This window comes from Streptomyces sp. NPDC018000 (assembly GCF_044328025.1).
Lineage (GTDB): Bacteria > Actinomycetota > Actinomycetes > Streptomycetales > Streptomycetaceae > Streptomyces.
Map to the genome: position 1 here is coordinate 1 of NZ_JBIRGM010000025.1, position 57470 is coordinate 57470.

46 protein-coding genes and 6 pseudogenes (1 of these 52 running past the window's edge) are annotated in these 57470 nt (G+C 69.1%); 26 read left to right on the forward strand and 26 right to left on the reverse strand.

Features of this window, described 5'->3' with window-relative positions; all coding sequences use genetic code 11:
• Window positions 1–631: 631 nt before the first annotated feature.
• The 4 genes from ACH4EW_RS28890 to ACH4EW_RS28905 all read right to left on the reverse strand — a co-directional run bounded on the left by ACH4EW_RS28890 (window position 632) and on the right by ACH4EW_RS28905 (window position 4322).
• Window positions 632–1171 (reverse strand): hypothetical protein, encoded by a 540-nt coding sequence (locus ACH4EW_RS28890; RefSeq protein ID WP_398261886.1) that lies wholly within the window; start codon window positions 1169–1171, stop codon window positions 632–634.
• A gap of 4 nt (window positions 1172–1175) precedes the next feature.
• Window positions 1176–1352, reverse strand: a complete 177-nt coding sequence (locus ACH4EW_RS28895; protein WP_398261888.1) for a hypothetical protein — start codon at window positions 1350–1352, stop codon at window positions 1176–1178.
• A gap of 16 nt (window positions 1353–1368) precedes the next feature.
• The gene (locus ACH4EW_RS28900; RefSeq protein ID WP_398261890.1) at window positions 1369–2040 is read right to left on the reverse strand and encodes a pentapeptide repeat-containing protein; all 672 of its coding nucleotides are present in this window, start codon (window positions 2038–2040) and stop codon (window positions 1369–1371) included.
• Between the two features lie 743 nt (window positions 2041–2783).
• Window positions 2784–4322: a DUF4041 domain-containing protein gene (locus tag ACH4EW_RS28905; RefSeq protein ID WP_398261893.1), complete on the reverse strand. Its 1539-nt coding sequence runs from the start codon at window positions 4320–4322 to the stop codon at window positions 2784–2786.
• A gap of 1216 nt (window positions 4323–5538) precedes the next feature.
• On the opposite strand from ACH4EW_RS28905, the gene ACH4EW_RS28910 reads away from it, so the two are divergent.
• Window positions 5539–6681 carry a Fic family protein gene (locus ACH4EW_RS28910; RefSeq protein WP_398261895.1) on the forward strand — a complete coding sequence of 381 codons (1143 nt, stop codon included), beginning with the start codon at window positions 5539–5541 and terminating at the stop codon, window positions 6679–6681.
• Window positions 6682–7320: 639 nt separating this feature from the next.
• Here ACH4EW_RS28910 and ACH4EW_RS28915 read toward each other — a convergent pair.
• From ACH4EW_RS28915 to ACH4EW_RS28935, 5 genes are all read right to left on the reverse strand, one after another.
• The gene (locus ACH4EW_RS28915; RefSeq protein ID WP_398261897.1) at window positions 7321–9966 is read right to left on the reverse strand and encodes a pPIWI_RE module domain-containing protein; all 2646 of its coding nucleotides are present in this window, start codon (window positions 9964–9966) and stop codon (window positions 7321–7323) included.
• On the reverse strand, window positions 9966–13274 hold the full coding sequence (locus tag ACH4EW_RS28920; protein ID WP_398261899.1) for a hypothetical protein: 3309 nt from the start codon (window positions 13272–13274) through the stop codon (window positions 9966–9968). Before ACH4EW_RS28920 ends, ACH4EW_RS28915 begins: the two co-directional genes overlap by 1 nt.
• A complete protein-coding gene (locus ACH4EW_RS28925) occupies window positions 13271–14308 on the reverse strand; it encodes a hypothetical protein (protein WP_398261900.1) in 1038 nt (345 codons plus the stop codon). The genes ACH4EW_RS28920 and ACH4EW_RS28925 overlap by 4 nt, the downstream gene beginning before the upstream one ends.
• Window positions 14309–15011: 703 nt before the next feature.
• Window positions 15012–15737, reverse strand: a complete 726-nt coding sequence (locus ACH4EW_RS28930) for a TatD family hydrolase (RefSeq protein ID WP_398261901.1) — start codon at window positions 15735–15737, stop codon at window positions 15012–15014.
• A gap of 11 nt (window positions 15738–15748) precedes the next feature.
• Window positions 15749–15904 (reverse strand): hypothetical protein, encoded by a 156-nt coding sequence (locus tag ACH4EW_RS28935; protein WP_398261983.1) that lies wholly within the window; start codon window positions 15902–15904, stop codon window positions 15749–15751.
• A 496-nt stretch (window positions 15905–16400) separates the two neighbouring features.
• On the opposite strand from ACH4EW_RS28935, the gene ACH4EW_RS28940 reads away from it, so the two are divergent.
• The 4 genes and pseudogenes from ACH4EW_RS28940 to ACH4EW_RS28955 form a co-directional block, all read left to right on the forward strand.
• Window positions 16401–18800 (forward strand): 2OG-Fe(II) oxygenase, encoded by a 2400-nt coding sequence (locus ACH4EW_RS28940; protein WP_398261902.1) that lies wholly within the window; start codon window positions 16401–16403, stop codon window positions 18798–18800.
• Between the two features lie 436 nt (window positions 18801–19236).
• Window positions 19237–20817 (forward strand): annotated as a pseudogene (locus ACH4EW_RS28945) (TOTE conflict system archaeo-eukaryotic primase domain-containing protein); the annotation flags it as partial.
• A gap of 46 nt (window positions 20818–20863) precedes the next feature.
• Window positions 20864–21688, forward strand: a complete 825-nt coding sequence (locus ACH4EW_RS28950) for a helicase-related protein (RefSeq protein WP_398261904.1) — start codon at window positions 20864–20866, stop codon at window positions 21686–21688.
• A gap of 46 nt (window positions 21689–21734) precedes the next feature.
• Window positions 21735–22500, forward strand: a pseudogene (locus tag ACH4EW_RS28955) (transposase); the annotation flags it as partial.
• Window positions 22501–22908: 408 nt separating this feature from the next.
• Here ACH4EW_RS28955 and ACH4EW_RS28960 read toward each other — a convergent pair.
• Window positions 22909–23457 (reverse strand): Uma2 family endonuclease, encoded by a 549-nt coding sequence (locus ACH4EW_RS28960; RefSeq protein WP_218900560.1) that lies wholly within the window; start codon window positions 23455–23457, stop codon window positions 22909–22911.
• 305 nt (window positions 23458–23762) lie between these two features.
• Between ACH4EW_RS28960 and ACH4EW_RS28965 the strand changes: the two genes are divergently transcribed.
• A complete protein-coding gene (locus ACH4EW_RS28965; RefSeq protein WP_398261906.1) occupies window positions 23763–24038 on the forward strand; it encodes a hypothetical protein in 276 nt (91 codons plus the stop codon).
• 237 nt (window positions 24039–24275) lie between these two features.
• Here ACH4EW_RS28965 and ACH4EW_RS28970 read toward each other — a convergent pair whose 3' ends face one another.
• A complete protein-coding gene (locus ACH4EW_RS28970) occupies window positions 24276–25148 on the reverse strand; it encodes an undecaprenyl-diphosphate phosphatase (RefSeq protein WP_398261908.1) in 873 nt (290 codons plus the stop codon).
• Between the two features lie 210 nt (window positions 25149–25358).
• Window positions 25359–26072 carry a TVP38/TMEM64 family protein gene (locus ACH4EW_RS28975; protein ID WP_398261910.1) on the reverse strand — a complete coding sequence of 238 codons (714 nt, stop codon included), beginning with the start codon at window positions 26070–26072 and terminating at the stop codon, window positions 25359–25361.
• A 204-nt stretch (window positions 26073–26276) separates the two neighbouring features.
• On the opposite strand from ACH4EW_RS28975, the gene ACH4EW_RS28980 reads away from it, so the two are divergent.
• From ACH4EW_RS28980 to ACH4EW_RS29010, 7 genes and pseudogenes are all read left to right on the forward strand, one after another.
• Window positions 26277–26420, forward strand: a complete 144-nt coding sequence (locus tag ACH4EW_RS28980) for a hypothetical protein (RefSeq protein ID WP_398261912.1) — start codon at window positions 26277–26279, stop codon at window positions 26418–26420.
• A gap of 92 nt (window positions 26421–26512) precedes the next feature.
• Window positions 26513–26803 (forward strand): annotated as a pseudogene (locus ACH4EW_RS28985) (GTP-binding protein); the annotation flags it as partial.
• Window positions 26804–26819: 16 nt separating this feature from the next.
• On the forward strand, window positions 26820–28310 hold the full coding sequence (locus tag ACH4EW_RS28990; protein WP_398261914.1) for a recombinase family protein: 1491 nt from the start codon (window positions 26820–26822) through the stop codon (window positions 28308–28310).
• 77 nt (window positions 28311–28387) lie between these two features.
• A pseudogene (locus ACH4EW_RS28995) lies at window positions 28388–28831 on the forward strand (helix-turn-helix domain-containing protein); the annotation flags it as partial.
• A 26-nt stretch (window positions 28832–28857) separates the two neighbouring features.
• Window positions 28858–29256: a hypothetical protein gene (locus ACH4EW_RS29000; protein ID WP_398261916.1), complete on the forward strand. Its 399-nt coding sequence runs from the start codon at window positions 28858–28860 to the stop codon at window positions 29254–29256.
• Window positions 29208–29537 (forward strand): annotated as a pseudogene (locus ACH4EW_RS29005) (elongation factor Tu); the annotation flags it as partial. The gene ACH4EW_RS29000 and the pseudogene ACH4EW_RS29005, both read left to right, overlap by 49 nt.
• Before the next feature lie 356 nt (window positions 29538–29893).
• Window positions 29894–30739 carry a spermidine synthase gene (locus tag ACH4EW_RS29010; RefSeq protein ID WP_398261918.1) on the forward strand — a complete coding sequence of 282 codons (846 nt, stop codon included), beginning with the start codon at window positions 29894–29896 and terminating at the stop codon, window positions 30737–30739.
• A gap of 206 nt (window positions 30740–30945) precedes the next feature.
• On the opposite strand, the gene ACH4EW_RS29015 is transcribed toward ACH4EW_RS29010, so the two are convergent.
• Window positions 30946–32013, reverse strand: coding sequence for a hypothetical protein (locus tag ACH4EW_RS29015; protein WP_398261920.1), 1068 nt, complete (start codon window positions 32011–32013; stop codon window positions 30946–30948).
• 156 nt (window positions 32014–32169) lie between these two features.
• Between ACH4EW_RS29015 and ACH4EW_RS29020 the strand changes: the two genes are divergently transcribed.
• Together ACH4EW_RS29020 and ACH4EW_RS29025 are read left to right on the forward strand one after the other, a co-directional pair.
• Window positions 32170–32607, forward strand: coding sequence for a DUF4442 domain-containing protein (locus tag ACH4EW_RS29020; RefSeq protein ID WP_398261979.1), 438 nt, complete (start codon window positions 32170–32172; stop codon window positions 32605–32607).
• Between the two features lie 157 nt (window positions 32608–32764).
• Window positions 32765–33424, forward strand: a complete 660-nt coding sequence (locus ACH4EW_RS29025) for a DedA family protein (RefSeq protein WP_398261922.1) — start codon at window positions 32765–32767, stop codon at window positions 33422–33424.
• A 120-nt stretch (window positions 33425–33544) separates the two neighbouring features.
• Here the strand turns inward: ACH4EW_RS29025 and ACH4EW_RS29030 are convergent, their stop codons facing one another.
• The gene (locus tag ACH4EW_RS29030) at window positions 33545–34075 is read right to left on the reverse strand and encodes a gamma carbonic anhydrase family protein (protein WP_398261924.1); all 531 of its coding nucleotides are present in this window, start codon (window positions 34073–34075) and stop codon (window positions 33545–33547) included.
• Window positions 34076–34257: 182 nt separating this feature from the next.
• Here ACH4EW_RS29030 and ACH4EW_RS29035 point away from each other — a divergent pair, with 182 nt between their 5' ends.
• Window positions 34258–35013 carry an acyltransferase gene (locus tag ACH4EW_RS29035; RefSeq protein WP_398261926.1) on the forward strand — a complete coding sequence of 252 codons (756 nt, stop codon included), beginning with the start codon at window positions 34258–34260 and terminating at the stop codon, window positions 35011–35013.
• A gap of 22 nt (window positions 35014–35035) precedes the next feature.
• Here ACH4EW_RS29035 and ACH4EW_RS29040 read toward each other — a convergent pair whose 3' ends face one another.
• Window positions 35036–35188, reverse strand: a complete 153-nt coding sequence (locus ACH4EW_RS29040) for a hypothetical protein (RefSeq protein ID WP_398261928.1) — start codon at window positions 35186–35188, stop codon at window positions 35036–35038.
• A gap of 93 nt (window positions 35189–35281) precedes the next feature.
• On the opposite strand from ACH4EW_RS29040, the gene ACH4EW_RS29045 reads away from it, so the two are divergent.
• Window positions 35282–35854: a helix-turn-helix domain-containing protein gene (locus tag ACH4EW_RS29045; RefSeq protein WP_398261930.1), complete on the forward strand. Its 573-nt coding sequence runs from the start codon at window positions 35282–35284 to the stop codon at window positions 35852–35854.
• Between the two features lie 133 nt (window positions 35855–35987).
• Here the strand turns inward: ACH4EW_RS29045 and ACH4EW_RS29050 are convergent, their stop codons facing one another.
• Together ACH4EW_RS29050 and ACH4EW_RS29055 are read right to left on the reverse strand one after the other, a co-directional pair.
• Window positions 35988–36839, reverse strand: a complete 852-nt coding sequence (locus ACH4EW_RS29050; RefSeq protein ID WP_398261933.1) for an aminoglycoside N(3)-acetyltransferase — start codon at window positions 36837–36839, stop codon at window positions 35988–35990.
• Between the two features lie 73 nt (window positions 36840–36912).
• Window positions 36913–37323, reverse strand: a complete 411-nt coding sequence (locus tag ACH4EW_RS29055) for a CoA-binding protein (protein ID WP_398261936.1) — start codon at window positions 37321–37323, stop codon at window positions 36913–36915.
• Window positions 37324–37381: 58 nt separating this feature from the next.
• Here ACH4EW_RS29055 and ACH4EW_RS29060 point away from each other — a divergent pair, with 58 nt between their 5' ends.
• From ACH4EW_RS29060 to ACH4EW_RS29070, 3 genes are all read left to right on the forward strand, one after another.
• Complete coding sequence (locus tag ACH4EW_RS29060; RefSeq protein ID WP_398261938.1) at window positions 37382–38008, forward strand: YigZ family protein; 627 nt, start codon at window positions 37382–37384, stop codon at window positions 38006–38008.
• A 196-nt stretch (window positions 38009–38204) separates the two neighbouring features.
• Window positions 38205–39368 (forward strand): exonuclease SbcCD subunit D, encoded by a 1164-nt coding sequence (locus tag ACH4EW_RS29065; protein ID WP_398261942.1) that lies wholly within the window; start codon window positions 38205–38207, stop codon window positions 39366–39368.
• A complete protein-coding gene (locus ACH4EW_RS29070; protein ID WP_398261944.1) occupies window positions 39365–42577 on the forward strand; it encodes an AAA family ATPase in 3213 nt (1070 codons plus the stop codon). Before ACH4EW_RS29065 ends, ACH4EW_RS29070 begins: the two co-directional genes overlap by 4 nt.
• Here the strand turns inward: ACH4EW_RS29070 and ACH4EW_RS29075 are convergent.
• From ACH4EW_RS29075 to ACH4EW_RS29085, 3 genes and pseudogenes are all read right to left on the reverse strand, one after another.
• A pseudogene (locus ACH4EW_RS29075) lies at window positions 42468–42960 on the reverse strand (Lrp/AsnC family transcriptional regulator); the annotation flags it as partial. The gene ACH4EW_RS29070 and the pseudogene ACH4EW_RS29075 sit on opposite strands and share 110 nt — an antisense overlap.
• Before the next feature lie 161 nt (window positions 42961–43121).
• A complete protein-coding gene (locus ACH4EW_RS29080) occupies window positions 43122–44807 on the reverse strand; it encodes a DUF885 domain-containing protein (RefSeq protein ID WP_398261946.1) in 1686 nt (561 codons plus the stop codon).
• Window positions 44808–44855: 48 nt separating this feature from the next.
• Entirely contained in the window at window positions 44856–45353 is a 498-nt protein-coding gene (locus ACH4EW_RS29085) for an Lrp/AsnC family transcriptional regulator (protein ID WP_398261948.1), read from the reverse strand.
• Window positions 45354–45412: 59 nt separating this feature from the next.
• Between ACH4EW_RS29085 and ACH4EW_RS29090 the strand changes: the two genes are divergently transcribed.
• The 3 genes from ACH4EW_RS29090 to ACH4EW_RS29100 all read left to right on the forward strand — a co-directional run bounded on the left by ACH4EW_RS29090 (window position 45413) and on the right by ACH4EW_RS29100 (window position 49010).
• The gene (locus ACH4EW_RS29090; RefSeq protein WP_398261950.1) at window positions 45413–46672 is read left to right on the forward strand and encodes a trans-sulfuration enzyme family protein; all 1260 of its coding nucleotides are present in this window, start codon (window positions 45413–45415) and stop codon (window positions 46670–46672) included.
• 372 nt (window positions 46673–47044) lie between these two features.
• Complete coding sequence (locus tag ACH4EW_RS29095; RefSeq protein WP_398261952.1) at window positions 47045–47935, forward strand: RNA polymerase sigma-70 factor; 891 nt, start codon at window positions 47045–47047, stop codon at window positions 47933–47935.
• Window positions 47936–48242: 307 nt separating this feature from the next.
• Window positions 48243–49010: a GntR family transcriptional regulator gene (locus ACH4EW_RS29100; protein WP_398261954.1), complete on the forward strand. Its 768-nt coding sequence runs from the start codon at window positions 48243–48245 to the stop codon at window positions 49008–49010.
• A gap of 50 nt (window positions 49011–49060) precedes the next feature.
• Here ACH4EW_RS29100 and ACH4EW_RS29105 read toward each other — a convergent pair whose 3' ends face one another.
• From ACH4EW_RS29105 to ACH4EW_RS29115, 3 genes are all read right to left on the reverse strand, one after another.
• Window positions 49061–50218: an ROK family protein gene (locus ACH4EW_RS29105; RefSeq protein WP_398261981.1), complete on the reverse strand. Its 1158-nt coding sequence runs from the start codon at window positions 50216–50218 to the stop codon at window positions 49061–49063.
• A gap of 101 nt (window positions 50219–50319) precedes the next feature.
• On the reverse strand, window positions 50320–50970 hold the full coding sequence (locus tag ACH4EW_RS29110; protein WP_398261956.1) for a response regulator: 651 nt from the start codon (window positions 50968–50970) through the stop codon (window positions 50320–50322).
• 4 nt (window positions 50971–50974) lie between these two features.
• On the reverse strand, window positions 50975–52147 hold the full coding sequence (locus tag ACH4EW_RS29115; protein ID WP_398261958.1) for a histidine kinase: 1173 nt from the start codon (window positions 52145–52147) through the stop codon (window positions 50975–50977).
• A gap of 108 nt (window positions 52148–52255) precedes the next feature.
• Between ACH4EW_RS29115 and ACH4EW_RS29120 the strand changes: the two genes are divergently transcribed.
• The 3 genes from ACH4EW_RS29120 to ACH4EW_RS29130 all read left to right on the forward strand — a co-directional run bounded on the left by ACH4EW_RS29120 (window position 52256) and on the right by ACH4EW_RS29130 (window position 54471).
• Window positions 52256–53194, forward strand: a complete 939-nt coding sequence (locus ACH4EW_RS29120) for an ABC transporter ATP-binding protein (RefSeq protein WP_398261960.1) — start codon at window positions 52256–52258, stop codon at window positions 53192–53194.
• Between the two features lie 2 nt (window positions 53195–53196).
• The gene (locus ACH4EW_RS29125; protein ID WP_398261962.1) at window positions 53197–53934 is read left to right on the forward strand and encodes an ABC transporter permease; all 738 of its coding nucleotides are present in this window, start codon (window positions 53197–53199) and stop codon (window positions 53932–53934) included.
• Between the two features lie 99 nt (window positions 53935–54033).
• Complete coding sequence (locus ACH4EW_RS29130) at window positions 54034–54471, forward strand: hypothetical protein (protein ID WP_398261965.1); 438 nt, start codon at window positions 54034–54036, stop codon at window positions 54469–54471.
• A 395-nt stretch (window positions 54472–54866) separates the two neighbouring features.
• Here the strand turns inward: ACH4EW_RS29130 and mug are convergent, their stop codons facing one another.
• The 3 genes in view from mug to ACH4EW_RS29145 are tightly spaced (at most 59 nt apart) and all read right to left on the reverse strand, a layout consistent with a single transcriptional unit that may run on beyond the window.
• Window positions 54867–55430, reverse strand: coding sequence for a G/U mismatch-specific DNA glycosylase (gene mug, locus ACH4EW_RS29135; protein WP_398261967.1), 564 nt, complete (start codon window positions 55428–55430; stop codon window positions 54867–54869).
• Between the two features lie 19 nt (window positions 55431–55449).
• Window positions 55450–56892 carry an adenylosuccinate lyase gene (gene purB, locus ACH4EW_RS29140; RefSeq protein ID WP_398261969.1) on the reverse strand — a complete coding sequence of 481 codons (1443 nt, stop codon included), beginning with the start codon at window positions 56890–56892 and terminating at the stop codon, window positions 55450–55452.
• A 59-nt stretch (window positions 56893–56951) separates the two neighbouring features.
• On the reverse strand, window positions 56952–57470 hold the 3' portion of the coding sequence (locus ACH4EW_RS29145) for an SGNH/GDSL hydrolase family protein (RefSeq protein WP_398261971.1). The gene runs 330 nt beyond the window's last position; 519 of the gene's 849 nt are visible here — the last part of the coding sequence; the start codon falls outside the window, past its right edge; the stop codon is at window positions 56952–56954.

A 57470-nucleotide genomic window follows, 5' to 3' on the forward strand; every position in this document is an offset into this window, starting at 1 on the left:
CGCCAGGCATGGATCAACGACCCCGCCAAGCGACGTCAAACCGAACAACAGATCTCATAGCATCACATTCGTTTCATTTGACTTGACAGGCACCGGATCGCCTTCCTTGCTGGACATGGCGACCTTATGAGGGCGTCCGCAACTGTCAAGCAGGCCATGCAGCTGATCTTCGTGGGTGCCACCCGCCCTAGCCATCTCCTTGCCTTTGCCACCCAGCGGGAGCACGTCTCACCCCATCTGGCCGCGTTGGAGGGCCACGGCTGGGTGATCCAGGACGTGTCGGAGTCGTACCCGGGTAGGTATCCATCGTGCTGAATCCTCCTGTGCAGTGATTTGTTCACGGTGGGCGAGCGGCCAACCCGCCGGGTAAAGCAACTGTTTTCGGCCTCCAGGTCTCTGAAAGATCGACTTGGGGACTATTCCGACCTGGGTGGGTGCCGTACAGGCACGGCTCTAAAGGATGGCGAAGGCACTTCGCTCGTAGACCAGGACAGCAGAAGCCACACTGGGGAACGAACTGCCAGGTGCACCCGCGCCTTTCGCGACGTGCATTCTCGTGGCGGCCACGCCACGAGGGTTCAGGTCACGATGCCCCCTCTCCTTGTGCTGGAGGGGGCATCGTCGCGACGGGTCAGATGAGGGTGGGAGGGATGCCGCGCGGCCAGTGTCCGGGCCAGAACGCGGCAGCAGAGGGCTGGTCTTGGGCCTCGGTGGAGCCGTCGTACAGGAGGTATTCGGTCTGGGCTACGTAGCCTTCGCCGGGGGCGAGGCGTATTCGGATGACGCGTATGGGGCAGCAGCTGGCGACGTAGTCGCGGTAGTCCTGGGTGTGCGGGTACTGAAGGGGGTGGTCGTCGGGGTGGATGGTTCGGCAGACCGTTTGGGCATCGATCGTGCCGAGGATGATGAACCGGGTTCCGGGACCGAGGTTGAGGCAGATCCTGCGGCGTCCGGTGTGCTTGTCGGCGTACGGGAGCCTGTCCCAGTTGTCGAGGTGCAGCCCGATCAGCCGGCCGTCCTCGTAGTTGTCGGTGGTGGTGGTCATGTCGGGCTTGGCGAGGGCTTGGCCCAGGTACACCGTGTCCGGATCGCCGAGGGGGCGGGTGAGGTCTTCGAGCTCACGCCCTTCCTGGTACGCGGCCCGGACGACCTCCACGAGGGTGCTGTCCAAAGGTTTACGAGGGGCCATGACTGCCTTGACGTCTGCTTCGGTTCATGGGGTGCCACCGCCCGGCCGGGATGATCGCGCCGGGCTCATAGGTGGTCTCCTCGGGGCGGGTGGTCCGGGCGGTGGCGACCTCGCAGCGGGCTCGGAGGGCGGACGGGTCGCCGTAGGCGATCTGCAGGGGCACGGGCTTTTCTCCCGGGTCAGTCTTTCCCGACGGTGATATCAAGTTCGCTCACGAGGGCTTTGGCGAGGTAGGACTGCTGGCCGGGGTCGATGCGCACCTTGAGGTTCGCGACGCCGCGGATGGCCGACAGGTCGTTCTCGCGAAGGTCGGTGTTGCGGTAGCGGCCCGTGCCGAATTCGGTGAGCCGGAGCGTGCAGTCGGTGAACACGACGTCGGACAGGTCGCAGTCGGTGAACGTGGCCTCTGTGAAGACGCAGCCGATGAAGGCCACAGGGCCGGTGACGCAAACCTTCTCGGAGGTGGCGAAGTCGAGCTTGCAGCCTTCGAACAGCACGTCGTCGAGGACCAGGCCGTCCAGGGAGGCGCCCATCAGCTTGCAGTCCCGGACGTGGACTCGGGCCAGCTTGCTGCCGGTCCAGCGTGCCGAACCGAGCTCGCTGTCGCTGATCTCGACGCCGTGGAGGTTGACCGCCTCGAACTCGACCCGCTTCGCGCAGACGCCCGCGTTCCGGCCGGTGACGAGCTGCGTGTCCGCGAGGTCGAGTGATCGGAGATCGGCGTCCCCGTAGGCGAAGTCCTGGACGGTGCCGCGGGAGCTGTCGAGGCTGTCGACGTTACTCAGGTACAGGCCGGGCTCGTCCAGCTCCGGCAGGGTGATCGTGGTGTGGCCGAAGGTTCGGATGGCCATGGTGCCTCCCACCTACAGGATGTGGCCTGCGAACAGAACTGGTTCACCCACCAAGACCGCTGAGACGAGCACGCGGACAGCGAGCCAGCCGCGCCGCCCCTGCACATAAGGAACAGCGACAGAAGCCGTGCTCGAGCCGGGCCCAGACCAGGATCCTTGAGCAACTCACCAGGGAAGGGCGCGCGGCGCTACGCCAGATCGCCTCGCAGGGGGTGTACCGATTCGCATCGGCCGACGCGCAGACGTGGAAGGACGGAACCCTGCAGAATGACCGGAGCGGGGTTGGTGCCCCGTACACCAGGTGTCGGACGGGCCGCATGCGGTCGGGGCGGGCTGGCACCCCCTGCTCCTGCAGATGCGCGAGCAACTCGGCGCCCGTGAACCGGACTACCGGATCGCCAACCTGAAGGAGAGGCTTGGCGGCGCCCGCATCCACCTCCTGCAACCCGAGATACGGGCGCTGTGTGCTCGCCCCCTGAGCGTGCTTGGCCACAGCCGGATGGTGGTGATGACTGTCACCGAGACCACGAGCACCGGTGGTGACAGCCAGCGGCCGAGACCGCCGGCGGATGCTGGGCCAGGGCAGTGGCCACGCTCGCCAGCCCCGCCCGCCCCGTTCGGGCCAGGGGCGAGCCCGCTGAGACCCCCCAGGTTTGGAGTGCGCCGGCAAGGTCAGTGCCGGTTCCGACCACGCAGTTGCCCAGCGCCCACCGGCCCCCGTCCCCGGCTGTTTGTGCGTGGCTTTACGGCGATCCGCTGCCTTTCGTCGTGCTGCTGCGCCATTCGATCGCTTCAGCGACCTCATTGAACTCGACGAGGTGCTCACCGGCGCTGCGTTCAAGGACGGCTTTGACCTCTGCGGGCGTGACGCGGAAGAACTCCTTGCGGCTGTTGACCCGGTTGACGCGGCGCGAGGCGAACTCCTGGTGCAGCCGGGTTTCGAGGCCGACTGCGTCCTTGCTGAAGATCAGTGCGTGGACATCGAATCGGAAGGGCACAGCGGCGCCGCTCAGCTCATAGATGCGTTCCAGCGGTTCGAGGCGCCGCGTCATTCCGATCTTGACCATGCTGTCGCCGAAGGCGCCGACGTTGGAGATGACGTATACATAGCCGGTGCGGATGTTGGCCGCTCGGGCCTCCACGTCGTTCAGGGCCCCCTCGATCTCCGCGAGTTTCGCCGCCATCTCGGCTGCGGCCGCATGATCGCCTTGGGCCCGCAGCCTGTCCAGCGCGCTCTGGTAGTGGCTCATCTCCTTGTGCAGCTTCTCCCGCTCGCGATCCAGTTCCCGCTGAGCGGTTGCCTCTTCACGCTCGCGGGCGCGGGCCTCACGCTGGGCCTGCTTCTCCTCTTCCTTGCGATGCAGGAAGTCCGCCGTCAGACGCAGTTCCTCCACTCGGGCATCGTGGTAGGCATCAGAGATCCGGATGTCCATGGTGGCGCCCAGCTTGGCGATTGTCTCCCGGCTCTTGTACAGGCGGTCGACGAGCGAGGTGAGGCGGTGCGGGCGCATGCTGCGCACGGCGTAGTCGGCTTCGGCGTTGTAGGCGCGGAGCATGAGTTTCGAATAGTCGCGGATCATCTTGGTGCCTTGGCGGGCCGATCCGTTGACGGTCCAACCGCTGGCGCAGCGTACGGCCTGTTGTGAGCGGGCGAGTTCCTTGATCTTCGCCTTGATGGCGTCCAGCCGGGCTCGGTAGGCCACGGCATCGTCGAGCGGGTGGCGGTAGGCGTAGATCCCGATCTGTTGGAGCATCACGGTCTCGTCGGTGGTCACGATCCGCGTGCGCAGGTCGTTCAGTCGGCTCTCCGCCTGATAGACCTCCGAGCGGTGCTGCTCCGCCTCCTTCCGTGCCTTCTCCGTGTCCTTCGCGGCCTGGCGGGCGGCTGCCTGATGCTCCTTTGCCGTACGACGCGCCTCTCGCACGATCTCGTCGGCCTCGTCCACCGCCCGCCGGCGCAGTTCTTCGGCTTCCTGACGGGTCTGGCGCTTCAGCAGTGCCAGCGCCGCGGCGTCCGCGCCCTGGGTTTGCGAGATCCAGTCGCGCAGCTGCTCGGCTTCGCTTCCCCTCTCTCCCCGGCTGCGCCGGAACCAGCGTTGCCGGCGGGGCGCCGGGATCTCGGCCGCGGGCGCGGGGCCTTCTTCGTCCTGCTGGGCCGGAATCCACAGCTGCCAGCCATTGGGGGGTGGCGGCCAGGAGGGGTCCGGTGTCCAGTCCGCGGGCGGAGTCCAGCCGGTTGGCATCAGCCAGTTCGGTGGCGGGTTGAAACGATAGGCACCCATACGCCCCCCAGCGTCAAGATCACAGCGATCGTTCATCAGTCGGCCCTGCTTGATCATGGCGTGAGATCTGCATGCCAGGCAAGAGCGCCGAGAGACCACCTGATCACGGAGGGTGCGCGACTGTGTTCCCATCTGGGCGCCTGTTCTACGAGGTGTTCGCGCGTTCGAGCAGATGAACCGGCAGGCCCAGAGGCACAGACGGACCCGTTTCCCCGCACTGGGCACGTCAGCGGGATACTGCGAATACGAACTGTGAACCAGCTCCGACCAGCTCCTGCACCCAACGCAGTCGGCCCCGGCCATTGTGCACTGGGCCTCTATCAGTACCACCTTGGCGTTCACGTCGGCAGCACCGCGATATCCGCGATCGAGGGCGTATCCGCCGCAGCTCCCCCGCACCGGCTATCAGGGGAAGTAGATGGGAACGCACAATGGTTCCGGCAGACACGCCTCGAGGTAGGAGACGGGCTTGGGTCCTCAAAGGCCTCGGCATGTTACTCGGCACTCTGTTCATGCTGACCGCCGTGTCGGAGACATCGCCGAAGGCGTCAGGATCGGACGGCGCACCGTTCCGAGTATTTTCGGCGAGACGCCCACCCGTCTGTTCCCGGCGGCGGGTTCGTCGCCCTGCCGGTGGTTGGTCTGCCTCATACTCCTCGCCCCGCATTGGTCGGCCACTGCTGGCTGGGCCTTCGGGATGGCGATGGGAGCCCTCGACTGCTGACCGCGTACACGAGCACGTGCGGCGCTTTCCACACCGACAATGCCGTACTGATCCTGTCCGGGGGCCGCCGGAGGTGCTGAGGCTCCCGCTGTCGTCGGGCGAGCGTTTGCGGCGTGAGGGCGTCACGCCGGCCGTGCTCGGTGCTGGACCGGCCTGGTCGCACGGAGTGGGTCCCCGACGTGAGTCTCGCCTTGCACAGCGAGCGTCATGACGACGTCGGCCTCGCGCTCGGCGTCGACATCCGGCGCGAGCGTCCGGTCGCCAAGGCCCCGGCGCGAGCACGGCCTGTCCTGCGACGTGGCCCTCGACCGGTGCGCCGTCGGTGGTGGACACACCGTGCGACATGCTTCAAGAAGCTGTCCGAAGGTCTGCAGTCCTGGTAGCGGTGGTCGGTGGCCCGTGTGGCAGGCGGACCTGCCCGCGTCTCTGCAGGTTGGCGTGGTCAGTGCTCCCGACCCTACCGAAATGATAGGTAGCTGGTATCATTGAGTCATGCTGTATAAGACTCCCGTGCTCGACGCCGCAGACCTCAAGGTTCTGCACGAGGTGGACGGCCTGCGCGAGCGCCTGCGTGACGCGGTGCAGCAGGCGCCGATGAAGTGGACTCAGGATCTGCGTAAGGCGCTGACCGCGAGCGCGATCGCGGCGTCGAACACGATCGAGGGCTATCAGGTTGACGCGAAGGACGTCGCCGACCTGATGGACGGGGAGCGTGAGGTCGACGCCAGCGAGGAGAACAAGGCGGAGACCCTCGCCTACCAGCAGGCGATGACCTACATCCAGTCCCTCCACGACGTCGCCGACTTCCGCTACAGCAAGGAACTCCTCAACGCGTTGCACTGGATGCTCCAGGGCCACCACCACCCGCTGCGCACCGCCGGGCAGTGGCGCAAAACCTCGATCCGGATCACCGCGCCCGGTGACGAGCTCGCCACCGACTACGACGGACCCGACCAGGAGCTCGTGCCCGGCCTGACGGCCGAGCTGGTGGACTGGCTCAATGACGGCGACACCGAAGCTCACGTCCTGATCCGGGCGGCGATGGCGCACTTGAACCTGGTGAAGATCCATCCGTGGTCCGACGGGAACGGCCGTATGTCCCGTTCCCTCCAGACCCTGCTGATTGCCCGCGGCGGCGTTCTCGCACCGGAGTTCTCCTCGATTGAGGAGTGGCTCGGAATGCCCGGCAACACCTGGGAGTACTACAAGGTGCTCCGGGAGGTCGGCGGCCCGGTGTACTCGCCCGAACGCGACACCCTGCCGTGGATCAAGTTCAACCTGCGCGCCTACCACGAGCAGGCTCAGCGGGTGCAGCATCGGGTCGACCGCTCGAACCAGGTCTGGATCGAGCTGATGGAGCACGCCGACGCCAACGGGATCAGCGAGCGGCAAGTGACTGCCCTCCACGAGGTCGCGATGGTGGGCCGGGTGCGCCGCTCGCGCTACGAGCGGCAGGAAGCGATCAACACCCAGCAGGCAACCCGGGACCTGCAGGCCCTCACGAAGGCCGACGTGCTCACCGCGATCGGGCAGACGAAGGGACGCCACTACGTGGCCGGCCCCCGCTTCCCGCAGAACGTCATGGCGACCTCCCGCCGACCGCACCGCATCATCAACCCCTACGCCACCGCATAGCACCAAGGCAGCTGGACTCGCGCTGATCGAACTGCGGCGATGACGTCCACAAGGCGGCCCTGACCACCGTGGTCTCCTTCGACATCGGCCAGCAGCGGCTCGCCCGGATCAGCGACGACCAACGCGACTGCGTGAACCCGCTCCTGGGTGCGTGACTCCCCTGACGGATGATCCGCACCCATACGGTGTGTTACACGCCAGGGAGCGGGGCGCGGTTCGCGAGCACGCCGATCGACCGGAGTTGGCGGTCGCCCCTCTGGATGAAGACTGGGGCAAGGCGGTCCGGCTACAGCAGCCCACCGAGAGGTAGGACCCGCGCCACCCGCTGCTCATACCCGGCAGGGCTGCCTCCCCGAGCCACCGGGTGCGCCGACACGAGGTTCGTTGAGCCTGTGGCAGGAACTTCGTCCTTACGCTGGCGCACCCCCGGTGACGATCTGGAGAGCCGGGACGGCAAGCTGATGACGATGTTCGTCACCGTGAAGACCCTCGGCCCCGACGCCGATCCCGAGGACCCGCGTCGGGTTCCCGCACGGAGACTGACCGAGCAGGTCCTGCAGGAGGTCCAGCCGGGGCTGACACCTTCTCAGCCCGGCCGTGTGGGAGCTGCCCCGAGCGCCGGCATGTGCACTGCGCTGCTTACAGGATGTACTCCGCCATCAGTTCGGCTAGGTGGGCGATGGCTGGCCAGGTGGTGGCGATCGTCGTGTGGGCGTGGAGACGTCGCTGGGAGTGGACGTACATGGCCCAGTCGGCGGGGTTGTCTCCGGCTTGGAGGAACGCGGGCACGATCTCCAGGGAAGTCGGGTTGGAACAGGTCTTGGTTCGGTTGCCCGGTTCGGCCGGGTCGAGCTTGGTGACGCCGAGCGCGGTCTGGTTCTGGGCCGAGCGGGGGTTGATGCCCCAGAACGCGCGTTCTCCGACCTGGACGACCCCGGAGAACCGCCCGTACCTCGTCACGGGAATCAGTTCTTCCGATTCTTCGCCGGTCCTGACCATCTCCTCGGTGACTCCGAAGGACCGGGGGACCGCGTCGCGGTCGCTGCGTTCCCTGAGCCGGATGATGCGCAGGCCGGGCTGGTCGCCGGGCTTTCGGGTAGCCGGAGTCACAGCGGGGTCGGTCATGTCGACACCTGGCAGGACCAGCTGGTCGAAGGCGATCCGGCCGTCCTGCAGCCATGGCCAGATGTCCCGATCGCTCATCCGTGCGCGGCGTACGAGCAGGAGCCGGTCGGCTGTGGAGTCGAGGGCGAGGGCGCCGGTGATGAACTCGGCGAGGGCCGCGCGTGAGGTGCGGGTGGCTACGCGTCCGCGGCCGGCGGTCAGCGCCTCGGGAAGTGCGGTCAGCGGCATGGGGTGCTCGGTCGGACTGCCGGGCTTGGGCATGAGCTGTGCGGTGGGTTCCTCGTGCGTGTGCTGCCGGACGAGGATGGGCACGATCATCCGCTCGCCCGCCGGGACGAGCCAGACCGTGATCAGTTCGAAGGGGCCGTCGATGCCCTGGGGTACGGCGATCTTGGGCAGGTGGCCGGCCTGGCGGAGCGCGTCGTTGAGGGCGGAGGCGGCGCGTTCGATGTCGGTCGTGGCGAAGTCGGTGCCGGCGAAGCGCTTGGCGAGGGCGGCTTTGCTGGGATTGGGGTTGGCCGGGGCGATCGGGCGAAGGCACTGGACGTTCCGGCGGAGAGCCGGGAGGGTCTTCTTGAAGAGCTTCTTAGGATCGCCTTGACGCGTGCGCGAGAAGTAGGCGGCTCCTTCCATCTCCACGATGCAGGCGACGGGTTCGGCGAGCCGAGGGAAGGCTTCGGCGATCCTTGCGGCGCGCTCGGTCTCACTCCTTTCGTACTCGGCGCGTCGCGCGGCCTTGTCGGGGTTGGCGGAACGGGGAAGGCCGGCGGTCAGGTCCCGGGGGTCGCAGCGGTGGAGCGTGACGTTGATCGGCCCCGTGAAGCCGGCGGAAGCCGCTGTGGATCGGCCGGGGGTCAGGCCGAGCTTTGCGGCGGCAGCAACTTGCAGGCCCTGCCAGGTCCGGTCGGAGGACGCCCATACCTCGATCTCGTAGGTAGGGGCGTCGGGCAGTTCCAGAGGCAGGAGCGCCTTGGCGCGGGTCCGGGCCTTGGGCGTGGGCGCGAGCGGAGCCAGCCCCTTCTCCTCCAGTTGGTGGGCGACCCGGGTGAGGACCTCCATGTGGTCGCGGGGCTGGTAACCGTGGCCGACGGGGTGGTCGTGGACCGAGCGCGTCGGCGGGGCGCCGTCCTTGTCGGGGTAGCGGTAGGTCATGCCGGTGCTGTGGACGAGGTGGGCGGCGAAGGGCTGGGCTGCCGCGTCGCCAGGCGCGGTGCGCAGTTGGTCGAGGCTGGGTGGCTGATGGTGGGTGAGGCGAGCGAGGATCTCGGCGACGCCCGGCTCCCAGGTCCAGGTACTGCTCTCTCCGCGCCGCTGGATGGTGACTCCGCTCTGCAGGAGCATGGGCCGCTCGCGGCGGTGGACGAGTCCTTCCTTGGCGGACAGGAGGACGCTGGCGGTCGGGTCGCTGAATCCGCGGCGGGGGATGTACTCGACTGGGCGCGTCGCGAGGCGGGTCATGTTCAGGTCGACGTGGAGGTGGACTTCGGGGACGCCTGGCACCGTCTCGAGGTGGAAGGTCAGGACGTCCACGCTGGCTCCGGCCGAGCCGTCTGTGTCGGTGAGGGTTTCGGGTGCGCCGAGGTGCAGGGTGCGGCGGCCGTCTGCGCGGGTGGGACCGAGTCGCAGGTCGCGGTGGTGTCCCAGGAATTGGAGCCCGCTGCTGGTGAGGTGCTCGGCGACGAGGCTGGGCAGGAGGTTGAAGACGTGGCTCGGGGGGTTGGCGGTGCCATTGGTATGAAGGTCGTGGCGGGCGAGGTCGAGTTCCTCAGGGACCCACTCCAGCTGGCCGGCGCCTTCGAGTTGGCTGTACCAGTCGGTGTCGGGCATGTGGGGTGCCACGCGGGCCGAGGCCCATGCCGACAGGGCGATCAGCAGGAGGTCCGGGTCGACCTCGGTCCGGGACCGGAGCCATGCGGGATCGCGGGGATTGGTCTGTACTGAGGTGATGTCGGGGTCGATGAGGGTGAGCAGGTCCCTCAGTGAGCGGGTGGGCAGGTAGTCGGGTCCGCCGCGGGGACGACGGCCGGGCCGGGCGTCCCACGCCTTCTCCAGGAGGGCGAGCATTTCCGGCGGGCAGGTCGTTCGGTAGCCGGTGACGGGCCAGGTGGCTTCCGGCGTGAAGGTGAGGACGGTGGCTTGGGTGCTGCGGTAGGCGGGCATCAGCGGTGACCCCAGTCGATGTTGTCGAGAAGGTGGGAAGCCAGGCCCCAACAGGCCTTGGCGAGTTCGTGGTCGAGCTGCTTGGCGACGGTGGCCGCGGGGCCGGGGTCGGTGAGCCAGCCGTGCAGGAGCTGCTGTGCGGCGACGATCACGCTGGTACGTGCGGTGTCGGGGGCGGTTTCGTCGAGGTTCGCCGTGCGGGGGGCGAAGGCCGCGTCGCAGAGGTAGACCAGCACGGGCTCGTTGCCTCGGATGCCACGGCCGAGGGTCTGGTAGAGGGGAACGAGGAAGTTGCCGACGAACGCGGCGTGCTCGATGGGGTCGGTGAGCCGGGTGAACAGGACGGGCTCGCCCACCCGTCGCTGCCAACGGCGACGCTCGCTGCCGCGGAGCTTGCGCGCGAGGTCGACCGGATCGGCGTGGTCAAGAGTGACGTCGACAGGATTTCGAAGACGGCGCATCGCCTCGCGGCTGAGGAGCGAGAGCGGGAAGGTCGCGTCGTCGGCGGGCGGGTGGATCCGGGCCAGGTAGAACACGGCGCCGAGGGCCGCGACGCGGCGGGCGTTGAGGATGTTGTGGCCGCGTTGAACAGCGCCTTCGGCTGCCACGAGGATGTCGGCACCGGAGGCGGCGAAGGTGGCAAGACGCCGCCGGGGGATGCTGTGGCGGGTGGGCGGATCGTCGTCGCGGATGACATGGAGGGCCGTGCATGGAGTCTTCTGGTTGATGTAGTCGGCGACGGTTTGAGCGTCCCGCGTGCTCTGCACGGTGAACAGGACCTGCTGACGATCGGAGGCAAGACGCTGACGGGCCTGCTGGAGCAGCGACTCCCGCGCACCGGGGGCGGGATTGCAGATCCACTCGGCGGACGCACACAGGGCGTGCGCGTGGAGGGTCGGGTTACCTCCGGTGCCCGAGGTGAAGACCGGGCGGCCGTCGCGGTAGCGCGGCGGCCGGAAGAACATCTTGCTTTCCAGCAGCGCCGCCCTGGCCTTCTCGGGTTCGCGCAGGACCAGGTTCGGGGTGACGTCGAGGTGGAAGCGGGGCGAGGCGGGCATCCAGCTGGTGGCGGAGGCCAGGACGACGTTGGGCCCCTGGATCCCTTCGGCCTCCAGGAGGTCATGCAGGTGATACAGCAGCCACCGGCCCACACCACGCAGCCACAGGATGCTGAAGGACCCGCTGTCGCCGGCGGGGTTGGGCTGCCACTGCAGAGCCATCAGGTTGCCCGCAGCCTGTTCGGGCACGAAGGACATCAGGTCGCGGGGCGGCTGGCGGCTCCAGAAGTCGTCGCCGTCACCGATCTGCGACGGGCTGATGGCTGGCAGACGCTGGGCGACCTCGAAGAACGATGTGGTGATGCGCGCGGCCCACAAGCCGCCCTGCAGCAGCCGCGCGAGCTCCGCCGCCGTGCCCCGGGCCGTGATGCCGTCGAGTACCGGCAGATGGGCCGCGATCCACGCCTCGGCGGCCTCCTGCTCCGACATGAGAGTGTCGTGGGCCGCTGTCATGGCCTCGATCAGCTCGGCCCAGTTCTCCGCGGGCGCCTGGAAGGGTGCGGCGACCAGCGGCTCGAAGTGCTCTTCGAAGTACCGGTCGGCGGCTTCCTCCAGTTCCGCCTTGCGGGCGAAGTCGTTGCGCTCGCCGAGGCCGTGGAGGCTTCGGGACAGGCGCCGCAGGAGGCTGTACCCGGTGAACGGTCCCTCGGCGATGATCGCGCGCAGGTGGTCGGCACCCGGGTCGATCATCAGCCGGTAGAGCTCCGTCAGCGCCTGGTCGTGGCGGCGGAAGTGCTTGTCGCCCGCCGTCACCTCGGGGTCCCGCAGGACGAGGAACCACGAGTGCTCCAAGCGCTGTCCGATCCGATCCCCCACGCGATGGCTCCAGCCCCGGCCGGGTTGGGAGAGAATCTCGTGCAGCAGGAACCGGTCGTCGAACTGCTGCTGCACGGTGTCGGCCTCGTCCAGCAGGAGAACGGCCAAGTGATGCTGGGCCGCTTCGGCGACGCGGACCTCGATCTGGGACTGCGGCATCATCGTGGAAGCCAGGCCGGCAGCAGTGGTCACCCACACCTGGGCATCGGCCACATGGCGAGCCGCTGCGTGGGCAGGGCATCGCGAAAGGATCGGGCAGTCCCGGCGCCCGCGCTGGCCGTCCACGAAGAGCTTGCCCCTGCACGGCCGCTCCTCCCTCGGGAGCGGAGCCCGGTCGCTCCTGCTGGTCAGGCGCAGCTCCTCCACGTAGCACTGGTCGTCGGCGAACGCCGCTCCAGCATCGGCCCCGGTGGGGAAGGTGGTAGCGCCGTCGTGGAGGAGAGAGCGCCAGTAGCGGTCCTTGTGGACTCCCTCCCGGGTCCGTCCGAAGATGGGGACAGTGTTGATGCCGAGCGCCTGCAGGAAGGTGACCTTGGCGTACATGTCGCTACCCGAGGCGAGCACGAAGCCCACCTTGCCCCCGCGCTGGGCAACGATGTAGGCGATCATGTCCAGCAGCGTGGACTTTCCGCTGTTCATCAGACCCACCACGTGCCACAGACCGTCGATGACCATCTCCTGTGGCCGCTCCAGGAGGCGCCCTCCCGCATGGTCGGCCAGCAGTGCCTCCATCTGCTCCAGCCGCTTGACGAAGTTCCGGTTCTCGATCTCCGGGTGAGCGATCAGGAGCTCGTCCATCTCGGCGGCAGCCCGCTGGAAATCCTCCATGGTGAGAGGAATCGGCTCCCGTGTTCGGAAGGCCGTCGCCGCCAGCTCGGGCGGGGCCGGCACAGGGACGAACGTCTCAGGGATACGGATCTTTTCCCAGCTGCCGTCAGTTCGTTCGAAAGAGCACGTCGAACCAGGCGACGCCGGCCGATAGCCGCTCCCCGCCTTGTAGGGGGCGACTTCCTGAAGCTTCTGCCGGTAGACGTCATGGCGTGCCGCGGCGTACGGGGAAGGGCGCCGGGTGAACACCGTCGACAGTTCAGCCTTGTGCCCCGCCATGTCGCCTGGCTCGAACCCGCGCACCTGGGCGGGGAGCTTCACGTAGTGGTCGAGCTTCTCCCGCATCGTCCCGGTCTTGGCAACCGGGCCCATCAGCTCACGCAGAGTCCGGATCTGCGGGTCGAGCACCGGGTCCAGCCGCATGTACCCGGCGAGCACGGGCCACAGAGCGCCGATGCCCCGCCCCGGCATGTGATCGGCCAGGAACGACAGCCCCAGTTCGAGGGCACACAGCTCCCACGGCTTGAGCGGGCCGAGCATCGGCCGGACGCACTCGTCGTCCAGCTCCTTCACCAGCGAGGTGCTCCAGGAACGGGTGTCCCTCATCGTGCGCCTCCCACCTTGGTCGCGCGGATGCGGACTTGCCGCAGGAAAGCCTTCTCGTCAAGGACTTCGACTCCGGCGGCCCGGCCCTGGAGCTCGCGCTCCAGGTCAGTGAGGTAGCCAGGTGTCTGGAGGCGGTGCATCGGGACGACGATGATGCGCCGACGCGCCGGCACACGGGGATCGCTGCGGAACCCCCGGGCGAGGAGGGTGGGGCTCGCACAGTCCTTCGCGTCGATCGCCCAGCATTCCCTCCCCCCGACGGCGCTCACGGGTTCGAAGAACAGCGCCGCGTCCCAGGCGTCCAGACACGGCCATGGCTCAGCCCGGACCCGGTCCGCCGGCAGTTCGGCGAGCCGGTCCAGCAGCCGCCCTTCGAGCAGTCCAGGGTCGTGGAAGAACTGACGGGTTGCCCTGTGCTGGGTCCAGTACGCGCCCAGACAGGCCACCTCGAACCGTTCGGGCCTTCCGTCGCACCCTGGAGTGCCGCAGCCGCTCGCCCCGTCGTCGACCGGGTTGCGGCACTCCCGACAGCGGCTCAGCCGGACCTTCCCCGGACTCTCGACGGGATGGAGGATGTACGCGGTGCGTACGAACTTCGCGAGGTACGAGTCGCTGTCGGCGTCCGCCTTCGGCAGCTCTCGAGTCAACGCATGGACGTCGCGGTCGCTCAGCACGGGGCGATCGATCAGCAGGCGCCGCAAGCGGCAGTAGATGCGCTGGACAGCCTCCTCGTCGTCACCGTTCATCCGAGCGCACGACATCAGGGCCGCGAAGGTCTGGTTTTGAACCAACTCCGCCTCGACGTCGGCGTGACGGACCAGATCGGCTGCCTGCTCGGCGAACTCCGACAGCTCATCGCCGTTCAGCAGGACGGCTTCGAGATCACCGTCGGCGAGGGAGAGCCGAACGGGCCATGACCCCAGCGGGCGACGGCACCACTCGAACAGCTCAAGGTCGTTGCCAGGCCAGTCCGACCCCAGCGCCTGCGCCTTCCACCACAACCGCCCCCGGGCGTCACGCCAGGCGCGAGGCAACGGACTATGCGCTTCAACAGACCCGAAGTGCCCGGCATCCGCCTGCTGCCGGCCGAGCCGGATTCTCGCCAAGGCAGCACACAACAATTCCACTGTCACGTAGTCGTCCGCTGAGCTCCGCAGGCCCGTTCCGCTGGCGAGCACGACGTCCGGTGACTCCGCTGTCCCCTCCGCCGATGGACAGTCGCCTGGCGACTCCGGTGCGGCGGACTGAGTGGGCGCATGGCCAGCGAACCTGGCGGCTTCCTGAGTAGTACTCACAGCCGATCGATATACAGCACGTCACTGACAATGCGCTATCGGTTACGTGTAAATGTTCTTTGAGCGAACAGATACTCGATATGTGGGGTTGCGTTCCAGGGCGGGTGGCAGCTCCAGCTCCGCTGCCGTCGATCTCGGTGACGACCCAGATGATGCCGCAGGGGTGCCAGGGGCGGGCCCGCGACCAGATCGAACTCGCTGCCGAGACCCGCCGCTTCTTCCGTAGATGCCGGCATCGGCCGCACCCGTCCGCGGCTACTTCGGCGGCCCGCACGTCCGCTACGTCCGCCCGCGACGACGGATACGATGCCGCGGACCGCCTGGAGCTCCTGGCCGGAGCGCCGGCATCGCGGGCACCCTCCACCCCGAGCTCGGCGAGAACTTGTTCGACCAAGCCGTCGACGCGGCCGTCGGCATCAACGACGAGTCGGTCCGGCCCCCTTCAGGACGGGGTTGGCGGCGGGAAGAAGACCGCTTGATTGGTGTTCAGCCGGTGCCGGGCCCCGTCCTCGTCCATGGACCACAAGGCGGCCAGCCGTGGCAGGAGAGCGGGGAGGTCGGACGGGCGGCTCGGCCTGCCGTGGTGGCGGGTGAAAGGGCCGTCGGTTTCCAGGAGTACGCGATCGGGCGGGATCTCCCGAAGCAGTCGTTGGGCGCGTGCGGAGATGATCATGGCGGGGTTGACGGAGAACCAGAGGCCAGCGCCGACGGCCTCCTCCACCAGCCCCACCGGCCCGGTGTACCAGTGCAGGATCGCACGTGAGGCGCGGGCTTGAGCCAGCTGCTGGATGGTTTCGCGTTCGGCGCCGCGGCTGTGGATTGTGAGGGGGAGTGTGGCCATGTGTGGGTCGGACAGGATCCCCTCGAAGATGCGGAGCTGGGCGCGCCGGGAGGGTCGGCCGGCGAGGGAGAAGTCCAGGCCGATCTCGCCGATCCAGGAGGCGTCGGGCAGTAGGCGCAGGAACCGGGCGAGGTCGGCGGGGGTGAACGAGGCGGCGTGCAGGGGGTGCATGCCGAGCGCGGCCACGATCCCGGGGCGGCGGCCGAGGCGTGTGCGCAACACTCGATATTGGCCGGGATCTTCGGACACGGCGACGATGGCGACACCCGCCTCGGCGGCCTCGGCCATGATGCCGGCCGGGTGGTCGTAGCCCGTCAGACATCTCATCTTGTTTCGTGTCAAGCAGAGACGGGTTGGGGGTGGGCGTGGTGGGACCAGGCGGTGGCTTCGTCGTAGCGGGTGCGGGTCTTGAGGCAGCCGTGGAGGATGCCTACGAGGCGGTTGCCCACTTGTCGCAGGGCGGGGTTGTAGGCGAGGTCCCGGTCTCGACCCATTGACCCGGCTTCCAGGAATGCCGCACACGCGTGAGCCCACGCCGGCGGAACTGAAGCCATACCTCAAGGGATGGAGCCCCTACGGACCGGAGCGGCGCGACGGACGATGACGTGAGCAGCCGGCCAGAGGTGCGGCTCGCACGACTGGTGTCGGGCGGCGCCCGTCAGTCATCCTTGGCGATCCAGGATTCCCGCCGCCGCAAGCCGGGCTGTTCGTCGGCGCGGCCGCTCGGAGAGCTCGCCGCACGACATCCCCGCGCGTAGGCACCGGGATCGAGTACCGCCTAAGATCCGGCTGAGGTCGATCTCCACAGGGAACAGAACCGCCCCCTTGATCACCCCGCTGAACGCTCCACCGTCCCGGGCCTTCCCTGAACCTGCGCGGGTGCCCCGGATGCCAAGGCCGTTCTGCCATCTGAGAACAGGGACTTCCCGCAGCGCTAGGGTTTCCGGGACAGAGGGAATGGCACGCTGCCGACCAGGGGAACGAAACACCATGGGACACGGAGCACGAAAGCAACTGGCAAAGCTGCTCGACGCCTCGGAACGATGCGGGGACTTCAGTACCCGCATCGAGATGTCCGCCCGCGCGCTGCGGATCGAGGTCGACGGTGTCGGGGTGCTGCCCCTGCCGTTGCGCGCTCCGGTCACCAAGAAGCTGATCGCGCAGGCCCGGCAGGCCCGCTTCGGCCGCGGTGAGCAGACCCTGGCCGACACCAGCGTGCGCGATACCTGGGAGATCACCCCGGACCGGATCACCCTGGGCGGCCCCGACTGGGACCGCACCCTGAGCGTCGTCCTCGACGGCGTCCGTACCGCGCTCGGTCTGCCGCCCACCACCGTCCTGCGGGCCGAACCGCACGCGCTGCTCGTCTATGGCAAGGGCCAGTTCTTCCTGCCGCACCAGGATTCCGAGAAGGACGACTCCATGGTGGGTACCTTGGTGGTCTCGCTGCCCTCGCACCACACCGGCGGTGAACTCGTCGTCTCGCACGTCGGCCGGAGCGTCGTCCACCAGGCGTCCCGGGAGAAGCTGACCTTCGCTGCCTTCTACGCGGACTGCCTGCACGAGGTCAAGCCCGTCAAGTCCGGCTACCGCGTCACCCTCACCATGAACCTCCTCGCCGAACGCACCCGCCCGGCCGGCGAGGACGACGGCGGCCCGGCCGCCGACCTGGCCCACTGCCTGACCGAACACTTCACCGAGCCGGCCGAAGAGCGCTACGCCTACGGCCGCCAGAAAACGGCGCCCCCGAACCGCCTCGTGTACCTCCTCGACCACGAGTACACCCAGCGTGGCCTAGACTGGGACCGTCTCAAGGGTGCCGACGCCACGCGTGCCACCCGGCTCCGCCAGGCCGCCGGGCAGGCAGGCTGCGAGGCGGTCCTCGCATTGGCCGAGGTGAAAGAGACTTGGGACGCCGTACCGCCCTACGACCGCTATGACTACTACGGCGATGTCGAGCACTTCGACGGCTGCGAGGACGAGGAGTGCGTGGGTGAGTGCCTCCTCGACCCCGACGGGGAGCCCGGGGCCGAGCGCCGCCGCAGTGGCGACTTCTCCGACTACGAGCTGGGCGACCTGATCGACGACGAGATCACCCTCGCCTGGTGGACCCGCCCCGACGGCGCCGACGGTGAGCAGATCTCCCTGCCCGTCTCTTACGCCGAGGTGTGCGCCACCACCGAGAACAAGGACCTCACGCCCTACCAGTCCGAGTACGAGGGCTACATGGGCAACTACGGCAACACCCTGGACCGCTGGTACCGGCGGGCCGCAGTGGTGCTCTGGCCCCGGCAACGCTCGTTCGCGGCACGCGCCGAGGCCGGCTCCGAGGGAGCCCTGCGAGAACTCCAGGGCCACTTGGACACCGGGGAGTTGGAGCTGGCGCGTACGCTCGCCCGGTCGCTCGCCCCGGTCTGGAAGCATCGGGGTTCGGGCGAAGCGGCCGCTCCACTCTTCACTGCCGCCCTGCACGTCGCGGTGGGATTGGAGGAAGCGGACACCGCCGCGATGCTCCTTGCGCCCTTCGGGGTGGAGACCCTGGGCGAGCGACACGTCCCCGATCTCGCGGAAGCGGCCACACGGTACGGGCGGACGTGGTCGCGCGGGGCCGTCGGCAGCTGGTTCGGCCCGGTCGCCGCGTACACCGGGGCGGATCGCGCAGCGTGGCTCGAGTCTCTGCCCGGCCTCTGTGCCGCGCTGCGGACCGCTGACGGTGACGGAGACGCGGTGGCGGCACCGCTGGTCGAGGGCGTCTGGCAAGCGGCCGAGCAGCAGCTCACCGGCTGGCTCGACGTGGGCCGCGAGGCGGAGCGCCGCGCGGGCATGGAACGGCTGGGAGCTCCCTTGGCTTGCATCCTGCAGGCGTGCGACCCGAAAACCGCCGGCACGATCGTCACCGCGCTGCGCGGCCTGCCGGACACCGCCCTGGAATGCCTGCTCCCGGCCCTGCGCACCGCGGCCCGCCGACCGACGACCGTACGAGACGGGGCACCCGCGGCCCACGCCTTCCAGGCGCTCGCCGACCACTGCGAGGCCCGGCTCACCGCGGCCGTCACCCGCCCCGTACGCGCGGCGGACGACTGGTCACTCACCCCGGCCGGTACCTGCCGGTCCGGCTGCGGCCTCTGCCCAGACCTCGACGCCTTCCTCACCTCCCGCACCCGTCGGGTCATGGATTGGCCGCTCGCGAAGGACCGGCGCCGCCACATCCACAGCCGTATCGATCTGGCCGGCCTGCCCGTGTCCCACACCACCCGGCGTCAGGGACGGCCCTACACCCTGGTCCTGACCAAGACGAACGCGGTGTTCACCCGTGAGCAAGCGGCCCGCATCCGCACCGAGACCGACCTGGCGTGGCTGCGGGAGAAATGGCCCCGGCCACGCGGCTGAAAGGGTACAGACAAGCCGCGCGGTTCGCGCGCCTGGAACCGGCAGTCCGCACCCGGGACGCGGATGCCTCCGCGTCCCGGCTGGCCGCGCATCGCCACCTGCCGGTACCTCGCGGCCGCGCAAGCCTGGGCGGCCAGCGAGCTGACGCCGGGCGGGTAGGCCATTGGCTCGATCACCCCGTGGGGATCTTCGCGAAAACGCCCCCGCCACGAACACGAATCCGGATCATGGAGGCGTGGAGGATTGGCACGACTGCAACGACCCGGCCGAACTGCGCATCCGGCTAGATGTGGCGCTCGAGGAGAACGCCGAACTGCGTGCGAAGCTCGCCGAGCTCCAAACCGAGAACCAGCACCTGCGTACTCAGCTGGGCGTGCCCAGCACCGATGTCCCGCAGACGCTGCCCCCGGTCCCCGAACCCCTGGCGCCGACCGTCGTGGGAGGCGAAGGCCGGCTGCCGTACGCGGACGCGACCTCCGGCACGGAGGCGAAGATCGCGCTGTTCCGTGCCCTGTTCGCCGGCCGCGAGGACGTCTACGCCACCCGGTGGGTGAGCGCGAAGTCGGGTCGGACGGGCTGGAGCCCCGCCGAGGACAACCCCTTCGCCAAGAACAAGAACGACGCCGAGCGGGTGTTCTGGCCCCTGACCGACAGGGCCATCTACAACCACCTCTCCTGCCCAGAGCCCGGCACCAGGGAGACTCACCTGGGGCTGTACCCGCTGCTGGCAGACGACACCTGCCGGCTCCTTGCGGTCGACTTCGACGGCAAGGACGGCAGCGACTGGCGCGGAGACGCCGCCGCCTACGCCGCAGCCTGCCACGACGCCGGTGTCCCCACGCTGGTGGAGGTCTCCCGCTCCGGCGCCGGCGCGCACGTGTGGACCTTCTTCACCGCCCCCGTCGCCGCGGTCACCGCCCGCACGCTGGGGATGGCGCTGCTGCGCCGCGCGATCGACGTCCGCGGGCAGATGACGTTGTCCAGCTACGACCGGCTCTTCCCCGCCCAGGACCTGCTGCCGACGAACGCCAAGGGCAACGCCCGGTTCGGCAACCTGATCGCGCTCCCGCTGCAGGGGGCCTCCCGCCTCAAGGGCACCACGGTGTTCCGCGACCCGCACACCTGGGAGCCGTACTCCGACCAGTTCGCGCACCTGTCCCAGGCCGAGCGGCTCTCCCCGGCCCAGGTCGAGGCGCTCGTCGACAAGCTCGGCAAGGTCAAGGCGGGCCCGTCGGCGACCGCGCCGGTCCTGCCGCCCAAGCCCCGGCGGCGCGCGCTGGGCAAGGCCCCCGCGGTCGTCGAGGCGCACTTGTCGGCGATGCTCGCCATCTCGACCAAGGGCCTGCCGGCCGCCTTGCTCGCGGCGCTCAAGCACACGGCGTCGTTCCACAACCCGGAGTTCTACCGACGCCAGAGCCAGCGGTACTCCACCTGGGACACCCCGCGCTTCGTCTGCTCATTCGACGCCACCGACCCGGACTGGCTGAAACTGCCGCGCGGACTGGCGGATGAGACCACCCAGCTCATCACCGCCGCCGGCGGCACACTCACGATCACCAGCGACCTCCCAGACCTTCCGCCTATCGAGGCCCGCTTTGCCGGCGAGTTGACCGAGGTCCAGCGCCAGGCGGTCGACATGGTCAAGGACCAGACCAGCGGCGTACTCGTCGCGCCGCCGGGCTCCGGCAAGACGGTCATGGCCTGCGCGCTCATCGCCCACCACCAGGCCCCGACCGCAATCATTGTCAACCGCTCCGAGCTGCTGTCGCAGTGGCAGGACCGGCTCGCCACGTTCCTCGACCTCAGCGGCGGACGGGTCGGCTCGCTGGGCGCGGGCAAGGACCGCCGCGGTCACGTGGTCGACCTGATCATGCTCCAGACGCTCAGCCATCGCGACGCCCCGGACGGCCTGCTGGACGGCTACGGACTCATCGTGGTCGACGAGTGCCACGCCGTGGGCGCGCAGGGTGCCGAGGCTGCGATCCGCAAGGCCCGCGCTGAGCGGTGGATCGGCCTGTCGGCCACCCCCCTACCGGGCGGACCAAATGGATCCGCTGATCACCATGCAGTGCGGACCCATCCGATACGAGATCGCCGACGCCAGCGCCTTCGCCAAGCACCTCATCGTCCGCCCCACCTCGTTCACCATCGACGAGCCGGGCAACGACGGCGCCTCCTTCCAAGCGATCTACAGCGAACTCGCCGCGAACTGCGACCGCAACACCCAGATCGCCGCCGACATCGCCGACGCCTCTCGGCGCGGACGGTGCAGCCTGGCCCTGAGCAACCGAGTCGAACACCTCCACCAACTCGCCACGTCCCTCGCCGCACATGGCATCGAACCGCTGCTCCTGCACGGCGGCATGCCGTCGGCCGAGCGAGCCCGGGTCCGCACCCACCTGGCCGATGAATCGACCACCCCGCCGGTGCTGCTGGCCATCGACAAGCTGGCCGGCGAAGGATTCGATGCCCCTAGGCTCGACACCCTGTTCCTCATCAGCCCGATCTCCTTCAAGGGACGGGTGATTCAGCAGGTCGGCCGGATCATGCGCAACACCGAGACGAAGAAGTCCCACGTCGAAGCCCATGACTACCTCGACGCGGACGTGCCCTGGCTGGAACGCATGCACCACAAGCGTCGCCGCATCCTCGAACGCCGCGGATTCACCGCCACGACCCCCGAGACCCTGCTCCAGCCGCGCGCCCAGCCCGTTGTCCCCGCGCGCCACCGACCGGAGCCCTCACCATCCGCGCCGACACCGCCGGTGGCCGAGGTGCGGCGGTGGGCCAAGGACCAGGGGATGGACGTGCCACCGCGAGGCCGACTCCGCAGCGACATCTGGGAGGCCTGGCACGAGGCCCATCCCCAGGCTCAGCCTGTCAGCTGATCCGGTGCGCCTGCGGACGTGAGGCGAGGGCGTCCCAGGTCAGTCTGTGACGAACGACCTGAACACCCTTGCAACGGCACTACGTCCGGATCGACTACACGTTGCAGGCTTCGCCGGAAGTTGCCCCGTGGCGCCCGGCGGTCGGGATCGCACCCACGCTCAGTGACTCCGAACTGCTCACCCTCGCCGTAATGTCGGCGCTGCTCGGCTACAGATCCGAGCGGCGCTGGCTGTGCCGTGTTGCGGCGAACTTCCGCGGCATGTTCCCCTACGTACCAGGCCAGTCCGGCTACAACAAGCGGCTGCGAGCAGCCTCGTCGCTGCTCACCCGCATGATCCGGATCCTGGCGGCGGACACCACGCTGTGGAGCGACGATGTCTGTGTGGGCGACTCCACCCCGGTCGGCTGTGGCTGCTCGCGAGAGACCGCGAAGCGCTCCGACCTGGCCGGCTGGGAGCAGTACGGCTACTGCGCGTCGCACTCTCGGTACTTCTGGGGACTACGGCTGCACCAGGTGTGCGCGATCGGCGGGCTGCCCGTGCTGTTCGCACTGACCGGTGCCAAGGCCGATGAGCGCGAGACGTTGCGCGACATGCTCCACACCGCGCCGGACGTGACGGCCTCCCACTCCCGGCAGACGATCACCGGTGACAAGAACTACTACGGCCGCGAGTTCGAGCGGGACCTGACCGAGCGTGAGCTGGTGCTGTTACGGTCGGCCCGCAAGGGAGAAGCCGAGCGGGCCGGGGCACATCTGTTCAAGCCGCTGCTGCAGGTCGTCGAGTCGATCAACCAGACCTTCAAGGGACAATCCTGGTCGACCGCCGCGCCCCGGGCGGGCCCGCGCCCCCGCCGCTTTATCAGCAGCTGGACCATCTGAAACGGTACGAGGTGTTCGGCGGCGCCCTGCCGCTGCCGGGCACGACGGAGGTGGCCCGTCCGACCATCTCCACGACCATCTGGCGCACCCTCGCCGACCTCGCTCACCGCGTGCGTCTACGCCTTCGAGTCCTCCTTCAGCGGCGATATCGTCTGGACCCGCCTCGACCGCGTCGACGTCACCCGCGCCGCCCGCCTCGACCCGACCGCCGACAACCTGGTCGGCGATGTGACCGGCCGGTACGAGCCCCGTGAACCGTTCACCTTCGCCCTCGCGGGGGCGTGAGGCGGCTTACGCTTCCAGCTCGCGAAGCCGTGGCCTGGCGTCCGGGAGGGGTGGTCAGGGCACGAGGCTGTCGAGGTCGATGTCGAGGGGGATGGGGACGGAGACCTTCAACCGGTTGCGGTGGATGCCGGTGGCCACGTAGGTGCTGGTCATGGTGTCGAGTTCGTAGGTGTGGACGGTGGGGGCGCCGGTCTCGTCCTCGACGCGCCAGAAGTGGGGGATCCTGGCCTGTGCGTACTTGAAGGGCTTCAGGGAACGGTCGCGGTCCGCCGACTCCTCCGAGACGACCTCGATGACCAGGGCGACGTCCTCGGGCGCGTACCACGTTCGGTCGGGGTCGTACGGGGCGGTCGTGACCAGGATGTCCGGCTCGGGGCGGCTCTTCTTGTCGAGCCTGACGGTCATCTCACGCTCGGCGTCGAACCCGACGGGGGCGGCCTGGCGCAGGGCGAAGGTCAGGTTCTCCACCAGCCGGGCGTGCCAGGACCGCTGCGGCGACATCATGAAGATCAGGGCTCCGTCGATGAGTTCGGTGTGCCGCGGTGCCTGGGCGAGGAGGTCGAGGTCATCGGCTTCCCAGCCGCTGATCCTGGGCGGGATCATCCAGTCGGGGAGTTCGGCGGTCACGGCTTCCTCCAGGCGCCTCGAAGAGGTCAGGGGCCCTCATCCCGGATCGCGGACACGGGCGCAACGCTGGTGTCAGCATAGTCGAGCGACCGGACCTCTCACTCGGCCCGTGTGGGCCCGAGGAGCCGGAGGCCGGTGATCATCTCGGTGTGCATCTGGACGACGTGGTCCATGAACGAGCTGCTTCGGAGGAGTGGTGCACGTCAGCTTGAGCGCCGGGTCGAGGTCGGCCGACACCAGGCTTGCGATGTCGTCGAGGTCGCAGTGGAAGCCCCCCGTCCTTGTCCTCACAGGTCAGGGGCCCCGCAAGTGGTGCCCTGGCGTACGGCGGTGCCGCGGCTGGTTCCCGGGTTCTGCCGAGCCGTGCGGAGCGTCAACTGGTGCTGGACGCGGCCTGCCACGTGCGGGCCGCCCGCGCCCTCGACCGGCTCGCTCGGGACCTGGTCGACAGCTCGGAGTTCACCCGGATCGCCCTGGACGCGGACGCCTGGCCCTACAGCCGGCCGACCTCACCGGCGATGCCCGGGACACGGTGGATGAGCGGCTGCGTTTCCTAGTGGAGAAGGTCCGGCCTATGCCGGACATGAACCTCAGCTGACCCGCTCCACCCTCTGTACGGAAGGGCCCGCACTGCTGTACGGGCCCTTCTGCGTCATCCCCTACTTTGCGGACGCACACGTCCTAGTGGGGCGTATCCCGGCTCCCCAGTGGGAGATGAGTGGGAGATGATCATGGCATGGTGCTGCAATCAGGCGCTAGGAAATGCTCGATAGCGCTACCTGTACGGCCCTGGTTCAGCCGCCGGATTCGCCCGCGTGCGGGTTCAGGACACCTGCTCCCACCAGCACGAACAGCAGGATTCCGAGCAGGATCCGGTAGATCACGAAGGGCATGAAGCTCTTGGTGGTAATGAAGCGCATGAACCAGGCGATAACGGCATAGCCTACGCCGAACGCGATGAATGTCGCGAAGATCGTCGGACCCCACGACACGTGTCCCTCACCCGCGTCCTTCAGCTCGAAGACACCGGAGGCGAGCACCGCCGGGATCGCGAGCAGGAAGGAGTAACGGGCCGCCGCCTCGCGGGTGTAGCCCATCAGCAGACCGCCGCTGATGGTGGCGCCGGAGCGGGAGACGCCCGGGATCAGGGCCATCGCCTGACAGAAGCCGAAGATCAGGCCGTCCTTGACGCCGAGCTCCTTGAGCGTCTTGCGCTCCTTGGCAGCTCTGTGCCTGCCGCCTGCATCGTCGCGGGCGGCGAGGCGGTCGGCGATGCCGAGGACGATGCCCATGACGATCAGAGTGGTGGCGATCAGCCGCAAATCGCGGAAGGGTCCCTCGATCTGGTCCTTGAGCGTCACGCCGAGCACGCCGATGGGGATGGAGCCGACGATGACCAGCCAGCCCATCTGGGCGTCGTGGTCGCTGCGCATCGACCGGTCGGTCAGCGAGCGGAACCAGGCCGAGACGATCCGGACGATGTCCTTGCGGAAGTAGATGAGGACTGCAGCCTCCGTGCCGATCTGGGTGATGGCGGTGAACGCCGCACCCGGGTCGTGCCATCCGGCGAACGCTGCGGTGAGCCGCAGATGTGCGCTGGAGGAGATCGGCAAGAACTCGGTCAGTCCCTGAACGAGGCCCAGGACGAACGATTCGAACCAGCTCATGGGGCTTTGGCCATCCCGGATGTGATCGTGCATCGGCCGAGGCAGTGGGGGCCGTCGGTAACGTGCGCATTGCGGTCAAATGAGGGCAGGGCCGTGCCGGGCCCGGAGTACTTCGGTCGGTCGCGGGCAGGGTATCGCCCTCAGATGAACAGCGCTGCGCGTACCCCACGCCGGCCCACCGCCCCGGTGCCTGCTCCCACGCGTACCGGATCACTCGGCGGCGAGGCGGTGGCGCTTGCGCCAGGCGACGACGGCCGCACCGAGCCCCGTCAGCACGATGAAGCCCATCGCGGCCAGGAACGCGGGCGACATCGGTGACGAGGCCTCGCTGCCCGCGACGACATACGCGGCGGTGTTCGGGACCGAGCCGAGCCCGGTGGCCACCAGGAACTGCGGATACCCCATGCGCGAGACGGCTGCGCAGTAGTTGGCCGCCGCGAACGGCACACCGGGGAACAGTCGCAGCGCCAGCATCGAGCGGAAACCGTGTTGGCTCAGCTGACTGTCCGCCGCCCTGAGCCAGCGGCCGCGCAGCAGCGTACGGAGGGCGTCCTGCCCGAGCACCCTGCCCAGCCCGAACGAGATGCCTGCGCCGAGCACCGTACCCGCCAGCGCAGCGGCCAGCCCCGCCTGCGAACCGAACAGTGCACCGGCAGCGAGATTGAGCAGGGGCCGAGGCACGAAGGCCACGGTGCACACGCCGTACGCGACAGCGAACAGCACGACCGCGACGGCGCCACCGCTCAGCCGGGTGGGCCAGCCGGTGGCGAGTAACCGTTGGGGTTCGAGGAACAGCATCGCCGCCGCGGCGGCCAGCAGCACCGCCACGAGCAGCGTGAACCGGGACCAGGGCGAGAGGAGCGCCCTCGTGCAGCGTATGGCGAGGCCGCCTGCGGGCCGGTCGGCGGGGACGGGGTCGAGCATGCGGGGAGACTAACCGACGCCCGTGCGCAATCGCGGTCATGTGCACGGGACGAGCAAGGCGGCCGAAATCGCTCCCGCGCGCTCCCGGCGTCCCGCGGACCCGGCATCTCGCACGGCGGGGCGGAACCGAACCCCGTGTCCGGCCTGCCGCGTCCGCCGGAAAACCATTCGACGTGACCACACCCGTCGGCCATGATCGGACCCATGTTCCGGTACGCCTTCCACGCAGCGCAGTCCGCAGTCGCGGACGCGCCGAAGGCTGCCGTGAACCCCGTCACCGCAGCGGCACTTGTCGCTGCGGCAGCTTTCACCGCTGCCGCAACGCCCATCGACGGCGCCCGAAGCTGACCCTCCCCCGACAGTCCGGCGGACCCCGTAAGGGGAGGGTCGGCGGGGCCCTGGGGTCTTCTCTCTCAGCTTCGAGTTCCAAGGAATGAGCCATGCCCAAGACGGCATACGTGCGTACCAAGCCTCACCTCAACATCGGCACCATGGGCCATGTCGACCACGGCAAGACCACCCTGACGGCCGCCATCACCAGGGTCCTCAGCGACCGTGGAACCGGCACCTACGTGCCGTTCGACCGGTTCGACCGGGCGCCGGAGGAGACGCAGCGCGGCATCACCATCAACATCGCGCACGTCGAGTACGAGACCGACACCCGTCACTACGCGCATGTCGACATGCCGGGACATGCCGACTACATGGCTCGTCTACCCTGTCATGCAGCGAACGAGGGGCGGACGCGTGGAAGAAATCGATCTCTACCTACGTAAGAGCATCATCGTGAGAGAGGGCACCGAAGCCCTTACCTTCCTCACCCAGGAAGAGCGGGGGCGGGAGTGGGCAAAGAGGAACGACTACACCGTGCGCAAGGTGTGGAAGGACAACTTGTCGGCGTGGACTGACACCAAGCGGCCCGACTTCGAGCGTGCGCTAGCTGCGCTTCGACGCAAGGCGGTCCCAGCGCTCTGGGTATACGCGGTCGACAGGTTTGACCGGAAAGGCGCCGGTTCGGTCATCCGGATACTGGACGCCGGTGCGCGCCTGATCTTCGACTACGAGCGGCTCGACAGCGCCGACCCTCGGGACCGTGAACGAATCATCAGCGACGCGGAGCGCGCGAAAGCAGCGTCAGATCTCCTATCCCACCGGGTCCGGGACACGAAGCAGGGTCAGCGCCGGCGTGGGGAGTGGGTAGGGGCGGCACCTTATGGCCTCCGCAAGGACAAACGGGGGAAGCTCCACCACGATAAGGACTGGGACAACGTCATCCGCATCTTCAGTGATGTGGCAGAGGGTTACGCCCCGCGCGCCGTCGCTCGCCGCCTGACGGACGACAAGAAGCTGTCCCCAAAGGGTGGGCAGTGGGGCGCATCTACCGTGCGCCGCATCGTCTACAACCCCGTGTACGAGGGCTGGCAAGTCGTTGCGCTCTCCCGGGAATACACGTGGCCCGTGGCCTACCGGGACGAGAAAGGTGACCGTCTCCGCGTGTTCGCCGATGGAGTGGAGCCGGTACCCGCGGACCTAGTAGCCAAGGCTCGACGGGTGCACGCCGGCCACCAACGCGGGGCACTCGGCCCCCGGATCGGTAAGGCAACTCACCTTCTGACGGATCTGCTCAGGTGCGCCGGGTGCGGGGCCAAGATGCCGACGAGCGGGCGTTCCTACGTCTGCTGTGGGCATGCCATGGGGAAGGTGTGCCCCGCTCCTGCGTCGGCCATGCGGGCGCGCATCGAAGACTACGTATACACGGTGTGGCGAGACACGGTTTCTGGTGCCGACGTCAACGACGGCGACCCTCTGATGCTCGCCGTCGCAGAGCGCTGGGCAGCACTGACGGCCCCGGAGGAGACAGAGGCGGCCCACGAGGCTCTAGCCGTTGTCAAGGCGGCTGAAGCGGCCGTAGCGCGGCTTGCCAACGACAGGGCGAGCGGTATCTACGACGGAGCCATGGGAAAGCACTTCCCCCGCCTCGTCGCAGAAGCAGAAACAGCACTTACGGAAGCACAGGATCGGTACTCCGCGTTCAGTGGTGGGGCGGTGGACCTCACGATGTTCGACGACGCGGCACTCCTCCAAGAGGCATGGGAGGCTGCGGACTTGCCCATGCGGCGTGACCTCCTGCGGGTCGCGATCGACAAGATCACGGTCACACAGGCTGCGCGGCGTGGGGCTCCGTTCGACGGGGACGCACGTTGTGATATCGAGTGGGCGACCCCGGAAGAGGAGTAACTCCACATAGTGCAAACGGCCCTCGTTCTCGCCTTGAGTTCTAGTGATCGTCGCAACACCCCAGTTCAGGGGATGCGATGGACTTCAAGATCCGGGACCGGTCCGTTATTCAGGGGCGCCGTCCCTTGTCCGAGGAACGGCGCCTCTACCTTCAGCTCATGCAGCAGGGTGTGAGCAATAAAGAGGCATGCCGAACCGTCGGCATCAACGAGAAGACCGGCCGGCGCTGGCGTAACGGCCGAGCCCCGTCCGGCAGGAACGTCGGGGCGTCACCGATCACCACGGTGGCGCCCCCGCCCGGCCCCTCACGGTATCTGCGTGAGACCGATCGCATTCACATCGCCGACCGGCTGCGGGAGAAGGCCACGGTCCGGGCGATAGCCGCCGAGCTCGGCCGCAGCCCGTCCACGGTCGGCCGGGAGATCCGCCGCAACCGTCACCCCGTCAACGGCCAGTACCGCCCCTACGCGGCCCAGGCCCGTGCCGGTGCCCGCCGGCCCCGCCCGAAGCCCGGGAAGATCGGGCCACTCGTCGGCGGTGACGTCGAATGAGCGACCTGGATATCGTCGGCGGCGCAGCCGTCGACGTCGTACCGGTCATCCCGCAATTCCACTCACGCCTCAAGGCGATGGTCTTGCCCGTTGCCGACAGGGTGGGTGAAGAGGTCGGGCGCCGCATGGGAGAGGCGATCTCGAAGAACATCGTGGTCGCCATCCCGCAGGCCATCAACCAGGGTGGCAAGGCAGGGGCCAGGGCGGCCGGCCGCCAGGGCGACGACGCCGGAGGCGCGTTCTCCCGCAGTCTGAAGCGCAAGCTTGAGGTTGCATTTCGAAGCATGCCAAAGCTTCAAGTGGGCTTGGTAGATACGGGAGTTGATGCCGAACTAGCCCGCCTGCGCGCGACCGGGTCCGTCGCGGCCATGTGGTCGCGGCGCCCGGCAGCGTGACGCCGAGCCGCCGCTTCACCGCGCAGGTGTATGTCCTGTCGGCACGGGAGGGCGGCCGGACCACCCCGGTGGTCACCGGCTACCGGCCGCAGTTCTACATCCGCACCGCGGACGTCGTCGGCGACGTCGACCTCGGTGCGGTGGCGGTGGCGCGCCCCGGAGACACGGTCGACCTGGCCGTCGAGCTGGGCCGTGACGTCCCGCTGGAGACCGGGCTCGGCTTCGCGATCCGCGAGGGCGGCCGCACCGTCGGCACGGGCACCGTCACCGGACTGCTCTGAGCCGTGTCGCACCAGAGGCCCGCTTCCCGTACCCGCGGGAGGCGGGCCCGGTGCCGTAAGCAGGACTGACGGTACGACAGACACAGCCCTGGTGCTCGGGGCCGACGGCGTCACGGGCAGCGCCTGGAAGACCGGAATTCCGTACGGGCTCGGAGGGCGGGCGTGGATCTGTGCACCGCCGATCCGATTCTCGCTCTGCGTGGGGGCGACAACGACAGCGGAGTGTCCCTCGTGGACGCCGTCACCGCGAGCTCCGCCGGCCGCGGCGGCCCGTGCCGGGCTCGCCCGGTCGGCGGCGCACACCGAAGCCGTCGCCGCGGTCGTGAGCAGCGGATCCGGCACCCCACAATGGGGGAGTGAACGAGTCAATACCTGTCATCCGGGACGTGGACCAGGGCACCGCCAGACTCCTCCCCGACGTGGACCGGGACAGGGCCTGGCTCCTCACCGTCGACGGCGCACCCCAGTCGTACGTCGACCTCGACGCGCCGGACCATCTCGAATTCGAGTACGCGCGACGGCTGGCCCACGTCGTGGACTGCGCCGCAGCACCGGGCGCACCGCTGGACGTACTCCATCTCGGCGGTGGTGCGCTCACCCTGCCCCGCTATGTCGCCGCGACCAGGCCGGGCTCCCGCCAGGACGTCGCCGAGGCCGACCTCGGGCTCCTCGCTCTGATCACCGAGCATCTGCCGGTCCCCGACAGCAGCGGGATCACCGTGCACGGCACGGACGCGCGCAGCCTGCTGGAACAGACCCCGCCGGGCTCCGTCGACGTCCTGATCGCGGATGTTTTCGGCGGCTCGCGGGTGCCCGCCCACCTCACCACCGTCGAGTACGCACAGGCTGCCCGCCGCGCGCTGGGCGACGGCGGAATCTACGCCGCCAACCTCGCGGACGGCGCACCCTTCGGCTTCCTCCGCTCCCAACTGGCCACCTTTGCGGCCGTTTTCGAGGAACTCGCACTGATCGCCGAACCGGCGGTGCTGCGAGGACGGCGCTTCGGCAACGTCGTCCTCGTCGCGTCCCGAGGCCCCATCGACGCGGCGACGCTGACCCGCCGCTGTGCCGCCGATGCCTTCCCCGCCAGGGTCGAGCACGGGCCCGCGCTGGACCGGCTCGTCAAAGCCGCCCGGCCCGTCAGGGACGGCAAGGCGGTCGCCTCGCCCGAGCCGCCCGACGGAGCCTTCAGCATCGGCTGAGGCCGGCGACTCCAGAACCGCGAACGCCGCCGCGATCAGCGCGCCACGGGTGCCAAGGCCCGTGATGATCGCGGCGGCGGTCGGCAGACGGTAACTGCGGCCGGGGCGGTTCATGCGGGGTGCGGGGGCAGAAGCGCCAGACACCAAGGGACTGTCGCGGCCGCCACCCGCCCTGCCAGGTCCTTGCCCGACGGCGGTGAAGACGGTCAGGAGGACGGAGCGACGTCCACCAGCCGCACGGTGCTGAGGATCTTCTGGATCGTCGCGTCCGGGAGTTCGTCCTTGACGGAATCGGCTCCGTACAGCACCCAGGACGCGAAGTCGCCCTTCTTGTTCTTGAAGGTGAAGGCGATCGATTTGCCGTCGCTGTCACACTTCTTCCGCTTTGTGACATTGGGAGCGGTGGCTGTGACAACCTGGCCGGTCAGACCTGACTTGGTGGTGTACTGCTTGGGTTCGCTGATCTTGATGGTGCTCTGAGGCATGTGCTGCGCATAGGCGGCCCACACCCATGTGCCGGCCTCGCTCCTGGCGTTCTTGGCGGCATCGGTGGCGCCCTGGGCGCCCCTGGTGCCGGCGCCGGCCAGGCTCTTGTCCTCCTTGACACCGTCCTTGTCGGAATCGTCCACGCACCACTTGCTCTGGTAGTAGGACGGTGCGGAGAAGCCGATGAGGGGCGAGTGGTTGCCCTTCTTGTCGTCCTCGAAGTACGAGAAGGTGCCGGGAGCGTCGACCTCCCAGTCGCCGGGCACGTCGAACTGCGTGCCGAACTTGGGGTTGGTGACGACCTTCCAGCCCGGGATCAGGGGCTCGGCGTCTCCGTCGGTGCCGCGCGGGTTCGCCTCGGGCGAGGACGTGGAATCGGACGGCTTGGCGGGCGCCGACGAGTTCTTGCCGTCGGCGACGTCCTTGCCCTTGTCGTCGTCCTTGTTCATCACGACGACACCGGTGACTACGGCAGCCACGACGACGGCGGTGGCCGTGACGATCGCGATGGCGGTGGTCTTCTTCTTGCTGCCGTCGGGCTGCGGACCGTCGGGCGGACCAGGGACCGCGTACTGCGTCACGGTCGGCTGCTGGTAAGGGTTCGGCTGCGAGTAGCCGGGATGCTGTCCCTGCTGCGGATACCCCGGCTGCTGTCCGACCTGTCCCTGCTGCTGATATCCCGGCTGCCGATAGGGATTCGGCTGCTGGTACCCCGGCTGCTGGTACGGGTTCTGATTCTGGTCCTGCGGGTTCTGCTCGCCTCCGGGCGGCTGCTGTCCTGGCCACATGGCCAGTAACGATAGAGGGGTAGTGGCCGGTTTGTTACGCCTGCCCCCGTGAGCGGACGGTGATGGAGGTGATCAGCGGTCGGGGCAGGGGGTGGCTTCGGGGGATGGTCAAATAGTTCTACTCATGAGTAACATCTGGTCATGAGTGCTGCACAGATGACCGCCGGCGAGATGCTCGCCGCGACGGTTCCGATGGCCCGGACCCTCAATCTCGAGTTCCTGGAGACGACCGCCGAGCGTGCGGTGGTCCGTCTTCCGGACCAGGCCGACTACCACAACCACATCGGCGGACCACACGCCGGCGCGATGTTCACGCTTGCGGAATCGGCGAGTGGCGCGATCGTCATCGCGGCCTTCGGCGACCAGTTGTCGCGTGCCGTGCCGCTCGCGGTGAAGGCGGAGATCGGTTACAAGAAGCTGGCCATGGGTGTCGTCACCGCGACGGCGACCCTCGGCCGCCCGGTGGCCGATGTCGTCGCCGAACTCGACGAGGGCAAGCGGCCCGAGTTCCCCGTGGTCATCGAGATCCGGCGCGCAGACGGTGCGGTGACCGGGGAGATGACGGTCGTCTGGACACTTCGCCCGAACGCCTGATCCGGGACGGCTCCCTGAAGGGCCGCCGCGCACCCCGATGAGGGGGCGTGGCGGCTTTTCGTGCTGTCAGGTCAGACGGCGCGACAGGTAGCATTCCCGCCGTGCGCCGAGGAGTTGACCGGCGGGCAAGGGGACATCGGTACGGGAGGAACTGGCGTTGCACATCCAGGAATGGCTGGAGACCGTCCCTGCGGTCAGCGTTTACGTCCTGGTGGGCGTTGTCATCGGGCTGGAGAGTCTCGGAATTCCGCTGCCGGGCGAGATCGTCCTGGTCAGCGCGGCGCTACTGGCCGCTGGGCACGACGGAATCAACCCGTGGGTCCTCGGGGCCTGCGCCTCGGCCGGCGCGATCATCGGAGACTCGATCGGATACGCCATCGGCCGCAAGGGAGGACGGCCGCTTCTCGCCCGGCTCGGCGGTAGGTTCCCCAAACACTTCGGCGTGAGCCAGATCGCAATGGCGGAGCGGTCGTTCCACAAGTGGGGCATGTGGGCGGTCTTCTTCGGCCGCTTCGTCGCGCTGCTCCGGATATTCGCGGGGCCGCTGGCCGGCGTGCTTCACATGCCGTACTGGAAATTTCTGACCGCCAACGTGCTCGGCGGCATCGTCTGGGCCGGTGGAACCACGGCCGTCGTCTACTCGGTGGGGGTCGTCGCCGAGGCCTGGCTCAAGCGGTTCTCCTACCTCGGCCTGGTGGTTGCGGTGCTGATCGGCGTGACCTCGATGCTGGTGCTGAAGAACCGGGCCAAGAAGGCGGGGGCGCAGGGGCCGGTCGTCTCCGCTCCCGACGCGGGGGCCGTACCGGTGGCGGACTGACCGGTCGTGACGCCCCGACCGGCCGGTCGGGGACCGGCTGGGCCGGTGGCGGTGAGGGTCCGCGGAGACGTTGGGCGCTTCCTTTCGTCCGTCCGCACCGCCCCTTCCGTTGCGTTCCGCTCAGCTCTCGTGTGCCTGGCAGTGTGCCTTGGCCAGCTGCACATAGCCCACCGCGTTGAACTTGATCCCTTCCAGTTCCTCCTCGGTCAGCTGCCGCTTTACCTTGGCGGGTACGCCCGCGACGAGCGAGCCCGGGGGTACCTGCATCCCCTGCGGGACCAGCGCCTGTGCCGCGATCAGTGAACCGGCGCCGATGCGGGCACCGTTGAGGACGGTGGACCCCATGCCGACCAACACGTCGTCCTCGATGGTGCAGCCGTGGAGTACGGCGTTGTGCCCGACCGAGACGCGCTTGCCGACCGTGACGGGGAACCCGGGGTCCACATGGACGCTGCAGTTGTCCTGGATGTTGCTGTCGGCGCCGATGACGATGGGACCGCAATCGGCACGCAGTACGGCGTGGTACCAGACGCTGGAACCCGCGGCCATCGTGATCTCACCGATCACGACCGATGTCGGTGCGGTGAAGGCCTCCGCATCGATGTCCGGCTCCTTGCCGCCCATTCCCGTGATCAACGCCTGCTCTGCCATTGCCCGTTCCTCCATGCCCAGGGGCCGTACGGTCGCGGTCGTCCGATCGCAGCAACTCGGTCGCCGCTGTTCGACCGTGTCGGAGGAAAGGTATGCGACGGGCGGTGGAGCGCCGCCGAGTGGGGTGAACATCACAGGTTGCCGCGGTGATCACGCCGGGCGCCGCCGACTACCGTGTGCGGGTGCCCAAGAACAGGAACACGTTCTCTTCCCTCGCCGCCTGGCGGCGGCGCGCCCTGTCCCGGGCCGTCCACCGCGGCTGGCGCTGGGTGCAGGAGTCGGGTGCGGTCACCGCGGAACACCCCGGCCGGCTCCGGTTCGGCCGGATCGGCGAAGGCACCCGGCTGGCCTTCCCGCAGGGCACGGTCTTCGGAGAGCCATGGATCGAACTCGGTGCCCACTGCGTGATCGGTGAACAGGTCACACTGACGGCCGGACTCATGCCCGACCTGGACCTCGGTCCCGAGCCGATCCTGACCCTGGGGGACGGGGTGGTGCTCGGCCGCGGCAGTCATGTCGTCGCCGACACCAAGGTCACCATCGGCTCGGACACATACTGCGGACCGTATGTCTACATCACGTCCACGAACCACAGTTACGACGATCCGCACGAGCCGGTCGGCAGGCAGTGGCCGCGAATGGAGCCGGTCGCCATCGGGCCGGGCTGCTGGATCGGCACCGGAGCGGTGATCCTGCCCGGGGCCGTGCTGGGGCGCAACGTGGTGGTCGCCGCGGGTGCGGTGGTACGGGGTGAGGTGCCCGACCATGCGGTGGTGGCCGGTGCCCCCGCCCGCGTCGTACGCAGCTGGGATTCGGAGAAGGGTTGGCAGCCGCCGCTGCGTACTCCCGCTCCGGTGCCGATCCCGTCGGGCATCACCCCCGAGCAGCTGGTGGCCCTGGCGGATCCGGGCGAGACTCCGGGTCCGTCCGGCGACTGAGGGGCGGTGGCGCGTCGGATCCTCAGCCGCTCGCGATGCCCACTACGGCGACGCCGACCCCATCGGACCGAGCGCCGGCGACGGTGAGAGCGGGCGTATGTCGCGTGAGCAGCCAGCCGCCGAAGTCGGCCGGCCCCAGGAGCAGGCCGGCGGCCAGGGCGAACAGTGCTGTCATGGCATGCCTCGCAGTACAGTGCGATGAATGGTGGGCTGCACCACACCGGAGTGCGGCATTTTCGACTCTGTTATTCAAAATATTGGACGGAATGTGTCTGACCTCGATCAGCTCACCCGGTCGCTCGCGCGCAATCTCAAGCGCTGGCGAGGGGAACGCGGCTTCACCCTGGACGCGCTCGCCGCCCGTTCCGGGGTCAGTCGCGGCATGATCATCCAGATCGAGCAGGCCCGCACCAATCCGAGCGTCGGCACCACGGTCAAGCTCGCCGACGCGCTGGGTGTCAGCATCAACACGCTGCTCGACTACGAGCAGAGCTCACCGGTCCGGCTGGTGCCCGAGAGCCAGGCGGTGCGCATGTGGTCCACGGAGGCGGGCAGTTCCACCACGCTGCTCGTCGGTACGGAGGCCAGGGGGCCGCTCGAACTCTGGTCCTGGTGCCTGATGCCGGGCGACAGCAGCAACTCCGACCCGCACCCCGAGGGCACGGTCGAACTGCTCCACGTCACCGCGGGCGAGCTCACCCTCGTCGTCGACGGGACCTCGTACTCCGTACCCGCCGGCGGGTCCGCCACGTTCGAGGCGCATCACCCGCACGCCTACCGGAACGACGGATCCGAACCGGCCGAGGTCACCATGGCGGTCTCCATCCCGCCGGCACGGTAGGACGGCCAACCAGGACCCTTCGAGACGCTGTTGGCGTTGCGTTCCGTGCACGCACCCAACGGATCCGCAAGGCGCTGGCGGTGTTGCCGGGCGCGGTGGTCGTCGAGGGGCTGGGGGTCAGGGGCTGCGGTTCTCAGCCGTGCGCTCGGCAGAGGGCTTGAACAGGCACCCCGCCCCGATGCGACGGCAGCCAGCGGGACGCGAAGTCGACGGCGTCGGTGAAGCGGAAGAGCCGACTCGTTGACGACCCCACGGGGCCGATGCGGACAGCCGCACCGTACTCCGAGCGGGCGAAGTCCGCTCCCAGGGTCGCGAAGTCGCTGTCGTCCAGCGCGACGTCCTCGTACTCCCACCACTGGCGCCGGCCCCCGGCCGTCACCACGCAGCGATAGGTGCGGCGGGGCGGGGCGGGCACCCGGTACTCGCCGAGATGGAACGCGGTGCAGGTGTCGAACCCGGTGCCCAGCAGAAGCACTTGGGCCCGCAGGTCGTAGAGCCGGGCCAACGGGGAGTCCTCGCCGAGATGGCAGTCGGGGCGGTGGTGCGCCACCAGTTTCCGGGCCGAGGGGCCGAGCGCGGCGAAGGATGTCTGGGGGTGGACGCTGCGCGCCGCCCCTTCGGTGAGCCGCACGGCCTCCGCGAGACTGCCCATCGACGGTGCGGCCGACGTCGCCGGGTCGAAGGGCGGCATGCTCGCCCGTACGGCCTCCCGGGCCCGGTCGGTGAGACTGCGCACCTGGTCGAGGTAGTGCGGGGAGGTGTCGGAGTTCTCCGGGGTGAAGGCCGGGACGACGAGTGTGCCGCGCCGGCCGAGAGCGTCCCGTAACGCAGCGACCACCGCCCGGACCCCGCCGTTCACCGACCCCACCGCACGCATCGACGCATGCATCAGGAGGACGCCGTCGCGCTCCACGCCCAGCTGGGACAGTTGCCCGGCAAGCCCGGATCGGCTGTGGCGGACGGTCGGCGCAGTCGGAGTACTCACAGCCGGTCATTCTCCCAGTCGGGCGCCGAGTGTGACACCACGCACATTCGGACGAGAGACAGGCGTGCTGCGGCTACCGGCTCAGCGCGGGGATCTCGATGGCCGGGCAGCGGTCCATGACCATGTCGAGCCCGGCCGCGCGCGTGCGTTCGTACGCCTCGATGTCGACCACGCCGAGCTGGAACCAGACCGCCTTCGCGCCCGCCGCCACCGCATCGTCGGCCACGCCGCCCGCAAGCTCGCTGTTGACGAAGACGTCCACCACATCGACCGGAAACGGTATGTCGGCCAACGAGGCATAGCCGTCCTCGCCATGGACCCGCTCCGCCTTCGGGTGCACCGGGACCACCCGCTTGCCGAAGCGCTGAAGCACCTCGGCGACTCCGTAGGCCGCGCGCGACCGGTTGCCGGACAGGCCCACCACCGCCCAGGTCTCGCCCGTGTCCCGGAGAATCCTGCGGATCGTCTCTGCGTCTGCGTACATGACAGGGACAACGGACAGTGGACCCGGACCATTCCCGGCCGGGGCATAGGGTGGCCGGATGCAGGAGCAGTACCGGACAGTCGCCCGAGCGGGCGTGCACGAGACCGAGATCAACAGGTCGCGCTTCATCTGCGCGCTCGCCCCCGCCGCCACCGAGCAGGAGGCGCAGGACTTCGTCGCACGCATCCGCAGGGAACACCCGACCGCCACCCACAACTGCTTCGCCTATGTGATCGGCGCCGACGCCTCCGTGCAGAAGGCGAGTGACGACGGAGAGCCCGGTGGCACCGCGGGCGTACCCATGCTGCAGATGCTGACGCGCCGTGAGATGCGGTACGTCGTTGCGGTCGTCACCCGTTACTACGGAGGTGTGAAGCTCGGTGCGGGCGGACTGATCCGGGCGTACGGGGGAGTGGTCGGGGAGGCCCTCGACGAACTCGGCACCGTCACCCGGCAGCGGTTCCGCCTTGCCACGATCACCGTCGGTCACCAGCGCGCGGGCAAGCTGGAGAACGACCTCCGAGCCACCGGGCGGAGTGTCCGTGAGGTCCGCTACGCGGAGGCCGTCGTCATCGAGATCGGGCTGCCGGACGCCGATGTCGAGGAATTCCGTGGCTGGCTGGCCGACGCAACAGCGGGCGAGGCCGGGCTGGAGCTGGGCGGCGAGGCGTACGGGGACGTCTGACCGGGTCTCCACACCGAAGGCCCGGCGGCGGTCGGCGGTGGTGGGAGACTGTGGTGGGTGAGGAAAATGGGGCCCACCGGCGTCGCCGTGGTCGGTGCAGACGACGAGGGCCTGTGCCGGCCCGGTGTGATCACGGTGCGAGGCACACATGGCCCCGGGGGCGGAGGAAGAGAACAATGCAGGTCGGAGCCGGCTCTTGAGGATTCTGCACACATCGGACTGGCACCTGGGGCGGTCGTTCCACCGGGTCTCCCTGCTCGAAGCCCAGGCCGCGTACCTGGACCACCTGGTGGCGACGGTGCGCGAGCACAAGGTCGACGTGGTCCTTGTCGCGGGTGATGTGTACGACAGGGCCGTCCCGCCGCTGTCCGCGGTCGAACTCTTCGACGATGCACTGCACCGGCTCGCCGCCGCCGGTGTGCCCACCGTGATGATCTCCGGGAACCATGACTCCGCACGCAGGCTGGGCGTCGGTGCGGGCCTGATCGGGCAGGCCGGCATCCATCTGCGTACCGACCCCGCCCACTGCGCCGCCCCCGTCGTCCTGCGCGACGCACACGGCGACGTGGCGTTCTACGGACTGCCCTACCTGGAACCGGCCCTGGTGAAGGACGTTTTCGAGGCGGAGCGCGCCGGGCACGAGGCGGTGCTGACCGCAGCCATGGACCGGGTACGCGCAGACCTTGCGAGCCGCTCGGACACCACCAGGTCGGTGGTGCTCGCCCACGCCTTCGTCGCGGGCGGTGAGCCCAGCGACAGCGAGCGCGACATCACTGTCGGCGGGGTGGCCGCCGTACCCGCCGGAGTCTTCGACGGCGTCGACTACGTGGCCCTCGGGCATCTGCACGGCTGCCAGACCGTCACCGACCGGGTCCGCTACTCGGGCTCGCCGCTCGCGTACTCCTTCTCCGAGGCCGCCCACCGCAAGACGATGTGGCTGATCGACCTCGACGCCTCGGGAACGATCGCCGCCGAGCGCATCGACTGCCCGGTGCCCCGTCCGCTCGCCAGACTCCGCGGCCGCCTCGACACCCTCATCGACGACCCCGCGCTGGAGCAGCACCGGGAATCCTGGATGGAGGCCACCCTCACCGACCCGGTGCGCCCGGTCGAGCCCATGGCCCGCCTCACCGAGCGGTTCCCGCACACACTCAGTCTCGTATTCGAACCCGACCGGGCCCCCGACGACCCGTTCGCCTCGTACGCACAGCGCCTCAAGGGGCGCGACGACCAGCAGATCGCGGAGGACTTCGTGGCACACGTGCGGGGCGGGTCCGTAGACGAGCAGGAGCGAACGCTGCTGCGCGGCGCCTTCGACCATGTACGGGTGGACGACAGCGTGCACGAGGTGGACCGTTGAGACTTCACAGGCTCAGCCTCACCGCCTTCGGGCCGTTCGGCGCCACCCAGGACATCGACTTCGACGCACTTTCCTCGGCCGGGCTGTTTCTGCTGCACGGGCCGACCGGCGCCGGGAAGACCTCGGTCCTCGATGCCGTCTGCTACGGCCTGTACGGCGCGGTGCCCGGCGCCCGCCAGAGCCCCGGCACCTCGCTGCGCAGCGACCATGCCCCGGCAGACCTGCCGACCGAGGTCAAGCTGGAACTGACCGTCGGCGGGCGGCGCCTCGAAGTCACCCGGTGCCCCGCACAGCCCCGGCCCAAGAAGAAAGGCAACGGCTTCACGACGGAGAAGGCCCAGAGCCGGCTGCGGGAGTACCACCCCGACGACGGCTGGCGGCCGCTGAGCCGTTCCCACCAGGAGATCGGCGAGGAGATCAGCCGGCTCATCGGCATGAGCCGGGACCAGTTCTGCCAGGTGGTCCTTCTGCCGCAGGGCGACTTCGCACGCTTCCTGCGGGCCGACGCCGAGGCGCGTGGCAAGCTGCTCGGCAGGCTCTTCGACACCCGCCGGTTCGCCGCAGTCGAGGAGCGCCTGGCCGAGCTGCGCCGTACCGCCGAAACACAGGTCAGGGCCGGGGACGAACGCATCCTCGCGGTCGCCCAGCGGATTGCCCAGGCTGCCGGACCGGCCGCGGACGAATCGCCGCTGCCCGGCATCCAGCCCGGCGAACCGGGGCTCACCGACGGCGTGCTGGAGTGGGCCGCGACAGCCCGCAGCAGTGCCCGGGAACGGCTCGGCATCGCCGAGTCCGTACTGGTCATCGCCGAGGGTCGGCAGACGGCCGCACGCCTGGCCCTCGACAGCGAGCGCGAACTCGCCGGACTTCAGCGGCGTTACGAGGAGACGCAGCGCCGCGCCGCCGCGCTCGAAGCCGGCCGCCCCGACCACGACCGACACCATGAACGGCTCGCGCGGGCCCGCAAGGCGGACCTCGTCGCCCCCGCGCTGGAGCTGCGCGACGATGCCGAGCGCGCGTACCGCACGGCCCGCGAAGCCCGAGACCGCGCCCGTGCACTGCTGCCCGGCACCCTGGCCGACGCCGGTGCAGAACAGCTTGCGGAGCTGGAACGAAGGCTCCGCCAGGAGCTCGGCGGGCTCGACGCCGCCCGGCGCGCCGAGCGGCGCAGTGCGGAGATCGACGCCGGGCGGGCCGCACTGGAACGCCAGGCCCGGGCCGACGACGAACTCATCCACGAGGCGAAGAGCTGGCTGGCCGGCTGGGAATCGACACGCAACGGCCTGCAGGCACGCATCGAGGAGGCGCAGGAGGCCGCCACCCACGCCGAACAGCTTGCAGGCCGGCTGGAGCCGGTCCGCGCCCGGCTGGAGGCGGCCCGCAGCCGCGACGCGCTGGCCGTCCGGGCGACCGCAGCCGCCGAACGGCTGGCCGAGGCGCGTGAGCAGGCGTCCGGCGCCCACGAGTCGTGGCTGGAGCTGCGCGAACGGCGACTGCGCGACATCGCCGCGGAGCTGGCCGCGGAGCTGGTGGACGGCGAGGACTGCAAGGTATGCGGCTCGGCCGACCACCCCAGGCCCGCACGCGCAGCCGACGGGCATGTCGACCGGGCCATGGAGGAGAGGGCTCTCGACGCGTACCGGCGAGCGGAGGAGGTACGCACCGAGGCGGACCGGGAGCTCGGGGTCGTACGCGAGAAGCACATGGCGGCACGTGCCGCCGCGCTGTCGGCCGTGCCGCAGCCGAGGGACGGCGCCGACGCCGCCGGGCGGACGGCACCAGAGGCTGTCGCCGCCGGGTCGGCCATGTCCGGGACTGTCACCGCCCCGGCGGCCGTGCCTCAGCCGGTGGCCCGGGCCGAGGCGGTGGACGCCGACACGGACGGCTCCACGCGCCGCTCCCGCCCCGGTCCGGCCGCCGAGCCCGTCGCCGATCCCACCGTCACCGAACTCGGCGCGCTCGTCGACCGGTTGACGCTCATGCACGCCGAGGCACACCGGACCGCGGCCGGTATGCACGCGGCGCGCGAGGCCCTCGCAACCGCCGAGCGGGAACATGCCGAGCGCCAGGAGAGCCGGCAGCTGGCCGAGCGCCGGGCCGCCGCCCGTACCTCGCAGCGAGAAGGCCTGGACCGTGAACAGGCCGTGCTGGAAGAAGAGTTGGCTAAAGCCCGCAGCGAGTCCGGCAGCGTTGCCGAGCACGCCGAGTCGCTGGAGCGCCGGGTCGGTCTGCTCGCCACGGCAGCCGAGGCGGTACGCGAGGAGGAGACGGCCGCACAGCGCCGCAAGGAGGCCGACGGCCGACTCGCGGACGCCGCGTTCCGGGCCGGGTTCGACACCCCGCAGGCCGCGACCGCGGCTCTCCTCACCGATGCCGAACAGCGCGGACTCCAGCGTCTCGTCGATGCCTGGCAGTCCGAGGCGGCCGCCGTCGCCGACCGTCTCGCCGAGACCGCCACCCGGGCGGCCGCCGAAGGCCGGCGGGCCGCCGTGGACGTCGCGCAGGCCGCGCACGACACGGCCGAACGCCGGCTGCGGGACGCCTCAGCGGCACGTGCCGCCGCACGCGAGCGCTGCGCCGAGCTGGACCGGCTGTCGCGCAGCGCCGCGGACGAGGTGCGCAGGCTCGGTCCGCTCCGCGAGGAGTACGACCGGGTGGCACGGCTGGCCGGGCTCACCGCCGGTACCTCCGCGGACAACGAACGCAAGATGCGGTTGGAGTCGTACGTGCTCGCCGCGCGGCTGGAACAGGTGGCTGCAGCCGCCACCGCACGGCTGCAGCGCATGTCGTCCGGCCGCTACACGCTGGTCCACTCCGACGCCCGCACCGGAGGCCGCAGGTCGGGCCTCGGCCTGCATGTCGTCGACGCCTGGACCGGCCGCGAGCGCGACACGGCGACGCTCTCGGGCGGCGAGACGTTCTTCGCCTCGCTCGCTCTCGCACTCGGTCTCGCCGATGTCGTCACCGACGAGGCGGGCGGCGTACGGCTGGACACCCTCTTCATCGACGAGGGCTTCGGAAGCCTGGACGACCAGACTCTCGACGAGGTGCTCGACGTACTGGACTCGCTGCGGGAGCGGGACCGCAGCGTCGGCATCGTCAGCCATGTCGCTGATCTGCGCCGCCGTGTCCCCGTACAGCTCGAGGTGGTGAAGGAACGGCACGGATCGGCGGTACGGCACCGGACCGCCGACGAGGCCAGCGGCTGATGGCGCGCCAGGGGAGCGGCGAGGAGTAGACGACGCTCGTGGTCACGGAGCCGAGGGCGCCGATCCTCCCCGAGATCTCCTCCAGGCGCCTCATCGAGCGGGCGGTGACCTTCAGTACGAAACAGTCGTCGCCGGCGACATGGTGGGCCTCCACGATCTCGGGCGTCGTATCGAGCAGCTCGTGGAACGGCTTGTAATTGCCGTTCGGATAACGCAGCCGGACGAGAGCGAGAATCGGCAGCCCCAGCCGCTCCGGATCGATCACCGTGGCGTAACCGCTGATCCCCGGCCTCCTCCAGCCTGCGCACCCGCTCGGTCACGGCGCTCGGGGCTTCGCGTTCGAGACCCGGGACGGGCGCGAGCGACGCGACGCCGACCCGCTTACCGCACCGGCCGCCCTCGACGACTGCGGCTGCTGACCGGCAGGGGCGGACGAATACCCCCGGACGAATGCCCCCTCCCTCCCGCTGCTGCCGCCGGGGCGCCCCGAGGGAAGTGCCGGCAGCGGGAAGGGAGCGGAGGTGAGGAGGGGGCGAGAAACGGCTCAGAGCTTGGACAGCTCGTCCACGAGATCGTCGAGTCCCAGCGGCCCCTGCGACAGGGCGGCCATGTGCCAGGCCTTGGCGTCGAACGCGTCACCGTGTGCCTTGCGGGCGTTCTCCCGGCCGAGCAGCCAGGCGCGTTCGCCCAGCTTGTAGCCGATGGCCTGCCCCGGCATCGAGAGATAGCGGGTGAGTTCGCTCTCCACGAAGTCGGCCGGACGGCCGCTGTGGTTGCCGAAGAACTCCTGGGCCAGCTCAGGGGTCCACCGCTCGCCGGGGTGGAACGGGGAGTCCGCGGGGATCTCCATCTCCGCGTGCATGCCGATGTCCACGATCACCCGGCAGGCCCGCATCATCTGCGCGTCCAGGTAGCCGAGGCGGCGCTCGGCGTCCGGCAGGAAGCCCAGCTCGTCCATGAGCCTCTCCGCGTACAGTGCCCAGCCTTCGGCATTGGCGCTGACGCCGCCGATCGACGCCTGGTAGCGGGAGAGGCTGTCGGCGACATGCGTCCACTGGGCGATCTGCAGGTGGTGGCCCGGTACACCCTCGTGGTACCAGGTGGACACCAGGTCGTACACCGGGAATCGGGTCTCGCCCATGGTGGGCAGCCAGGTGCGGCCGGGGCGCGAGAAGTCCTCGGACGGGCCCGTGTAATACGGGGCCGCGGCGCCGCCGGGCGGGGCGATGCGGGACTCCACCTTCCGTACCCGTTCGGCGAGTTCGAAGTGCGTACCGTCGAGTGCCTCGATCGCCTCGTCCATCAGACTCTGCAGCCAGGCCTGGACCTCGTCGACCCCCTCGATGTGCTTTCCGTGTATGTCGAGATGGGCCAGCGCCTCCCAGGGACCTGCGCCGGGCAGGACCTTCTCGGCCTCGGTCTTCATTTCGGCGAGCAGCCGGTGGTACTCGGACCAGCCGTACGCATACGCCTCGTCGAGATCCAGGTCGGTGCCGTTGAAGTAGCGCGACCAGCGCGCGTACCGCTCACGGCCCACAGTTTCCGGCGCGCCCTGGACCGCGGGGGCGTACACATCGCGCATCCAGTCGCGCAGCGCCACGACCGACTCGGTGGCACGGCGGGCGCCGTCGACCAGATCGGTACGCAGCGCCGCCGGGCCGGCCGACGCGAAGTCCTGGAAGAAACCCGTAACGCCGTCGCCGGCCCACTCATCGAGCTGGCCTATGAAGGTGGCCGTGGCGCGCGGGCCGCCGAACAGCTTGCGCTCCAGGCCGAGCGCGAGGGACTCGCGGTAGCCCTCCATCGCGGCGGGAACCGCTCGCAGCCTGTCCACGACCGCCGCCCAGTCCTCGTCGGTCTCGGTCGGCATCACCGTGAACACCTCACGGATGCTGTGCGCCGGGGAGGAGAGGTTGGAGACCGTGCGTAGCCCCTCATCGGCCTCATGGACGGCGAGTTCCGCCGTGAGGCGCTCGCGCAGCAGGCGGCCGCAGCGGCGCTCGGCATCGCTGTCCGCGCCGGGCAACTGTTCGGCGGCGTCGAGTTTCACCAGGGTGGTACGGGCGAGCTGGGCAAGGGCTTCCTGCCCCGCGGGGGAGAAATCGGGAAGGCGGCGCGAGCTCTCCGTGACACCCAGATAAGTGCCGGTGATCGGGTCGAGTTCGATGAATGCGTCGACGTAGGCGTCGGCGACCTGACGGGGCAGCGCGCTGCTGGAAATGTCTGACATGAGGACATCCTCGTACGGCGGGGGCCTCCGCGTCATCATTCTCCGGTCTCACTGGCCTTTCCCATCCGATCCTGCGGACGGCGGCAGAAGCGGTCCGCACTCCCACTGCTGGAATATCAGCCGGGTCTCGACCCTGGCTACTTCGCGGCGCGAGGTGAATTCGTCGAGCACGAGGCGCTGCAGATCCGCTGTGTCGGTGACTGCGACATGGACCAGATAGTCGTCGGGCCCGGTCAGATGGAAGAGCGCGCGAGACTCGGGCAGCGTCCTGATGCGTTCGACGAACGGGCCGATGAGCTCTCTGCGGTGCGGACGGACCTGTACGGAGAGCAGCGCCTCCAAGCCGCGGCCGAGCTTCGCCGGGTCCAGCCGCAGTTGATGGCCGAGAATGACGCCGGAGCGGCGCAGCCTGGTCACCCGGTCAAGACAGGTCGACGGTGCGACCCCGACCTCGGCGGCCAGCTCGCGGTAGGTGGTCCGGGCGTCGTTCTGCAGCAGCCGCAGAATGTGCAGGTCCACCGGATCAAGAACGACTGAATCGGCCATCTGCCGAACGTAGCACGGGGCTTTCGTATGAAGACCCGCTGTTTGTTCAGAGTGATGTCATGAACACCGAATCCTCGTTGGTGCCCTCGACGACAACCCGCTCCAGGGCGCTGGCCACCGAAGCCGTGCACGCGGGCCGCGACGATCTCGCGGCCCTGGGCCTGCACGCCCCGCCGATCGATCTGTCCACCACCTACCCCTCGTACGACTCCATGGGCGAGGCCGAGCGGATCGACACCTTCGCCACCACCGGCGCCAGGCTTGAAGGACCGCCCGTCTACGCACGGCTGGACAACCCGACGACTGCTCGCTTCGAGACCGCCCTCGCCCGGCTCGAAAAGACGGAGAGTGCCGTGTCGTTCGCCAGCGGAATGGCGGCGCTCACCGCCGTCCTGCTGGTCCGCGCGAGCATGGGGCTGCGCCATGTGGTTGCCGTCCGTCCGCTCTACGGCTGCAGCGATCATCTTCTCGGCGCCGGCCTGCTGGGCACCGAAGTGACCTGGACCGACCCGGCGGGCATCGCGGAGGCCATCCGTCCGGACACCGGTCTGGTGATGGTGGAGACGCCCGCCAACCCGACGCTCGCCGAGGTCGACATCCGCGCGATCGCTCACTCCTGCGGTTCTGTGCCGCTGCTCGTCGACAACACCTTCGCCACGCCCGTACTCCAGCGACCTGTCGAGCACGGCGCACGGATCGTGCTGCACAGCGCCACCAAGTACCTCGGTGGGCACGGCGATGTGATGGGCGGGATCGTCGCCTGCGACGAGGAGTTCGCGGCCCGGCTGCGGCAGGTGCGCTTCGCCACCGGCGGGGTGCTGCACCCGATAGCGGGGTATCTGCTGCTCCGCGGCCTCGCCACGCTCCCGGTCCGCGTACGGGCGGCTTCCGCGAGCGCCGCCGAATTGTCCCGCAGGCTGACGGCCGATCCGCGTATCGCCCGGGTCCACTACCCGAAGCTGGGTGGGGCGATGGTCTCGTTCGAGGTGTACGGGGATCCGCACCGGGTGATTTCGGCCGTACGGCTCATTACACCCGCGGTCAGTCTCGGCAGTGTGGACACCCTGATTCAGCATCCGGCCTCCATCAGCCACCGCATTGTGGATGAGGGAGACCGACAGGCGTCCGGCGTCGGGGACCGGCTGCTCAGGATGTCGGTCGGTCTGGAGGATGTCGAGGACCTGTGGGCCGATCTGTGCCAGGCGCTCAGCTCGCAGGAGGCCGGTGGGCAGGAAGCCCTGACTGATCCGGACGGCAGCGCCAAGAGCGCGACGCCGGCCCCCCATGTGCCGGTCGGTCTATCGGCCCGCAGGCCGTAAGCCGAAGCCTGCCTTGAGGTGCAGGCTCTGACCAGCGGTCACGGGCCCGCAGGTATCCGCAGGCGTCTCTGCGGACACCTGCCGGGCCCGACCGCAGCCCGGTGCAGTCGGTCCCAGCGGCGACGCCTGACGCGTCGAGGTGTTCGGCGACCCGGACGCAGCGAAGGGTCGAGGCCCCGGTCGAGGGCGCCGGACCGGAACCGCTTCGGCCGCCGCCGTGTGTTGCACGGCCTCCGTGGCCTGAGCCACGCGACCCCGTACGCCGCCCGGTACCGGGCTTTCGCCGCGCTGGATCCGGTCGCGCGTGAGCGGCCGCCCGCCGGAGGGGGATACGTGCTGGACAGTCTGCGGAGTCTCGGCTGGGATGAAGGGGTGACAGCCGATACCGCTACCGCGACCGATGTGTTCGAGGACCACCGCCCCGTGCTCACCGGGGTTGCCTACCGCTTGCTGGGCAGGATCGCCGACGCCGAGGACGTGGTGCAGGAGGCATGGCTGCGCTGGTCGTCCGCATCACGTGAGGATGTGCGGGAGCCGCGCGCCTTTCTCGTAAGGATCACTACCCGTCTCGCCATCGACCGGTTGCGGCAGGTGCAGTCGCGGCGCGAGGCGTACGTCGGGCCGTGGCTGCCGGAGCCCCTCGTCACCGACTTCGGGCCGGCCGTGCCCGATATCGCGGAACAGGCAGTTCTCGCCGACTCTGTATCGCTCGCCGTGCTTGTCGTCCTCGAATCGCTGTCGCCGCTGGAGCGGGCCGTCTTCGTCCTGCGCGAGGTGTTCGGCTTTCCGTACGCCGAGATCGCCGCCACCCTGGATAGGACCGAGGCCGCGGTACGGCAGCTCGCGGGACGTGCGCGGCGCCATGTCGAGGAGCGCAAACCGCGCTACGACGTCGACCCGGCCCAGCGCCGTGACCTCACGGAGCGGTTCCTCGCCGCAGCGGCGGGCGGTGACATCGAGGAGTTGCTGGCCCTGCTCGCACCCGATGTGCGCCTCGTCGGCGACAGTGGCGGAAAGTCCAAGGCGCCGCTGCGGATCATCGAGAGCGCCGACAAGGTGGGCCGCTTCCTCTTCGCCGTGGCCCACGACCGGGCCACAGACCTCGACACCCGGTTCCTGGAGCTCAACGGTGCGCCGGCGCTTCTGATGCTCTCGGGCGGAAAGCCCGACACCGTCTTCCAGGTGGACGTCAAGGACGGACTCATTCAGTGCGTATATATCGTGCGCAATCCTGACAAACTCTCCAGCCTGGCCGACAAGTAGCCGGACTTCCCAGCCGCTGGGCGCACTCCCCATCGTCGCAAGTTCCTCCGGTTTCTCAGGGATCCCTCTGCCGTCCCTGCCCGCGAAGCCCCACGGCCTGCCCGGCCGTGTGGCCTTGCGTTGCGGGCGACTCGCCGCACCGCGAACGTCCCGTCAAAGCTCTGCGGCACAGGGCCGGTTCACTGCCTGACCGAAGGAGGATTGGTCTTGACCAAGGGTGCGTCCCGTCCTATCGTCTCAGCGTTAAGAGAGGGACCTTTAATAAATAATGTCGCGGAAAAGCCACTGGGCGATTGCGGAGGACAGGGTGGGGACCACGCAGTTGGAAACGGTGCAGGAGCCGAAGTACTGGCACCTCAAGACCGTGCTCAGCGAGGCACTCGACTCGGACTTTGAGGTGGGCGAGATCCTGCCCAACGAGCGCGAGCTCGCCGCCCGGTTCAAAGTCGCCCGAGCCACGCTCCGGCAGGCTCTGGAACAGCTCGAACTCGAAGGCAGACTGCAGCGCCGCCGCGGCGTCGGGACCACCGTCGCCCCGCCGCGCGTCGGGGTCGCCGTCTCCACCGCTCAGCGGGACTGGTCCGACGGCGGCGTCGGCGAGGCATGGCAGCCCGTGGACTGTACGAGGGCTGTCGCGCCGGCATCTGTGGTGGCCATGCTCGACGTGGACGGCGACGAGCCGGTGCACATCGTCCGCCGGATCCGGCTCACCCACGGACAGGCGGTCGCGGCGGAACTGCTGTACGTCCCGTCGTCGTCCGTGCCCGAACTCTCCGCGATCGACGCCCCGTCCGGGCCCGTCCGGGCCCGCAGCGTCCTGCGGGAACTGCACCGCCTCGGCCTCGACGGCCAGGACCGATCGGTGGAGCTCGGTTCGGCGCGCGTGGACGACGCCAAGGAGCTCGACCGGCTTCCCGGCGCCCCTGTTCTCGTCGTCACCACCCGCTATCTCGTGGCGGGCGGTACCGCCGCACTCTCCGTCGCCACCTACCGGGCCGACACCTGCCGGCTCACCTTCAGTGACTCGGGCGACCTGGAGATCGGCCCTCACGACCAGGAGCGCCAGGCCTCCTGAGCACGACCGACTGCGTCGGCCTTGCAGTGTCTGCGTACGGTCCGTCGCACTCAGCGGCGGGCCGTCACCGTTCCCTCCACTGCGAAGAGCTGCTCCTCGACATGGTCGAGAGCCAGCCGCAGAGCCCCCGTGGCCACCGCCGCCTCGCCGAGCAGCGACAGCGTGACCCGCGGCGGCCGAAGACAGCAGCGAGCCAGCTCACGGCGGAGCGGATCCAGGACACTGTCCAGCCCGGCGGCCCAGCCGCCGATCACCACAAGCTCGGGGTCCAGCGCCAGCACCAGCGCCGCGACGTCGTGCACCAGGCGCTGAACGAACCGCTCGACCGCCGCCTGCGCCCGGACGTCGCCATGCCGTGCCTCCGCGAACACGGCGGCGACCGCAGCCTCGTCCAATGGGTCCAATGGTGTGTCCGTCGAGGACAGAAGCTTCTCCGGCGTCGCCTCGCGGCCGAGGAGATGCAGCGCGCCGATCTCCCCCGCTGCACCGCCGAATCCGCGGTGCAGCCGCCCGCCGATCAGCGAACCGGCGCCCGGGCTCAGTCCGGCCAGGACGAACACGATGTTGTCGGACTCGGTGGCTGCACCCTTCCAGTGCTCCGCGACTGCCGCTGCATTGGCGTCGTTCTCCACGAGGACGGGGCAGCGGAAAGAGCGCCTCAGCCGCTCACCCAGCGCCAGACCCGTCCAGTCCGGCAGTGCGGTGCCCAGCCGTACGGTCCCGTCGGCCTCCACGATGCCCGGGCTGCCGACCCCGACCGCACGCAGACTGCTCCGGGCCACGCCCGTCCGCCGCAGGACGTCGGCGACCACGGCCCTGACCTTGTCGAGCCGGTCGTCGGCGCAGGCCGTCTCCGACACCTCGCGTGAGCTCGCGCCGATGATCCGGCCGTCCAGCCCAGACAGCAGTGCGGAGATCCGATGAGGGCCGATCTCGATGCCGAGCAGATGCCCGGCCTCGGTACGGAACCGGAACCGGCGGGCCGGCCGCCCTTGACGTCGGGCCTCACCCCCGTCGGGCACCGACTCGACGACCAGTCCGGCCTCGAAGAGCCCCTCCATGACGCCCTCGACCGTCGGCCGGGACAGACCCGTGATCCGGGTCAGGTCCGTGAGGGTGGGCGAGTCGGCGCCCCGGAGGGCGTGCAGTACCACCGCGGAATTGATCCGTCGCAGCAGCGACGGATCCCCACCGGTCAGCCGGCCCACGGTGTGTCCCTCCCAGCTCGTGCGCATGTCAGGCGGATGCTACTCGCTGCCCGGGTGCAGGGCGACTGCGGGCCGGAACGGGTATCCGGGGCCGGCGGCCCTCAGCTCGGAGTGACGAACCCCGACTCGTACGCTGCGATCACCGCTTGGGTACGGTCCCTCGCACCCAACTTGGCCAGTACGGCGCTGACATGGGTTTTCACCGTCTCGACACCGACCACGAGCTTGGCGGCGATCTCCGCGTTCGACAGGCCACGAGCCATCAGCCGGAGGACCGCAGCCTCACGCTCGGTCAGCGATGCCCGGTCCATGGCTGCCCGTGCCCTGCTCGTGCCGTACTCGGCGGCGAGTTGCCGGACGGCCGCCGGGAACAACAACGACTCGCCCGCTGCGACCAGGCGTACTGCGTGCACGATCTCGGTGGGCCGCGCACGCTTGAGGAGAAAACCGTCCGCTCCGGCGCGCAGCGCCTCGTACACGTACTCGTCGTTCTCGAATGTGGTGACCACCAGGATCTTCGGTGGCTCCGGCACAGTCCGCAACACCACCCGGGTCGCCTCGATGCCATCCATCAGCGGCATCCTGACATCCATGGCCACCACATCGGGGCGCAGCTGATGCAACAAAGGGATCACTGCGGCGCCGTCACCAGCCTCGCCCACCACCTCGATATCGGGCTGAGCCTCAAGAACTGCGCGCAGCCCCGCGCGGACGAGAGGTTCGTCATCGACCAGAAGAACAGTAATCGGCATCAGATCAGCCTAGGCCGTTCAATGGAAGACTTGCGTGTACCCTCCATTCGCCGTCGTACGGACCTGTCTTGGCCTTTCCGCCCAGCAGCGCGGCCCGCTCGCGGATGCCCCGCAGCCCACTCCCACCACCCGGCGTACCCGTCGAATCAGTGAGCGGATTGGTCACCTCCATCTCCAGTCGGCCGTTCGTGACGCTGATTCGCACCCGGACGGGAACCGCCCCGGAGTGACGGAGCACATTGGTGAGGGATTCCTGAAGGATGCGGTACCCCTCGCGGGAGACCGCCCCCGGAACCTGCTCCAGCGGACCGGACACGTCTGCATCGATCTTTGCCCCCGAACCGCGCGCGGAGTCGAGGAGGCGGTCCGCCTCCGCGAGCGTCGGCTGCTGCCCCACCGGTGTTCCCGATTCGCGCAGCACCCGCAGAACCCGCTCCAGATCGTCGAGCGCGTCCCTGCCGGTCTCCTCGATCGCGGTTAGTGCCCGCTCGGTGAACTCCGGGTCGTGAGCCGCCCGGGCAGCGCCCGCCTGCACGACAGCGACCGTCAACGCGTGCCCGATCGAGTCATGCAGTTCCCGTGCGATGCGATTGCGCTCCAGCAACTGCTCGGTGCGCTCCTCCAGAGCGGTCAAACGCTGCACCGGTGAGGGACCGAGGAGCCGACGGGCGGTCGCAGTGATCAGCTCTCCGCCCGCCGCGACCACGGCAAGCAGCACCAGGATGGGCAGAGGTGCCAGCAGCGCGTACCACCAGCGCGGCTCCACTCCGCGGACCAGCCAATCGCCGCTCGGGCCTGCCCCCGCTGCGGTAAGAACGAGGTCAACCGCGGTCGCCGGCAGCCACACCGTTGCGTACCAGACGCCGACGGCGAGCAGCAGGCGTATCTCCAGCCACAGCACTGTTCTCCAGCGATCCGCCCAGGAGCCCGCAGCGGTTGCGGAGATTGCGGCGCCGGGTCTGCCCCGCTCCGCAGGCGTGAGCAGGAGTTGGGCCTGAACCCCCTCGGCCAGCCGCATACCGGGCAACAACCCCACCGGCACAGCGAAGACCGCGGGTAACCACGGTGTGTCCATGGAGATGAACAGCCACACGCTGCAGACCGCTCCCGGGATGAGGAGATGTAGCCACCGGGTGTAGGTGACAGATGCGGCCAGCGGGCGAAGAAAGCGGAACATGCTGTCATCGTGTCAGTCCGCACGGGCCAGGCGGCTCCCCCGAGCGGGGGAGATGATCCCCACTTCCGGGGGAGGCCAGCCACCGGGCGCGACCGCGAGGCTGAGGACATGACCAGCATTGACGTCCATGACCTCACCAAGGAATACGGCACGACCCGCGCCGTGGACAACCTCACGTTCAGCGTGCGACCCGGCCGTGTCACCGGCTTCCTCGGCCCCAACGGCGCTGGTAAGTCCACCACCATGCGACTCGTTCTCGGCCTGGACCGGCCCAGCGGCGGCACGGCCACGATCGGTGGGCAGCCCTACGCCACGCTTGTTGATCCGCTGCGCCGGGTAGGTGCCCTGCTCGATGCCCAGGCTGCCCATGGCTCGCGCACCGCGCAGAACCACTTGCTGGCCCTAGCGGTCAGCAACGGCATGGGTGCGCGCAGAGTGGAGGAAGTCCTGGAGGAGACAGGCCTCGGCGCAGTCGGCGGAACGCGCATCAAGACGTTCTCACTCGGCATGCGGCAGCGGCTGGGCATAGCGGCCGCCCTGCTCGGTGACCCGGAGGTCGTGATGCTTGACGAACCGTCGAACGGGCTGGATCCGGAAGGCATCATCTGGATCCGCGAGCTGATGAAGCGGCTCGCCCGAGAGGGCCGCACGGTCCTGGTCTCCAGCCATCTGATGAACGAGACATCATCGTTCGCCGATCACCTGGTGGTCCTCGGCCGGGGCCGGCTCCTCGCCGACCTGCCGATGCAGGATTTCCTGGACTCCCGTAGCCGGCCCCGGGTGCGGTTGCGCACGACCGAATCCACTCGGCTGCGTGATGTCCTGATCCGTAAGGGATATGAGCCTGCGCAGGGCGACGACGGTCGTTGGACCGTCGAGAGTGCGAAGGCCGGGGAAATCGGTGCGATAGCCGCCGCCGAAGGCATTCCCATCCTTGAACTTGTCGACGAGCAGGCCACGTTGGAACAGGCCTACCTCGACCTCACCGCCGACGCCACGGAATTCGCTTCCGTGGCGACCTCATCCACCAACCGTCGGAAGGCCTGACCATGTCGACCACCGCAGTGCTGCGCTCCGAATGGATCAAGATCAGATCGGTGCGGTCCGTCGTTGGATCCTTGATAGCGGTCCTGCTCGTGACGCTTGCCATCACGGTGCTCGCATTCGCCACCGTCGGTCAGGCCGAGGCGGACAACGCGGACGCCGAGCCGCTCTTCGACGCCTTCTACGCATTGAACTTCGGCCAGATCGCGGCCATCAGCTTCGGGGCAACCGCGATCTCTTCCGAGTACCTCAACGGCGCCTTGCGGATATCGCTTGTTGCCGTGCCGCGTCGCAATCTCTTCTACGCGGCCAAGATGACGCTCGTCGGTGCGCCGGCTCTCGTCGTCGGCCTTGTCACCAGCTTCAGCGCCTTCACGGTGGGACAGATGTTCATGGGTGAGTACGCGATCGGCCTGGGGGAGCCGGGTGCCCTGAGGGCAGCCTTCGGCGGAGGGATATATCTGGCCCTGATGGCCCTGTTCGCAGCCGGATTGACGGTACTGCTCCGCAGCGCCGTGGCCGTGCTCAGCCTGCTCATTCCGTTCATCCTCATCGTCTCCTTCGTGATCGGTGATGTCGCTGGTGGTGCGGCACAATATCTGCCCGACCGAGCAGGACAGTTGGTGCTCCAGCAGAACCCCGAAGGCAGTCTTGGACCATGGAGCGGACTTGCAGTGGCGGCGGCGTGGGCGGCGGCCGCACTGCTGGCAGGCTGGTGGGCGATTCGGCGCAGGGACGTATAGCCCGCTGCCATGCCTTCGAAGAAGGGGCGAGACGGATGAAATCCCCTCACATCCCATGATGCGAGGCGGCTTGTCAGTGCCGGACGGTTTACTAGCCGCATGACCACCGCACACCACCTCCGCCTCATCGACGGAATGCGTACCCGGGACTTCCCCGCGGAGCGCATCCGGTCAGGCTCGGAAGTCAGCGGGCCCGGCTATCACACAGCGTTCCTGCATGCGGACATCGATCACTGGGACGGAGACGAGGTGGAGCGGCTTGAGCACCGTGCCCAGTGCCTCGCCGAGCATGACACGTTGCTGACGCTGCTCGCCGGTCGCTGGGGCAAGCCGCAGACGGTCAGTCTGTGGAGTGCGCAGGAGCGGATGATGGACGGTGAGGAGATTCCGGAGGCATGGGTCGAGACAGTTGCGGGCTGCGAGTACCTCCAGCTCTGGCGGATCGAGGACCGTTGGGTCGCCATGGGGCTCTACCTGGAAGAAGAAGGACCCGGTTGCGAGCTGAGCGTCGTAGTGACGGAGATTGATCCGCCGTGACGTGAGCAGGCTGCTGCCCGATGAGACGGAACGCGGCATCCGTCCGCCGTGTCCGGCCCGCGAGCCGCACCCTGCGGACGGGCCCTGTCACCAACCCTCCGCGATGGCCCCGTCGTCGCTCGCCGTGCTGGGCTGGCACCAGCCCGCTGCAACGGACCCGGCAGTCGCCAGCTGCGGCGGGCCCAACTTCCCCGTACTCGGACGGGCCCCGATCGTCGTGCCGACCGGCTGAGGGCCCTCTCGCCCGAAGGCTCCGGCCAATGAGGGACGGACCAGCCGCCGTCCCGACTCCCCATTCCGTGGTTGGTCACGGCCAAGGCGCGACGACAGCCACGCACACAACCATGACCAGGCGGCGGCCATCGGCGTCTCGCCGCCGCGCAGGCGCAGGGGTGTCAGGGCCCTTCGATGGTGATGGCGTCGCCGCATTCGAGGGAGGCGCGGAGGCGCCCGTACTCCTCCGCCATCGTCTGAGCGGTCCAGTGGGCGTTCAGGCCGCTGGGATTGGGGAGGGCCCAGACGCGGGCGCCGCCGATTGTGTGGTCCTGCGGACCGATCCGGGCGGTTCGTTTGCCGAAGGCGGTGCGGTACGCAGTGACCCCCACGACTGCCAGCCACTGAGGTCGCAGCTGCTCGACCTTGGCTTCCAGGATCCGTCCGCCCTCGCGGAACTCCTCGGTGGACAACTCATCCGCCCGTGCGGTGGCCCGGGCGACCACATTGGTGATGCCCAGGCCGTATTGCAGCAGTTCGGTCTGTTCTGCCGGCTTCAGCTGCCGAGGGGTGAAGCCGGACCGGTGGAGTACCGGCCAGAAGCGGTTGCCGGGGTGGGCGAAATGGTGGCCTGTTGCCCCTGTCATCAGGCTGGGGTTGATCCCGCAGAACAGAACACGCAGGCCGCCCGCGACCACATCGGGAACGGTGCGGTCGCGGGCGGCCCGGAGCTTTTCGGGAGTCATCCGGTTGCGGTGGTGGCCGTCAGAGGATGGAGCCCGGCGTGTATCCGGCGGCCTCGGGGTGCTGCTTGGTGATCTCCTCGATGCGGGAGATCAGGGCGGTGACCTGGTCTCCCGCCGCTCCCGTGAAGGAGAGCTTGTCGGCCATCAGCGCGTCCAGCTGTGCACGGTCCAGCGGGATGCGCTCGTCGGCGGCCAGCTTGTCGAGCAGCTCGTTGCGCTCGGCGCCCTGCTCACGCATGGCGAGGGCCGAGGCGACCGCGTTCTCCTTGATTGCCTCGTGGGCGACCTCACGGCCGACACCGGCGCGCACCGCACCCATCAGGACCTTGGTCGTGGCGAGGAACGGCAGGTAGCGGTCCAGCTCACGGGCGACGACGGCCGGGAACGCCCCGAACTCGTCCAGCACCGTCAGGAAGGTCTCCAGCAGACCGTCGAATGCGAAGAAGGCGTCGGGGAGCGCCACGCGACGGACCACGGAGCAGGACACATCGCCCTCGTTCCACTGGTCGCCGGCCAGTTCGCCGGTCATCGACGCGTAACCGCGCAGGATGACCATCAGGCCGTTGACGCGCTCGCAGGAGCGGGTGTTCATCTTGTGCGGCATCGCGGACGAGCCGACCTGACCTGGCTTGAAGCCCTCGGTCACCAGCTCGTGCCCGGCCATCAGACGGATCGTCTTGGCGACTGACGAGGGCGCGGCGGCCAACTGCACCAGTGCCGTCACCACGTCGTAGTCGAGCGAGCGCGGGTAGACCTGGCCGACCGACGTGAAGGCCTGCGCGAAACCGAGGTGCGCGGCGATGCGCTGCTCCAGCTCGGCGAGCTTTCCGGTGTCGCCGCCCAGTAGGTCGAGCATGTCCTGGGCCGTGCCCACGGGGCCCTTGATGCCCCGCAGGGGGTAGCGGCCCAGCAGGTCCTCGAGCCGCTCGTAGGCAACCAGGAGCTCGTCCGACGCGGTCGCGAAGCGCTTGCCGAGCGTGGTCGCCTGCGCGGCGACATTGTGGGAGCGGCCGGCCATGACCAGCTCGCGGTACTCGCCCGCCAGCTTGCCGAGCCGGGCCAGGACTGCCACCGTGCGGTCGCGCATCAGCTCCAGGGAGAGCCGGATCTGAAGCTGCTCGACGTTCTCGGTGAGGTCACGGGAGGTCATGCCCTTGTGGACCTGCTCATGACCGGCGAGGGCGTTGAACTCCTCGATCCGGGCCTTGACGTCGTGACGGGTGACCTTCTCGCGCTCGGCGATCGAGGCCAGGTCGACCTGGTCGACGACACGTTCGTAATCGGTGAGGGCACCGTCCGGCACCTCGATCCCGAGGTCCTTCTGAGCACGCAGCACCGCCAGCCACAGCCGGCGTTCCAGCTTCACCTTCTGCTCGGGGGACCAGAGGACGGCCAGCTCCGTGGAGGCGTAGCGGCCGGCCAGGACATTGGGGATGCGAGGCTTCGCAGACACAGCAGTCACGTGTCCAGATTCTACTGGCGGTTTGTGCAGGCCAGCGCCGCGGCCCGGTTTGTGGGTTGCTACGAGAGCGGGGTCGCATTCACCGGGAGCCACGTCGCCACCGGGCCGGGGTCGTGGGCATCCTCGGGAGTGACCCAGAACGCCCTCCCCAGTTCGGCGCTGTACTGGGCGCCTGTCCGCCCGTCCCCGGACGAGCGGCCGGTCAGGCGGCGCCCGATCCACGGCATCAGGTGACGGCGGGCGAAGCGGAGGTCGTCGACGCGTCGTACCGCCCATTTCGGAGGTACGGCGGCCGGGAGCGGCGTCCGCCAGTCGTTCTCCGGCGGCAGCCCCAGCGTTTGCCAGACTGCCTCCGCCACCCTGCGGTGCCCGTCGGCCGTCAGATGCAGCCGGTCGATGTCCCACAGGCGAGGATCGCCCAGGGCCGGCGCGCCGTACAGATCGACGACCGATGCTCCGTGGCGGGCCGCCAACTCGTCGACCAGGGAGAACAGCTCCTCCATCCGCGGACGGAAACGTTCCATCACCGGGCCGCTGCGACCGGGGCTGCGCATGAGCACAAGCTTCCTGCACGAGGG

Coding starts and splice junctions, on each gene's coding strand:
- ACH4EW_RS29085 (WP_398261948.1), bottom strand. CDS start 45,353: ATGGCCGATTCAGTCGTTCTTGATCCGGTGGACCTGCACATTCTGCGG.
- ACH4EW_RS28940 (WP_398261902.1), top strand. CDS start 16,401: ATGGGACACGGAGCACGAAAGCAACTGGCAAAGCTGCTCGACGCCTCG.
- ACH4EW_RS29030 (WP_398261924.1), bottom strand. CDS start 34,075: ATGGCAGAGCAGGCGTTGATCACGGGAATGGGCGGCAAGGAGCCGGAC.
- ACH4EW_RS28915 (WP_398261897.1), bottom strand. CDS start 9,966: ATGCCCGCCTACCGCAGCACCCAAGCCACCGTCCTCACCTTCACGCCG.
- ACH4EW_RS29015 (WP_398261920.1), bottom strand. CDS start 32,013: ATGTGGCCAGGACAGCAGCCGCCCGGAGGCGAGCAGAACCCGCAGGAC.
- ACH4EW_RS29080 (WP_398261946.1), bottom strand. CDS start 44,807: ATGTCAGACATTTCCAGCAGCGCGCTGCCCCGTCAGGTCGCCGACGCC.
- ACH4EW_RS29110 (WP_398261956.1), bottom strand. CDS start 50,970: ATGCCGATTACTGTTCTTCTGGTCGATGACGAACCTCTCGTCCGCGCG.
- ACH4EW_RS29125 (WP_398261962.1), top strand. CDS start 53,197: ATGTCGACCACCGCAGTGCTGCGCTCCGAATGGATCAAGATCAGATCG.
- ACH4EW_RS29115 (WP_398261958.1), bottom strand. CDS start 52,147: ATGTTCCGCTTTCTTCGCCCGCTGGCCGCATCTGTCACCTACACCCGG.
- ACH4EW_RS28975 (WP_398261910.1), bottom strand. CDS start 26,072: ATGCTCGACCCCGTCCCCGCCGACCGGCCCGCAGGCGGCCTCGCCATA.
- ACH4EW_RS29120 (WP_398261960.1), top strand. CDS start 52,256: ATGACCAGCATTGACGTCCATGACCTCACCAAGGAATACGGCACGACC.
- mug (WP_398261967.1), bottom strand. CDS start 55,430: ATGACTCCCGAAAAGCTCCGGGCCGCCCGCGACCGCACCGTTCCCGAT.
- ACH4EW_RS29060 (WP_398261938.1), top strand. CDS start 37,382: ATGCAGGAGCAGTACCGGACAGTCGCCCGAGCGGGCGTGCACGAGACC.
- ACH4EW_RS28905 (WP_398261893.1), bottom strand. CDS start 4,322: ATGGGTGCCTATCGTTTCAACCCGCCACCGAACTGGCTGATGCCAACC.
- ACH4EW_RS28950 (WP_398261904.1), top strand. CDS start 20,864: ATGCAGTGCGGACCCATCCGATACGAGATCGCCGACGCCAGCGCCTTC.
- ACH4EW_RS29055 (WP_398261936.1), bottom strand. CDS start 37,323: ATGTACGCAGACGCAGAGACGATCCGCAGGATTCTCCGGGACACGGGC.
- ACH4EW_RS28960 (WP_218900560.1), bottom strand. CDS start 23,457: ATGATCCCGCCCAGGATCAGCGGCTGGGAAGCCGATGACCTCGACCTC.
- ACH4EW_RS28910 (WP_398261895.1), top strand. CDS start 5,539: ATGCTGTATAAGACTCCCGTGCTCGACGCCGCAGACCTCAAGGTTCTG.
- ACH4EW_RS28935 (WP_398261983.1), bottom strand. CDS start 15,904: ATGGGTCGAGACCGGGACCTCGCCTACAACCCCGCCCTGCGACAAGTG.
- ACH4EW_RS29130 (WP_398261965.1), top strand. CDS start 54,034: ATGACCACCGCACACCACCTCCGCCTCATCGACGGAATGCGTACCCGG.
- ACH4EW_RS29090 (WP_398261950.1), top strand. CDS start 45,413: ATGAACACCGAATCCTCGTTGGTGCCCTCGACGACAACCCGCTCCAGG.
- ACH4EW_RS29000 (WP_398261916.1), top strand. CDS start 28,858: ATGAGCGACCTGGATATCGTCGGCGGCGCAGCCGTCGACGTCGTACCG.
- ACH4EW_RS28970 (WP_398261908.1), bottom strand. CDS start 25,148: ATGAGCTGGTTCGAATCGTTCGTCCTGGGCCTCGTTCAGGGACTGACC.
- ACH4EW_RS28920 (WP_398261899.1), bottom strand. CDS start 13,274: ATGAGGGACACCCGTTCCTGGAGCACCTCGCTGGTGAAGGAGCTGGAC.
- ACH4EW_RS29020 (WP_398261979.1), top strand. CDS start 32,170: ATGACCGCCGGCGAGATGCTCGCCGCGACGGTTCCGATGGCCCGGACC.
- ACH4EW_RS28930 (WP_398261901.1), bottom strand. CDS start 15,737: ATGAGATGTCTGACGGGCTACGACCACCCGGCCGGCATCATGGCCGAG.
- ACH4EW_RS28980 (WP_398261912.1), top strand. CDS start 26,277: ATGTTCCGGTACGCCTTCCACGCAGCGCAGTCCGCAGTCGCGGACGCG.
- ACH4EW_RS29040 (WP_398261928.1), bottom strand. CDS start 35,188: ATGACAGCACTGTTCGCCCTGGCCGCCGGCCTGCTCCTGGGGCCGGCC.
- ACH4EW_RS28900 (WP_398261890.1), bottom strand. CDS start 2,040: ATGGCCATCCGAACCTTCGGCCACACCACGATCACCCTGCCGGAGCTG.